Source organism: Streptomyces longwoodensis (assembly GCF_001514125.1).
GTDB classification, from domain to species: domain Bacteria; phylum Actinomycetota; class Actinomycetes; order Streptomycetales; family Streptomycetaceae; genus Streptomyces; species Streptomyces longwoodensis.
On the sequence record NZ_KQ948556.1, the window covers coordinates 171,893 to 228,352 of the forward strand.

Consider the following 56,460-nt stretch of genomic DNA (forward strand, 5'->3'; position numbering starts at 1 on the left):
AGCTGACCCGGGCGATCCCGGAGCCGGAGACGGCGGGCGGCCTGCTGGCCCTCGCGGAGTTCGTGACCCGGCGCAGCGTATGACGCCGGGCACCCGACCCCGGGAAGCCCATCCCCACGGTGCGCGGGGCCCGCCCTCGCCCTGCCGCGTCCGCGCGCGGCGAACAGGCATGCAGTGGGCCTCAGCCCTCCGGCACCACCGTCGCCACGATCCGTTCCACCAGCCCCTCCGGCACGTTCACCCCGGGCAGCACCCCGTCGAGCACCCCCGGCAGGGTCAGGTGCTCCAGGATCAGCCCCAGCATGGCGAGGTAGAGGACGACGACCGTGCCGTCGCCGCCGGGCAGCCCCGCGTCCCGGTGGAAGGCGATGCCGAAGTCCACCTCCCCGCGCACCGACTCGGTGAACGAGGTCCGCAGTTCGGGGCGCCGGGTGGCCTCCAGGCGCATCTCCAGCAGGGCGAGGTAGCCGGTGCGGTCCCGCACCACCCGGGACATCAGGTCCCGCATGAGCGCGGTGACCAGGGAGCGGTCCCGCGGCCTGGTCATCAGCTCCCCGATCACGTCGGGGTCCGGCGCGAGCCGTGCGTGCAGGCGGGTGTCGATCTGGCGCAGCAGGTCGTCGCGCGAGGCGAAGTAGTTGGAGGCCGTGCCGACCGGCACTCCGCCCGCCGTGTCCACCGCGCGGAACGTCAGCCCGCGCGCCCCTTCCTGCGCGAGCACCGTGATCCCGGCGTCCACCAGGGCCGCCCTGCGCTCCGGATTGCCCGCCATGCGGCACCCCTCCTCTCGTTCGCGCGGGAAACATCGTCCCAGCCCCTTGTAACCACTACATCCGAAGTACTATAACTGAAGCACTACGACCGCAGTGGTTGTGGGCCGCCTACGAAACGAGATCCGCTTGCGAAAGCTCACCTACTTCGTCGCCTGCTCGCTCGACGGGTTCATCGGGGACCCGGACGGTGACGCCACGGCGATGATGTCCTTCCTCGACGAGGAGTTCCTGGACTACCTGCGCACGGAGGTGCCGGACACCCTCCCCACCGCCGCCCGGCGGGCCTTCGGCATCGACGACCGGCCGAACGAGCGGTTCGACACGGTCGTCCAGGGCCGCGGCAGCTACGAGGTCGGGCTGGAGGAGGGCATCACCAGCCCCTACGCCCACCTCCGCCAGTACGTCGCCTCCCGCACGCTGGGCGTCTCGCCCGACCCGGACGTGGAGATCGTCGCGGACGACGTGGTCGGCAGGGTCCGCGCGCTGAAGGCGGAGGAGGGGGCCCTGGGCATCTACCTCTGCGGCGGCTCCCGGCTCGCCGGGGAACTGCTCGGCGAGGTCGATGAGTTGGTCATCAAGACGTACCCCCTGGTCTACGGCCGCGGGATGCCGATGTTCGGCACGTCCGGTGTCGACGCCACGGCGTTCGCGCTGGACGGGGTGCGCGCGTTCGGCAACGGCGTGCTGGTGCGGACGTACCGCAGGAAGCGCTGAGCCGCGGGCCGTCCTACGCTGGGGCCATGGACAGGGAAGAGCGCGTCTGTCCGGCCTGCGGACAGTCCGTCGAGACGGTCGTGCGGCGGTACAAGACCCTGGGCGCCTGGGTGCCGCGCTGGGGCCCGGGCCCCTGCCGCAACCCCGGGTGCGAGGCGTACCGGGCGGAGGACGGCGCCCCGCGCGCCCCGCACGCCGAGCCGGAGCGCGGTCCCGTGGGTGCCGAGGAGTCCGACCCGCCCCCGGAGCCCGAGGCGTACGGGGAGGCGGCGGGGCGGTCCTGACCGGCCGCAATGCGCTTGGCCCCGGCCGACCGGCACGCGTCCGGGGCGGTAGCGTGCGCCCATGACCAGCGACGAGCAGCCCTCCGTCCTCCACATCACCGAGCGCCGGCTCTGGGAGGCGGCCCGTGACCGGGGCGCCTACACGTGGTCCACCCGGGGCCGCACCCTGGCGGAGGAGGGCTTCGTCCACTGCTCCACCCGCGCCCAGCTCCCGCGCGTCGCGGCCTTCCTGTACGGCGCCCCGGACGCGCCCGACGACCTGGTGGTGCTGGTCGTCGACCCGGCCCGGCTGGACGCTCCGCTGGTGTACGAAGCCGTGGAGCCGGGTGGCGAGGAGTTCCCGCACGTGTACGGGCCGATCCCGGTCGGCGCCGTGGTCGGGGTCGAGGACTGGCGCTGACGACGGGCGGGAGCGCGTCGGGCCCGGTCTAAGAGGGGCCGGGCAGGCCGCCGGTCTGCGGGTCGCGGCCGGTGAGGCAGTACGTGCCGCCCGTCGGGTCCCGCATCACGGTCCAGTGCGGCTGCTCGGCGACGAGGACCGCGCCGAGCCGCTCGTGCCGGGCCCGTACGCCCGCGACGTCCGTGCCGCAGGCCAGGTCCAGGTGGGCGGAGGCCGGGCGCTCGGCGTCCAGCCGCTGGAGCAGCAGCCGCACCGGCAGTCCGGTGGGCGGCGCGACCACGTGGAACTCGGGCCGGGACCCCGCCCGAGCGTCCAGCGGGGCAACAGGCCGCTCCAGAAGGCGACTTCGGCGTCGTAGGCGGACGGCGGGACGTCCAGGCAGACCTGGTCCAGACGGCTGCCGGACACCACCGGCGGCCGTACCGCTTCCCCGAGCCACGGCACCGCGCAGAACAACTGCCCGCCGGGTGAGGCGAGGACGGCCCAGTCGCCGTGCGGGGCGACCAGCCGCGCTCCGAGCGCCCGGGCCCGCTCGACGAGCCCCGGCACGTCCTCGACGCAGAGGTCCAGGTGGGCGCCCCCGGCACCGCCGTCGACGCCCTGCAGCTTCACGCAGGGGTCGGTGCCGTCGGCGAGGAGGGTGGCGAACTCGCCGTGGTCACCGCGGGATTCGGACAACCGGGTGCCGGTCACGGCCGTCCAGAAGGCACCGGCGGACGCGAGCCGCGCGCGAGGCCGGTCGACGAATGCGTACACCCAGCGCACGTCCGCGCTCTCAGCCGAGGTCACGCCCCCAGGATGACACGCCGCGATCACCCGCAGGGGTGCCGTCCGGGAACGGTGCCCGGGGGTTGGACACGCCGGGCCCGGGTGGCGCAGGATCGGGGGCATGATCAGGCCCGCCGAGGTGCACGACGTCCCCGAGATCCGCGCGATGGTCCGCGAGCTCGCCGCGTACGAGCGGGCCGAGGAGCAGGCCCGCGCCACCGACGAGCAGCTGCGCCGGGCACTGTTCGGCGACCCCCCGGCCGCGCACGCGCTGATCGCCGAGGACGACGCCACGGGGGAGACCGTGGGCTTCGCGCTGTGGTTCCCCCGGTTCTCGACCTGGACCGGCACCCGGGGCATGCACCTGGAGGACCTGTACGTACGGCCGCACGCCCGCGCCGCGGGCCACGGCAGGGCGCTGCTCGCCTCGCTGGCCGCCCGGTGCCTGCGCGACGGCTACGAGCGGTTCGAGTGGTGGGTGCTGGACTGGAACGAGCCGGCGATCGGCTTCTACAAGTCCCTCGGCGCCGAACTCCTCGACGAGTGGACGGTCTGCCGCCTCTCGGGCGGCCCGCTGGCGGAGCTGGCCGCCCGGGCCCCCGCCGACGCCCGCTGAGGACCCCCGCGCACGGCGAAGGGGCCCGGCCGACTGTGACCGGGCCCCTGCGGAGCCGCGTGAACCGCGGTGGTGCACCGACCGCGGTCGGGCGGAAGACCCGGAGGCCGGGCCGGGTCAGGCCTTCTTGGTCTCCCAGAAGATCTTGTCGATCTCGGCGATGAGCTCCAGCGCCTTCTCACCGGTCTTCGGGTCCGTCGAGGCCTTGGCGGCCGACAGGGCCTTCAGGGTGTCGTTGACCAGCTGGTGCAGCTGCGGGTACTTCTCGAAGTGCGGGGGCTTGAAGTAGTCGCTCCACAGGACCGACACGTGGTGCTTGGCGAGCTCGGCGCGCTGCTCCTTGATGAACGTGGCGCGAGCCTGGAAGTGCGGGTCGTCGTTGGCGGCCATCTTCTCCTGCACGGCCTTCACGGACTCCGCCTCGATGCGGGCCTGGGCCGGGTCGTAGACACCGCAGGGCAGGTCGCAGTGCGCGCTGACCGTGACCTTGGGGGCAAACAGGCGGGAAAGCATGGAGCATTCCTTCCTCGTGATCGTCTTCTCAGGTGGGACATTACTCCCTGAGGGACCGGTTTTCGCGAGTGCCCCCTTGGGATTAGGACAAAAGTCCGGGGTCAGACTGGGACTGGTGGAGGAACGGACAGGGGAGGTGCCGGCGATGCCGGAGCCGTCGCAGGAGACCGGGCGCGGACGGGCGGCCGCCCCGTTCGGGCTGGCCGAGGTGTCCGGCCCGTCCATGGTGCCCACGCTGTACCACGGCGACCAGCTGCTGGTGCAGTACGGCGCCCGGGTGCGGCCCGGTGACGTCGTGGTGCTGCGCCACCCCTTCCAGCAGGACCTGCTCGTGGTGAAGCGGGCCGTGGAGCGCCGCGACGGCGGCTGGTGGGTCCTCGGCGACAACGCGTTCGCCGGCGGCGACAGCACGGACTACGGCGCCGTCCCCGACGACCTGGTCCTCGGCCGGGTCCGCTTCCGCTACCGCCCGCCGAGGGACGGCCGGCGCTCCCCGTTCGCGGTGCTGCGCTGGGCGCTGTCGGCGGCCAGGCCGGTGCTGTCGGACCGGTCGGCCTCCAGGCGCTTGCGGGCCCGGTAGGCGGCCACGTTCGCCCGGGTGGCGCAGCGGTCGGAGCAGTAGCGCCGGGAACGGTTGGTCGAGGTGTCCAGGTACGCGTTGCGGCAGGGGGCCGCCTCGCACAGGCCGAGCCGGTCGACGCCGTACTCGGTCAGGTGGAAGGCCAGGCCCATCGCGGCGATGGCGGCGTAGCCGGCGGTCGCGTTCGACGGGTGGTCCGCCAGGTGCATGTGCCACAGCGGGCGGTCGTCCTCGTCGCGGTGGTCGTGCCCGGAGATCTGCGGGCTCACCGGGAACTCCAGCAGCAGCGAGTTCAGCAGGTCCACGGCCAGCGTCTCGTCGCCGCCGTCCGCCGCCTCGAAGACCGCGCGCAGCCGGGCCCGGACCGAGCGGAAGCGGGTGACGTCGGCCTCGGTGGCGCGCCGGGCCGCCGACTGGTTGACCCCGAAGAGCTCACGGACGGCCTCGACCGTGGTGAGCGCGTCCTTGCCCCGGGCCGGCTCCTCGGTGTTGACGAGTCGGACGGCGTAGTCCGAGTAAAAGGCCAGTTCCACTTGTGGTCCTTACGGAGGGGCCCCGTGGCCGAGGTACGGGCGGGTAACGGCTGGTGGTCCCTCCAGGGTATTACGGGTTGCCGGGGTCCTCGCCGTGGCCGCGGCGGCACGCCGAAGGGGCGGTACGGGACCCTTCCCGTACCGCCCCTTCGGGCATTCCGCCGAGCCGCGCCTACAGCACCTTGGACAGGAACGCCTGGGTGCGCTCGTGCTGCGGGTTCGTCAGGACCTCGCGCGGGTTGCCCGACTCGACCACCACGCCGCCGTCCATGAAGACCAGGCTGTCGCCGACCTCGCGGGCGAAGCCCATCTCGTGGGTGACGACGACCATCGTCATGCCCGACTCGGCGAGGTCGCGCATGACGTCCAGGACGTCACCGACCAGCTCCGGGTCGAGGGCCGAGGTCGGCTCGTCGAAGAGCATCAGCTTGGGGTCCATGGCCAGCGCCCGGGCGATCGCCACCCGCTGCTGCTGGCCGCCCGACAGCTGCGAGGGGTAGTTGCCGGCCTTGTCGGCCAGGCCGACCCGGTCCAGCAGCTCCCGGGCGCGCTCCCGGGCCTGGGACCGGCTCGCGCCCTTGACCTGGACGGGGGCCTCCATGACGTTGTCGAGGGCCGTCATGTGCGGGAACAGGTTGAACCGCTGGAACACCATGCCGATGTCCCGGCGCTGCAGCGCGACCTCGCTGTCCTTCAGCTCGTACAGCTTGTCGCCCTTCTGGCGGTAGCCGACCAGCTGGCCGTCGACGTAGAGCCGCCCGGCGTTGATCTTCTCCAGGTGGTTGATGCACCGCAGGAACGTCGACTTGCCGGAGCCGGACGGGCCGATGAGGCAGAACACCTCGCCGGAGCGGACCTCCAGGTCGATGCCCTTGAGCACCTCCACCGCGCCGAAGGACTTGTGGACGCCCTCGGCCTTCACCATGGCGTTCATGCGACGCTCCTCTTGCCGCTCACGCTGAGCAGGTTGGCCTTGACCTTCTGCCACGGGGTGGGCGGCAGGCTGCGGGTCGAGCCGCGGGCGTAACGGCGCTCCAGGTAGTACTGGAAGACGCTGAAGATGCTGGTCATGACCAGGTACCAGATGGAGGCGACGAACAGCATCTCCATCACGGCGTACGACGTGGAGCCGATCGTGGAGGTGGCGCGCAGCAGCTCGTTGTACGTCACCGCGTAGACCAGCGACGAGGTCTTCAGCATGTTGATGAACTCGTTGCCGGTCGGCGGCACGATCACCCGCATGGCCTGCGGGATGACGATGCGGCGCAGCGTCCGGCCGTGGCTCATGCCGAGCGCGTGCGCGGCCTCCGTCTGGCCCTCGTCCACGGCCAGCAGGCCGGCCCGGCAGATCTCGGCCATGTACGCGGCCTCGTTCAGGCCCAGACCCAGCAGGGCGCACATGAACGGCGTCATGACGTCCGTCATCTCGTCCTTGTAGATCGGACCGAGGTTCAGCATCGGGAAGATCAGCGCCAGGTTGAACCACAGCAGCAGCTGGACGTAGACCGGCGTGCCGCGGAAGAACCAGATGTAGACCCAGGCCACCCAGCTCGTCACCGGGTTCTTCGACAGCCGCATCACGGCCAGCACGATGCCCAGGAGCACGCCCATGACCATCGCGAGGACGCTGATCAGCAGCGTGCGGCCGGCGCCCGCGAGGACGGTGGAGTCGAACAGCTTGTCGCCGACCGCGTTCCACTGGATCTTCTCGGCCGTGGCGAAGGCGTTGACCAGCAGGGCCACCAGGGCCAGCACCACGACGGCGCTGACGTAGCGGCCCCAGTGGCGCACCGGGATGGCCTTGATGGCCTCCGGGGGGACCCGGTCCGTGCCGGGGTCCTTGGCGACGGTGGCCGACGGCGTCGCGTCGGCCGGCGTCTTGTCGAACTTGTCAGTCACCGTGACTGCCCTTCAGTGCTTACGGGGACGGTCACTTGCCGCCGTTGACGGCGGCCTTGTCGATGGAGCCGCTCTGGGCGCCCCACTTCTCGAGGATCTTCTTGTACGTGCCGTCCTCGATGATGGCGTTCACCGCGGCTTCGAGGGCGCTGGTGAGCTCCTTGTTGTCCTTGTTGACGGCGATGCCGAACGGACCGGCGTCGACCTGCTCGCCGACCACCTGGAAGGCGTTGCCGCCGTCGGCCTTGCGGGCCAGGTCGACCGCGACCGGGTAGTCGTTGACGCCGGCGACCGCGCCGCCCGACTTCACGCGGGTCTGGGCCTCGGTGTCGTTGTCGAAGGACTCGATCGTGATCTTCTTCTTGCCGCCGTCCGTACAGGACTTCGACTGCTTCTGCAGCGCCTGCTCGTAGGTGGTGCCCCGCTGGACCGCCGCGGTCTGGCCGCACAGGTCCTCGATCGAGTTGATCTTCTTCGGGTTGCCCTTCTGGACGTACACGGCGGTGCCGGCCTTGAAGTAGTCGACGAAGTCGACGCCCGGGCCGAGCTTCTTGCCGTTCTCGTCCAGGCCGTTCTGGCGCGCCGGGGTGTCGGTGATCGAGGAGATCGCCACGTCGTAGCGGCCGGAGTTGAGCGACGTGATCAGGCCGTCGAAGGAGCCGGAGGTGAACTGGAAGGTCACGCCCAGCTTCTCGCCCAGGGCGGCGGCGATGTCCGGGTCGACACCGACGATCTTGCCGCCCTCCTGGTACTCCATGGGGGCGTACTCGGCGTTGGTGCCGACCTTGACGACGCCCGCGTCCTGGATCTTCTTGGGCAGCTTGGAGAACAGGGGCGCGGCGTTGGCCTTGCCCGACTCGGAGGAGCTCCCGTCGCCGCCGCTGTCGGTCTGGTCACCGCACGCGGTGAGCAGCAGGGCGCCCGCCACCGCGAGGGAGCCGACCGCTGCCAGGCGGGTACGCGTGGCGGTCTTGGAGCGGGTGGAGCGTGCGGTCATGGTGGGTTCCTCCGGCGGATGGATGAGGTGCCGATGGTCACGGCGATTGCCGATGGGTCGACGAGAACACACACCTTCGGGTGTCGCGACCTCGTGTGATTACGGCATCTTGCCATTCGGACTACGCCATTCAGGGGGCCAGCCATGTCAAAATCGGATAACGGGCGACACCCGAACTGCACCAGTCCGCTCCATCATGACCGGATCTTCTTCGGGAATCCCTCCTTCCGGCCGGAAGATCTCCGGCGCGACGCCCGATCCAGCCACCCCTGCCGCTTCCCGCCCGGTGCCCCGAGCGCAGGTCAAGGATTTGTCCAGTTCGTGGCCGTATTTTTCCCATGAGTCATGTCACTGGAAGAGGACGGTCCTGTCTCCTCCGGATGGGCCTGGGGGCGCGCCGGGCGGATCCCCCGAAGGGGCTCTGTCGGACGTCCACAGTTCGTGGGATGTGACCTTGCACCGAATGGACTCGTCCTCGGCGCCGTCCGTCCGGTAAGAAGGTGATTCACACCCCTCATCCGGGGCTCAGGGCGCGTGTGCGGCGCGCCGTCGTGCACCCGCCCGTATGCATCGACAGGGCGGTGCGCGGTCCCGCCCGCTCCTCAACCAGGAGCGGCCACCCTCAACCATGCAGAGCTAAGGGGTACAACACAGTGGCAGCGGAGATCGTCAATCCTCGCAGCGAGAGCACGTCGGACACGGGACCGGAGGGCGGTGCGGAGCCCCTCGACCCCTTCGATCCGGCGTTCGCGCTGCACCGCGGCGGCAAGATGGCCGTGCAGGCCACCGTCCCGGTCCGTGACAAGGACGACCTGTCCCTGGCGTACACGCCCGGCGTCGCGCGGGTGTGCACCGCGATCGCGGAGCAGCCGGAACTGGTCCACGACTACACCTGGAAGTCCTCCGTCGTCGCGGTCGTCACGGACGGCACCGCCGTCCTCGGCCTCGGCGACATCGGCCCGGAGGCGTCCCTCCCGGTCATGGAGGGCAAGGCCATCCTCTTCAAGCAGTTCGGCGGCGTGGACGCCGTCCCGATCGCGCTGGACTGCACGGACGTCGACGAGATCGTCGAGACCGTGGTCCGCCTCGCGCCGTCCTTCGGCGGCGTCAACCTCGAGGACATCTCGGCGCCCCGGTGCTTCGAGATCGAGCGCAGGCTCCAGGAGCGGCTCGACATCCCGATCTTCCACGACGACCAGCACGGCACGGCGGTCGTGACGCTCGCCGCGCTGCGCAACGCGGCCCGGCTGAGCGGGCGGACCCTCGCCGACCTGCGGGCCGTCATCTCCGGCGCGGGCGCGGCCGGTGTGGCCATCGCCAAGATGCTGATCGAGGCCGGCATCGGCGACGTCGCGGTGGCGGACCGCAAGGGTGTCGTCTCCGCGGACCGGCAGGACCTCACGCCGGTCAAGCGCGAGGTCGCCGGGTTCACCAACAAGGCCGGGCTGTCCGGGTCGCTGGAGGACGCGCTGGCCGGCGCCGACGTCTTCATCGGCGTCTCCGGCGGTACCGTCGCGGAGGCCGCGGTGGCCTCCATGGCCGAGGGCGCCTTCGTGTTCGCGATGGCCAACCCGAACCCGGAGGTGCACCCCGACGTCGCCCACAAGTACGCGGCGGTCGTCGCCACCGGGCGGTCGGACTTCCCCAACCAGATCAACAACGTGCTGGCCTTCCCGGGCATCTTCGCCGGGGCGCTGCAGGTGCGGGCCTCCCGGATCACCGAGGGGATGAAGATCGCGGCAGCCGAGGCGCTGGCCGGGGTCGTCGGCGACGACCTCGCGGCGGACTACGTGATCCCCTCGCCGTTCGACGAGCGGGTCGCCCCCGCGGTGACGGCGGCGGTGGCCGCGGCCGCGCGGGCCGAGGGCGTCGCGCGCCGCTGACGCCCGCGCATGCCGGCCGGGACGGCCCCGCCCCTGTGGGCGGGGCCGTTTCGTCCCCCGGTACGCCGGCCGGCGGGCTGGCAAGAGGGTGTGTGTCACACCGGGGGCTGGTTCCGGCGGGGCGGGACGGGACCTATCGTCGGCTGCATGTTCGCTGTCTACGCCGCCCGTATCGACCGTGACCAGCCGCTGAGCGGCCTTGAGTCGGGGGAGCGTCCGGCCCCCGAGGCCCGGCCCGGATGGAGCACCGTCCAGGTCAGGGCCGCCTCCCTCAACCACCACGACCTCTGGTCGCTCCGGGGCGTCGGCCTGCCCGAGGGGCGCCTGCCGATGATCCTCGGCTGTGACGCCGCCGGTGTCGACGAGGACGGCAACGAGGTCGTCCTGCACTCCGTCATCGGCCAGACCGGCCACGGAGTCGGCCCGGACGAGCCCCGCTCCATCCTCACCGAGCGCTACCAGGGCACCTTCGCCGAGCGGGTCGCCGTGCCGACCTGGAACGTCCTGCCCAAGCCGAAGGAGCTGACCTTCGCCGAGGCCGCCTGCCTGCCCACCGCCTGGCTCACCGCGTACCGCATGCTCTTCACCAACGCCGGCGTGCGCCCCGGTGACTCCGTGCTGGTGCAGGGCGCCGGCGGGGGCGTCGCCACCGCGGCGATCGTCCTCGGCAAGGCGGCCGGGCTGCGGGTCTTCGCCACCAGCCGCGACGAGGCCAAGCGCAAGCGGGCCCTCGAGCTCGGGGCCGTCGAGGCGGTCGAGCCGGGCGCCCGGCTGCCCCAGCGCGTGGACGCGGTCATCGAGACCGTCGGCGCCGCGACCTGGTCCCACTCGGTGAAGTCGCTGAAGCCCGGCGGCACGCTGGTCATCTCCGGCGCGACCAGCGGCGACCGGCCCTCGCACGCCGAACTGACCCGGATCTTCTTCCTCGAGCTCAAGGTCGTCGGCTCCACGATGGGCACCAAGGACGAGCTGGAGGACCTGCTCGCCTTCTGCGCCGCCACCGGGGTGCGGCCCGTCATCGACGAGGTGCTGCCGCTCGACCGCGCCCGTGAGGGCTTCGAACGGCTGGCGTCCGGCGACCTGTTCGGGAAGATCGTGTTCACCACCCCCTGAGCGGCGGCTCGGGGTTCGGTGCGGGCGGGTCCGGGGTTCCGGGCCCGCCTTTTCCGTGCGTGATGCGTCAACCCTGGTTGACAGGGCCCGAGTGTCAACGTAAGTTGACGTCATGACCGAAGCAACGGATCTCGCCGAGCGCGCCGGTGACCGCGATCCACGGGTCGGACTGCGCGCCGTCGCCGCCCTGCGCAGGGTGCTGGAGCAGCTGGAGGCGGTGCAGGTGCGCAGCGCGCGCAACCAGGGCTGGTCGTGGCAGGAGATCGCCGCGGAGCTCGGAGTCAGCAGGCAGGCCGTGCACAAGAAGTACGGGAGGCAGTGATGTTCGAGCGGTTCACCAAGGACGCCCGGGACGTGGTCCGGGGCGCGGCGGAGCACGCCGAGCGGGCCGGCGCCCCGGCGGTCGACGCCGAGCACCTGCTCCTCGCCCTGCTCGGCCGCGGGCCGAGCCGTGCCTCCTTCGCGCTGGCCGCCCTGGGCGTGGCCGACCGCGGGGACTCCGTACGGGACGCCCTGGACGAGGCCCGGCGGCGTGCCGGGCTGTCCCGGGCCGACGCCGACGCCCTCGCCGGCCTCGGCATCGACGTCTCGGAGATCGTCGCCCGGGTCGAGGAGGTGCACGGCGCCGGCGCGATGTCCGGCGGGCGTACCGGCCGGGGCCGGTCCCCGGGCCGCCGCCCCTTCGGACGGGGCGCCAAGGACGTCATCGAGAAGTCCCTGCGGATGGCCCTGGCCCGCAAGGACCGGCACATCGGCGACGAGCACCTGCTGCTCGCCCTGACCGTCCGCACCGACGTGGTGGCCGAGGTCCTCGCCGACCACGGCGTCACCCACGCGTCCCTGACCCGCGTCCTCGGCGAGGGCGAGGGCGGGGGCCGGGGCGGGCGGGGCGCGGCGAAGGCTGGGTGACGGGGCGGCCCCTCGACGGGGCCGCCGTCCGCCGTCCGCCGTCCCTCAGTGCTTCGGCGACCGCAGCAGCGCTCCGATGTGGGCCGCCGCCGTCGACAGGTGACGGCGGGCCTCCCCGAGCTGGTCGTCCGTGACCCCGTGGTCGCGGGCCGCGTCACGGATGTCGTCGCGGAAGCGGTCCAGCAGGCGGTCCAGGTCGCGGACCGGGTCGCCGCCGGACGGCTCGTGGGCCCAGGAGGGCACGTACGCGGCGGGGAAGTCCTCCGGGGTGGAGGAGTAGTCCACCGGACGGGACGCCGCCGGCCCGGACGCTGCCGTGCCGGAGCCCTCGGCCGTCCGGGACTCCTCCGCCGTGCGGGAGCCCTTCGTCATCCGGGGGCCCTCAGCGGTGCGGGAGCTGCCCGCGGCACCGGAACCCCCAGCCGTACGGGAGTCCTCCGTGGCGCGGGAGCCGTCCGGGCCGGCCGCGTGCTCCGGGCGGGTCCACGGCCGCTCGGTGTCGGGGCGGCCGAAGCCGAAGTCCTTGCCGAAGTCGCCCAGGCCCTTGCCCCAGTCCTTCCCGAACTCGCCGACCTCCTTCACGAGTTCGCTCAGCCCTTCGCGCACCCCGGTCGGCCAGTCTCCGCGCGCGAAGTGGTCCTGCACCTGCTCCTGGACCCGGCGCGCCATGCGCTGGAACTCCTCCTGGGCCTGCTCCCGGGCCCGGTCCTGGGCCTCCTTGGCCTGGCGGCGGGCCCGCTGGGCCTCCTCGCGGGCACGGCGGCTCTCGTCCTTGGCGCGGCGGGCCTGCTCCTTCCACTCCTGCTTGACCCGGCGCATCTCCTCCTTGGCCGCCCGCCAGGCCTCCTTGTCGTCGGCGTCGGAGGAGTCCCCGAAGGGGCCGCTCCCGCCCGTCGACGACCGGCCGCCCTGGCGCGCCTGGGACGCGGCCGCGCGCATCTCGCGGCGCAGGTCACCCGCGGCGCCGCGCACGTCGGCCCGGATCTCGGCGGCCAGCTCCGCGACCGACTCGCGGATCTCCAGCTCCAGGTCGGCCAGCTCGCCGCTGCGGTCGGCCAGTTCGGCCCGGCCGGCGTCGGTGATCGCGTAGACCTTGCGACCGCCCTCGGTGGTGTGGGTGACCAGGCCCTCGGCCTCCAGCTTGGCCAGCCGGGGGTAGACGGTGCCGGCCGACGGGGCGTACAGCCCCTGGAAGCGTTCCTCCAGCAGGCGGATCACCTCGTAGCCGTGGCGGGGCGCCTCGTCCAGCAGCTTCAGCAGGTAGAGGCGCAGGCGGCCGTGGGCGAAGACGGGAGGCATCTCAGAGCACCTTCTTGTCGGTCGTGCCGTCGGCCGGGGCGGGGGAGTCGGGGGCGTCGGGGGCGTGGGGTGCGGCCGGTGCCGTCGGGGGTGTCCGCGGCGTCGGGTCCGCTTCCCGGGCGGCCTCCGCGGCCGGGCGGCGCAGCAGGGCGATCGAGCCCGAGACGGTGGTCGCCTTCAGCCGGCCGTTGCCCGCGCCGAGGCGCCCGGTGATCCGCTTGGCGCCCCACTGGCCGCTGACCCGCAGGTCCTCGAAGGCGTTGGAGACCGTGCCGCTCGCGGTGTTGGCCTCGACCTCCGCGTCGGCGGGGTGGGGCAGCCGGATGGCGATCTCCCCGGAGACGTTGGTCAGCGAGATGTCGGTCGGGCGGCTGGTCGGGTCGATGTCCACGATCATCGAGCCGCTCACCGAGTCGGCCTTCACCGAGGAGCCCGCCTCGACGACGGTCAGGTCGCCGGACACGGAGTTGAACCGCAGGTCACCCGTGAGCGCCTGGGCCTCCAGGTTCCCCGAGACGGTGTCCGCGCGGACCGGGCCCGCGAGGCCCACCAGGGTGGTGTCGCCGGAGACGCCCTTGACCTCGGTGCGCGCGTCGATGCCGGAGACGACGGCCGCGGCGTTGACCACGCCCACCTCCACGCGCGTGGAGGCCGGGACGGCCAGGGAGACGACCGCGCTGCGCCGCCAGCCCTTGCGGTCCAGCCACTTCAGGAAGCCCTTCCAGGGCAGGTCCTCGTAGGCCACGGTGAGGGTGCCGCCCCGGTGGGTCACGACGAGGGGCGGGCCCTCGATGTCCGAGACCTCCAGGCGGGCGGAACCCTCCTCGGTGCCCACGACGTTCACCGTTCCGGCGACGATGCGGACGTGCAGCTCGCTCACGGGCTCGTCGAACGAGAGCTTCGTGGGCTCGGCGACGGACCACTCGGACATGGTGCGACCTCCTCGACGCGACGGACGGCAGGACCGTGACGCAGCGGCAGTCGCCGGCACGGCAGCGGAGTGACGCGCCATATCGCGTCTCCCGCTATTCACGATATATCGCGGGTCCGGGAAGTCAAGCCACTCGTTCCGGTGAGCCAGCCGCTCGTGCCGGCGCGCGCGGACATGCGAAAGGGGCGCTCCAGGCGCCCCCGTCGACCCGTGCGGCGACCCGTGCGGCGGCCCGCTGGGCCGGTCCGCCGGTCCGGCTACTCGTCGTCGTCCTCGTCGTCCAGCCGGGCCAGCCATGTCGCCAGGCGCTCCACCGGGACCTCGAAGTCGGGGTTGAGGTCGACGAACGTGCGCAGCTGCTCGGCGAGCCACTCGAAGGTGACCTCCTCCTGGCCGCGCCGCTTCTCCAGTTCCTCGATGCCGCGGTCGGTGAAGTACATGGATCGTGCTCCGTGGGTCGGTCGCAGGGGTAGGGGCGGTCCCCCCGGGGAAGGACCCTGGTTCCTGCGATGGGTGGGTCACGGAGAGAACAGGGAGAGAAAAGGCCTGCTGCTCCGTTGGAAGGGACAGGAAAAAGCATAGGCGGGACGGGGGAGTCGCCATGAGCCAGGACGTGACGCGGGTAGCACGCATCGCCCTGCCGGACGGGACACCGGTGTGGGCCCGGATCTCCGGCACCGACGAACTGGCCGCGCCGCCGGGGCAGCTGTCGTTCAGCGACACCGGCTTCACCGAGCGGGTGGAGGCCAGCGTGGAGAGCCTGCACGCGCTGGTCACCGGGGTCGCCCACTCGCTGGCCGAGCCGCTGCGCGCCGTGCGCCCCGACGAGGTGAGCGTGGAGTTCGGCATCGAGCTGACCGCGAAGGCCGGGAAGGTCGTCGGCCTCCTCGCCGACGGCGAGGCCAAGGCCGGCATCACGGTCACGCTCACGTGGAACGGCAGCCCGCCCCATCCGGACGGCGCGCCCTCCGGCGCCCCGGACGCCACGCCCGCCGCCGCCCCGGACGCCACGCAAGCCGCCCCGGACGCGACGCGAGCCGCCCCGCCCTCCGCCGCAGGCGTCCCGCACCCCACGCCCCCGGGCGACCCGGGGCGCACGGGCGCGTCCCCCGGCGCCCCGGTGCACGGGGGCGCCGACGGCCCCTCAGGTGGGAGCGGGGCATGACGCACCGGCACGACGGGGGCGCACCGGGCGCCTTCGACGAGGCCCACCGTGCGCTGCGTGACCTCGTCCTGGCGGCGACCGTACGCATCCATCGCTCGGGCGTCGGGTATGCCCCTGACGAACCGGGCACCTTCCTCGGCAGCGGATTCTTCATCGCCCCGAACTGGGTGCTGACCTGCGCACACGTCGTGCACGGCGGGGAGGGGGGCGATGTCGCGGTGATCCACCAGAGCGGAGCCGACCAGGCCGCCTCCGCCGTCGCGGGCGAGGTGGTGGCGACCCTGCCCGACCGGGCCGGCCGGCCCCCCTCGGGCAGCTGGCCCGCCCCCGACCTGGCCCTGGTGCGGCTGCGCGAACCCGTCGGCCACGCGTGCGTGTTCGTGTCCGAGCGGCCGACCGCGTACGTCGGCGAGGGCAAGCTGCTCTACGCGGGCTGGACCGTGGTCGGCGACCAGCTCCAGATCCTGGACGGCCCGATCGAGGTCCAGGGCACCCTCGGCGGCTGGAGCGCGGGCGCGCAGATGCGCCTCGGGCACAACGACCTGCCGTACGGCGTCTCGGGCGGCCCCGTCGTCGACCCGCAGCGCGGCGAGGTCATCGGCGTGCTGAAGTCCCGTGCCGACCACGGTCAGGGCGGCACCTGCACCGGCATCGAGCGGCTGCGCACGCTGCCCGTGCCGCGGGGTGCCGCGACCGCCGAGCACGACGACGTCTACCAGGCCGTCTTCCACGCCCACGACCGCTACCACCGCCACCGCCAGCTGCCCTCCGGCTCCCGCGGCGCCACCTGGGCCGACGCCCAGAAGCGGATCGGCGTCCGGCCCGGCCGCACCCTCAGCCCCGACGAGCGCACCGAACTGCTCGGCCGGCTCGCCGAACTGCCGCCGCCCTCCGGCACCCGCGCCCTGCTGGACATCCTCGAGTCGCTGCCCGACCTGGAGCTCCCGCAGCACCTGCCCGCCCCGCGCGGCTGGCGCGACGGCCTGGGCCTGCTGTACGAGAACGCCCGGGACGACGGCGTCCTGAAGCTGGTCCTCGACTACACGATGCGCGTGATGCACGCCGACCGCCCGCCCACCCCCAGCACGCTGGCCGCCGAACGGGCCCTGTGGGACTGGGTCCGCCAGGTCGCCGCCGGCCTGGACAGCGGCTACCGCGCCGGCCTCGCCCGCCGGCACGAGGAGTGGTCGGGCCTACGCGCCCGCACGCGCGCCCCGGGCCACGGGCCGGACGGGCCGGTCACCGGCCACGACGCGGCCGGCACGCGCCCGCGGCTCGACGCGCCGTCGCCCGCCGTCCCCGCGCCCGTCTCCGTCTCCGTCCCCGTCCCGGCCGAGGCCCACGGCCGCGACCGGCCCGCCACCCCGGAGGGCCGCGACCACGCGCGCGTGACGCCCGGGCTGACCGTCCTGCTGGAGGTGCTGCGGCGCGGCTGGGAACCCGACCGCTGCGACTGGTCCGTGTCCGTGGCCCGCCCCGACGGCGACGTCCTGCGGCTGCACGAGGCCGAGCGCACCCCGTGGGACGGGCTCGCGGCCGAGGCCGCCGAACCGCTCGCCGAGGCGTTCCGCCGCTGCGACGCGCCCGACCGGCCCGCGCCCTTGCAGGCCGCCCTGCCCCACCTGCTGCTCGGCCTGCCCGTGGACACCTGGCAACTGCACCCCGGCGAGCCGCCGTTGGGCGTGCAGCGGCCGGTCGTCGTGCGCTGCTCCGACCGCGACCAGCTGCCCGACGACGGCGAGTACGACCCCGACGGGGCCGACGGCCACCACGAGCGCCACGACCGCTGGCGCCGCCTGCACACGCACGACGCGCGCGCGGAGGTCCTCGACTGCGACGACGGCGTGCGCCAGCCCGTGCCGCCCGTGTCCGACCTGCGTGACCTCGCCCACCGCACCGTCCCGGTGCTGTGCCGCTACGGCGAGCACCGCTACGAGGACGACGCGGCGGCCCTGGCGCGCATCGTGCACGCCGGGTTCGGGGTGGCCCTGTGGCGGCGCCGCTCCGGCCGCTCCGACACCGTGTGCGGGGAGTTCCACCGGGGCGCGCGCCAGGCCGTGGACGACGGCGTGAGTGCGGAGCTGCTCCCCGAGGTCGTGCACCGCATGCGCGTGAAGCTGCGCGCGGGTCGCACCGAGGCGTACTGGGCCGACGGCATCGCGCTCTACTACGACGATCCGCACCGGCCCCTGCCCGGCGCCGGAGACCTGCTGGAGGCGCCGTGAGGCCGCCCCGCGCCCGCTCTCCGGCCCCTTACCAGGCCACCTGATGGTCGATACCGTGATGCACGTTCGACGGCTGCCATGGACGCGTGACGACGAGGACCGGGGACCATGACCGATTCCAATGAGTGGCTCATCTACCGAGGCGCCGGCGAGCCCCACGACGGGATGGACCGGCTGCCCCCGCCCCCGCCCTGGCGCGACTTCTCCGGACGCGACGCGCAGGCACCCGGCGACGGCTCCCAGGACCGCCGGCTCGGCGCCCACCGCCACCTCGCCGAGCTGCACCGGCCGGGCGCCGAGGAGCTGGAGATGATCAACGCGGCGCTGTACCTGCGCCGTCCGCTCCTGGTCACCGGCAGCCCCGGCGCGGGCAAGAGCACCCTGGCCCACTCGGTGGCGTACGAACTCGGGCTGGGCGACGTGCTGCGCTGGTCGATCGTCAGCCGCTCCACCCTCCAGGACGGCCTCTACGAGTACGACGCCATCGCCCGCCTCCAGGAAGTCCAGATCGCCGCCCAGGGCGGCTACGGCGGCGCCGCGGGCAGCCCCGGCGCGGTGGACAGCATCGGGAGCTACATCCGCCTCGGCCCGCTCGGCACCGCCCTGCTGCCCTCCGACACCCCGCGCGTGCTGCTCATCGACGAGCTGGACAAGAGCGACATCGACCTGCCCAACGACCTGCTGAACGTGCTGGAGGAGGGCGAGTTCCAGATCCCCGAGCTCCAGCGGATCGCCGACCGGCTGCCCGACGGCGAGGCCGAGGTGCTCACCGCCGACGGCACCAAGGTGCGGGTGCGCGACGGGCGCGTGCGCTGCCGGGCGTTCCCGTTCGTCGTGCTCACCAGCAACGGCGAGCGCGACTTCCCGGCCCCGCTGATGCGCCGCTGCATCCACCTGGAGCTGGGCCGCCCGGACCACAACCGGCTCGCCACGTTCGTCCGCGCCCACCTCGGCGACGAGGCGGCCCGCGCGGGCGACGACCTGATCACCCGCTTCCTGGAGCGCTCGCGCAGCGAACTCCTCGCCGCCGACCAGCTGCTGAACGCCATCTACCTCACCGACGCGGCCGCCCCGCCCAGCCGCGACCGCCTCGCCGACCTGCTCATCCAGCGGCTCGACCGCCCGAGGTGAGGCACTGATGGCCGACCCGACGGAACGCCACGGCCCCGCGGACCCCGACCCGTCCACCGCTCCCACCCGGTCGCCCGGGGCATCCCCCGCTCCCACCCGGCCGCCCGGCGCGCCCGCCGCACCCGCCCCCGACCCGGCCCCCGACCCCCTCGCCGAGCTCGTCGCACGGCTCCGCCACGTGGGGCTCGACCCCGACGTCGAGGGGCTCAGCGACGCGCTGTGGCTGGCCCGCTGGGCCCGTCCGGCGAATCCCCTGCACGAGCAGGACGCGGTGTGCGGCGGCGGACGCGAACGCCCGGGCCGGCCGTCCGGCGAGCGGTCCGCCGACCGGGCCCCCGGCTCCCCGCCGGACGCGCCCGGCCCGCACCCGCCCGCGCCGACGCCGTCGTACGGGACCGGGCCGGACGGGCGGGTCGCGCTGTACCCGCCGACGCGCGGTGGCGGGGCACGCGCGCGTGCGGGCGGGCACGCCGCGGCACTGCCTGTCGGCGTGCCCGCCGCCCCGGCGCTGCCCGCGCCCCTGGAACTCCAGCGCGCGTTACGCCCGTTGCAGGGCTACCGCAGCCCCGCGCCGCCGCTGCGCAAGGAGCTGGACGAGACCGCGACGGCCGAGCTGAGCGCCCGCGCGGGCGGCCTGGTGATGCCCGTCCACCGGGCCGTGACCCGCGGCGACACCCGGCTCCAGCTCGTCCTGGACGCCTCGCCGTCGATGCGGGTGTGGGACCGGATGTTCGCCGAACTGGAGCAGGTGTTCGCCCAGTTGGGCGCCTTCGGTGACGTCCAGGTCAGCCATCTGCACGAGGGCCCGGAGGGGGACCCGGTGGTCGGCCGCAGCCCCGACCCGCTCGCGGCCCCGCTGCACTCCGCGGACCGGCTCAGCGACCCCACCGGCCGCCGGATCACCCTCCTGGTGAGCGACTGCGCGGGCCCGCTGTGGCGCAGCGGCCGCGCCCACCGGATGCTGCACCAGCTGGCCCGCCAGGCCCCGGCCGCGGTGCTCCAGCCCCTCCCGCAGCGCCTGTGGAGCCGGACCCGGCTGCCGGTGACGTACGGCGAACTCACGCGCGGCGAGACGCTGGGCGGCGCCGCCGTGCTGCGGGTGCGCACCCCGTCCGGGGCGCCCGCGGAGGCCCGCCGCGGCGGACTGCCCGTCCCCGTGCTGCCCCCGGAGCCGGTGGCGCTCGGGGCGTGGGCGCGGCTGCTGTCGAGCGCCGGTCCGGGGACCGTCGCCGGGGCCGTGGGCTGGGTGCGCGCCGACCAGCCGCCCGCGCCCGCCGCGGGCCCCGCCCGGCCGCGCACGTGGGTCGAGCGCGTCGGACGCTTCCGCTCCACCGCCTCCCCGGCCGCCGGCCGGCTCGCCGTCTACCTGGCGGCGGCCCCGCTGTGCCTGCCGGTCATGCAGCTCGTCCAGCGCACCATGCTGCCCGGCTCCGGCCCCTCCGAACTGGCCGAGGTGCTGCTCAGCGGCCTGGTCACCCGCGCCGGCGAGCCGTACGCAGACGACGGCACGCCCTGGTACGAGATGCAGCCCGACGTCCAGGACGCCCTGCTGTCCACGCTGGGCCGCGACGAGGCCGTCCTCGTCCTCAAGCACTGCTCGGAGTACATCGAGCAGCGCTACGGCAAGGGCGGCCCCAACTTCCCGGCGCTCGCCCTCGCCCAGCTCGGCAACGGCGGCTCGGGACGCCCGTACGCGCCCGGCGACGCCCTGGCCGGCGACGGCACCGACCCCGGCGACACGACGCTCGTGCCGCAGCCCTTCGCGGAGGTCGCCGCGCGCGTGCTGGGGCGGTTCATGCCGCTGCCCGAGCAGTTCGCGGCCGTCGGGGGCCGCACCGGCGACCGGCCGGCCGGCGACCGGCCGCCGCACCAGGCGGTCGTGCGGGCCCGCGCGCTGGTCGAGCGGTTCGACGACGAGGGCATGGTGCAGGACCTGATCGACGCCGTGCAGCTGCTGCGCGGCGCCACCGAGCACGAGCGGCCGCCGGGCCGCGACCCCGTGCTGTGGGCCCAGTACGCGCACAGCACGCTGCGGCTGTGGGAGGTGCAGGGCGGCGCCGACCTGCTGCGCGAGGCCGAGCAGGCCGCCGAGCGCGCCGTCGCGCACCCGCACGCGCTGCGCGAACGGGCCGTCCTCGCGCGCGTGCTGCACGCGGCCGCGGTGGACCGCAGACGGCGCGGCGACCGCGCCGGAGCGCTGGACCTGCTGCGCCGCGCCGACCGCGAGTACGCCGTGGCGTGCGCCGCGCCCGGCCTGGCCGACGGCGAGGCGCTTCAGCTGACCCTGGAACGCGTCGAGGCCCTGGAGACCCAGTCGCGCCTCAGTGACGACAGCGCGCTGCTCCAGGGCGCGGTCGGGATGCTGGAGGCCTTCGCCGACGCCTGGCCGGACCGCCGACGCCGCCCGCCCGACCTCCCGCTCGCCCACGGCCGCGTCCTGCTGCGCCTGGCGCAGACCACCGCCGACCAGGAACAGGCGCGCGGCCACGCCGAGCTGGCGGCCCGTTCCCTGCGGGACGCGCTGGAGGCGGCCGGCCCCGAGGAGCCGCTGCGCGACGGGGTGCGCGTCCGCCTGGACCTGGTCGACGCGCTGCTGACGTCCGGCGGCCCGCTGGACGAGGCCCAGGACCGCGTGGACGAGGCCTTGCCCCTGACCCGCGACCGCGGCCTGCGCGCGGCCCTGCTGGTGCGCTCCGGACGCATCGGCGTCGCCCGCCACGCCGAGACCGGCGACCCGCGCGACCTCCACACCGCCGCCGACCGCTTCGAACAGGCCGCCCACGGCATGTCCCGCGACGCCCCTTCCCACGCCGACGTCCTCGCCGAGTGGGGCGAGACCCTGCTCCGCCTGGCGTCCCTGGAGAGCGGCGGCCGCGCCCTGGGGGCGCTGTCGCGGGCGATCCGGGTCCTGCGGGAGTGCCGGACGGAGACGCCGTCGGGGGACCGGCGGCTGGCGCACCGGTTGCTGTTGCTGGGCCAGGCGCTGATGGCCCGTTACGACGGCCGGGGTGATCCGGTCGACCTCCGGGAGGCCGAGCACCTGTTCGGACTGGCGGCGGCCGAGGCGACCGCCCCCCTGCTGGCCGCCCGCTCCCTCCTCGCGCTCGGGCACGCGCAGTTCGAGGCGTATCGAGGCCTTGGCCGGCCGACCCGGCTGGACGCGGCCGTGGATGCCTTCCGGGACGCCGCCGAGGCCGCCCGGGATGCGGAGCAGGAGGCCGAGACCGAGCGGCACCGCCTCCACGCCGTGGAGTTGTGCGCGCAGGCGCACCACTGGCGGGGTAGGACTTACGAGGCGGCCGCCCGTCCGCGCGCGGCCCGCGAGGCCTACCGCGCGGCGCGCGCGGAGTGGCAGCGCCTGCCGGAGGGCAGCGTGGGCACGGGGCAGCCGGACGCCGAGGAGACGGCGCGCAGGCTCGCCCAGCTGGAGTGACCTGGGGAGAGGATGAGGGTGGAGTCAGCCGAGTCGATGCCGGACGAGCCGTTCGCGGACGTCCTGGCCCTGAGCCTCACCGAGTTGCGGACCATCCGCCACCCGGTGCTGCGCGAGGTCCTGGACGATCTCCGCGAGCGGGCCGCACAGCCCGGCGAGATGCTCTGGGGATACGGCAGCGCGTTCTGACGACGCGCCGCCGAGCGCCCGGCGGACGGCGAGATCCGGTCAAGTTCCGCGCTGGGAGGACCGGTTCAGGTCGGTCGGGCTGCCGGGACCGGCTCGGCGTTTGCCGGTTCCCCGGTCGGGAACGGGGCCAGGGACGACCGAGCCATGGGGGGTGACGGAGTGTCGCACGGTGTCGCCGTACCCGTCGGTCCCCCCGCCCCCGCCGTTCCCTTCCCGTTCCGTCAGTTCATCGTGAAGGTGCACGGCCGCTGCAACCTCGCGTGCCGCTACTGCTACCTCTACGCGGGCCCCGACCACACCTGGCGCGACCGTCCCACGGCGGCGTCCGCGGCCGTACTGGAACGCACCGCGACCCGGATCGCCGAGCACGCGCGCGCCCACGGGCCCACCGACCTCTCCCTGGTGCTGCACGGCGGCGAACCCCTGCTGGCCGGGGCGGACACGCTCGCCCGCTTCACCTCCCTGGTCCGGGCCCGCGTCCCCGGCGGCACGAAGGTGCACGCGACGGTCCAGACGAACGCCACCCTGCTCACCGCGTCCCGCCTCGCCACCCTGGCCGACACCGGCATCCGCGTCGGCATCAGCCTCGACGGCGGCCTGCCCGGCCACAACGCACGGCGCGTCGACCACGCCGGGCGCCCGTCCTGGCCCGCCGCCTCCCGGGGCGCCCGGCTGGTGGCCGACCGCTTCCCGGCCTCCTACGCCGGCATCCTCACGGTCGTCGACCCGACGCTGGACCCGGTGGAGACGTACGACTCGCTCCTCGCCCTGCGCCCGCCGGCCCTGGACCTGCTCCTGCCGCACGGCAACTGGTCGGTGCCGCCGCCGCACCATGACGGGCAGCGCTACGGCGACTGGCTCTGCGCGGTGTTCGACCGCTGGTGGCGGGCCGGGCGACGCGAGGCACGGGTCCGCCTGTTCGAGGCGTGCATCGCCCTGCTGCTCGGCCGGCCGGCCGCGACCGAGCAACTCGGACTCGCGCCGTTCGAGACGGTGGTCGTGGAGACGGACGGGTCGATCGAGCAGGTGGACTCCCTGAAGTCGGCCTACCACGGCGCGGCCGAGACCGGCCTCGACGTCTTCCGCCACCCCTTCGACGAGGCGCTGCGCCACCCCGCGGTGGCGGCCCGGCAGGCGGGAGCGGACGCGCTGGCAACGACCTGCCGGGCCTGCCCCGTCCTGCACGTCTGCGGCGGCGGCCAGTACGCGCACCGGTACCGGGCCGGACACGGCTTCGTCCACCCCTCGGTGTACTGCACCGATCTCCAGCGCTTCATCCGGCACGTGGCGCGACGGCTCACCGAGGAGGTCCCCCCACCGGCCGCCTCCTCGGCCGAAGGAGGCCCCCCGTGATATTCCCGCCGCTCCCCGACCACGCCCTCGCCGAACTCGGCGCCACCGGAGGCGGCCCCGCCACCCTGGACCTGCTCGTCCGCGACCAGGACAGCCGACGGCTGCTGCTCCTGCGGGCCGTACTCGAGGCAGCCGACGCGTCCACGGAGTGCCCGCCCGCCGCACGGCAGCGGCTCCACGAGGACTGGGCCCTGCTGGAGGAGGCCGAGGCCCTCGGCGCGCCCGGCGTGGCACTGCACCGCTCACCCGTACGGGCCGCCCTGTGCCGGCCGCTCCTCGGTCCCTGGGCCCGGCGCTGCCTGCAGGGCCTCGCCCCCGCGCACTCCGCGGCCGACCACGAGCGACGGCAAGGGGAACTCGCGGAGGACCTGGCCCACTTCAGCGCCCTCGTCGCAGCGGCTGCCGTCCGGGCCGGCGTCCCCTTCGCCGTACGGCTCACCGCGCACGGCGGCACGCTCGTGCTGCCCTCCCTGGGAGCGCTGCGCACCGGCCATCGGGGGCACCTGCGGGTCGATGCCGTCCACCGGAACGGGCGGCTCACCCTGCGCCGGCCGGGCGAGCCGGACGTCCGCGTCGTCCCGGAGGAGGGTTTCGGCGCCTGGTCGGACTCGCGCGCCTGGACCCCGGCGTACGCACTGCCCGGTCTGCGGCCGGACGACCCGCCACTGCCGCTGGAGGACCTGGACCCGTACCGTGCCGCGCACGGCGACCCGCAGTGCTACGGCCTGACCGGGCCCGCCACCCTCGACGACGGCCAACGCAAGCACTGGCTCCAGGCCTGGTCGGGCACGGCCGCGGCGCTGCGGCTCGGCGGGGAGCGGCGGCTCACGGAGGCAGCGACCCTGCTGCGCTGCCTGGTGCCGCTCGCCATGCCCGACCGTGCCTCGGACGACGACCGCGCCCGCGGCTCCTGCAGCGCCACCCGGCGGGAGGCCTTCGGCGCCGTGCTCAGCAGTACACCCCCCGACGCCACGCGTCTCGCCGCGACGCTCGTGCACGAACTGCACCACGCCAAACTCGCCGTGGTCAGCGAGATGCTTCCGCTGCACCACGCAGACGGACGGGCACGGTACTTCGCTCCCTGGCGACCCGACCCCCGCCCGTACGACGGGCTCCTGCAAGGGGCGTACGCCCACCTCGCCCTCGCCGACTTCCACCAGCACCGCGCGCTCGACGGCACGGACCGCGCCCATCTCGACTCGGACTGGTCCCAGTTCGCGCGCTACCACGCCCAAGTGGGCGCGGCACTTCCCGCCCTCGTCGGGTCGGCCGAACTCACCCCGCCGGGACGAAAGTTCGTCGAATGCCTGGTCGAAGCGCACGCCCGTATGGCCGAGCACCCCGCCCCCAGGGCCCACGCCGTGCGGGCACGGGAGTACGTGAGCGCTGCGCGGCGCCTGTGGGCTCAGCGGCTCCCCGGCGACCCGCGTGCGCCACTTGCGTGACCGCCCCGCCGATTCCGGCGCAGAACGTTGCGTCGGGAGGTGGAGATCGTTGCGCTTGCGGGAAGGGATGCGAATCACGAGCGTCGGCGGCGGTGCGTTCCCGTGCCTTCCCGGAGCCGTGCCCAGCTTCTAACATTTCGGGCGGGAGGCCGCTGCATGTCTGGAACTCGTAGGCCGGTCGGGTCAGCCGAGAGGGGGGCCGTGCGGCAGACCGTCACGATCAGCTTCGCCGGGTTCAACCGCGCCTGGGCTGCCTGGATCGGCGACCGTCTGGAGCGGCGCGGCCTGCGTGTGGTGTACCTGCGGTGGGACGCACCCCCGGAGGTGCCCCTGACCGACCTGCTGCGCGACCTGAGCCTCGCCGAGGGCCGCGTTCTCATCCTCGTCAGCGACTGGTACTTCCTCCTGGGCCCGCGCACCCACGAGGAGTGGAACACCGCGCTGCGCGAGGTCGTGGCCCCGGACCCGTCCCGGTTCGCCGCTGTCTCCCTGACGACCGCGCCGGTCCCCGCCGCCACTGCCGTCCTCGCGCCCGCCGACCTCGTCAACATCGGCCCGGAGGAGGCCGAACGACGTCTCCTCGAGCGACTGGACCTGGGACACGAGCCGCTGCCGCAGTCCACCGGAAGCCGACGCGCACCGCGCTTCCCGTCGGCCATGCCCGAGGTCTGGGGCAACGTACCCCGCCGCAACACCCGCTTCACCGGCCGCGAGCCGCTGCTGAACGACGCCTACCACCTGCTGCACGGCAGCGAGCCCGGCGCCGGCGTCCTGACGATGTACGGCATGTCCGGGGTCGGGAAGACCCAGCTCGCCGCCGAGTACGTGTACCGGTTCAGCTCCGAGTACGACGTGGTGTGGTGGATCAACGCCGAGAAACGGGTGTCCTACCGCCGCGTGCTCGCCGAGCTCGCCCCGAAACTGGGCCTGTCGACGGGCGCCGAGTACGGTGAGCGGCTGCGCGCGGTGCGCGACGCGCTGCGCCGCGGTGAGCCGTTCTCCCGCTGGCTGCTCATCCTCGACGGGGCCGACGACCCCGACCAGATCTGGGATCTGGTGCCGACCGGTCCCGGCCACGTGCTGATCACCTCGCGCAACCCGCAGTGGGGCGAGCACAACAGCCAGCTGATGCAGGTCCCGGTGTACGGCCGGGACGAGTCCGTGGCGTTCATCCGACGGCGCGCGCCCCGGCTCACGGAGTCGGACGCCGACAAGCTCGCCGCCGCGCTGGAGGACCTGCCGCTGTTGCTGGACCAGACGGCCGGCTGGCTCAACGACTCCGACATGTCGGTCGAGGCATACATCGAACTGCTCGAGGGCGGCATCGACCAGGACGTGGTCAAGGTCTCCGCCGACTTCCCGCTCGCCTTCCAGACCGCCTGGTCGATACTGCTGAACAAGCTCCGTGAGACCGTTCCCGAGTCGGTCGACCTGCTGCGGCTGTGCACCTTCTTCGCGCCCGGCTTCGTTCCCGTGCGGCTGCTGAAGGAGATGCCGCACGACGACCTCCCCGAGCAGCTCACCGGGCTGCTCGAGGACCCGCTGCTGTGGAACAGGGCCATCAACCAGTTGCGCCAGTACTCGGTGGTGCGCCTGGAGTCCCACGAGACGTCGGGCGAGCCGGGCGCGTCCTCCGGCGAGTCGCTCTACCTGCACCGCATGGTCCACCAGATCGTCCGCAAGGACATGCCCGAGGCGGACCGGCGGGAGTTCATCGACGTGGTCCGGCGCGCACTCGCGGCCGCCGACCCCGGCCGCGCCACGGACACCCGCCTGTGGGACACCTACGCCGAGATCGTGCCGCACCTCAAGCACGCGGACGTCCTCAACAGCCAGGACACCAAGGTCCAGCGCCTGGTGCTCAACTGCCTGCGCTACATGTACTTCGTCGGCGAGTACACCTCGGGAGTGAAACTCGGCGAACGTGCCCTGCACGCCTGGCGCTCGTCCCTCGGCGAGCACCACCCGAGGATCTTCGAACTCATCTACCACTACGCCAACTTGCTGCGCTCCTCCGGCGACTACGTCCGCACCGAGGCCCTGGAGCGCGAGGCAGCCGACCACCTGCGCCGGGAACGCGGCGAACGCGACCTGGACTACCTGCGGGCGGTCAACGGACTGGGCGCCGACCTGTGGGGGCTCGCCCGCTACGACGAGGCCCTGGAGCTCTACCGCTGGCTCTACCCGACCTACCGCGACCTCCTCGGCGAGGAGGACTCCCGCACCCTCAACGCCCTGAACAACCTCGGGTTCGCCCACCGGCTGCTCGGGCACTACCAGGAGGCCTTGGACGTCGACAAGACGACGCTGGAGCTGCGCCGCCGCCTGCTGAAGGCACGGCACCCCTGGGCACTGTTCTCCGAGGTGTCCTACGCCATCGGCCTGCGGCTGCTGGGCCGCTACACCGAGGCGGAGTCCATCCAGGCGAAGAACGTGCGCGAGTGCCGGCTCGTACTGGGCGCCGACAACCCCCAGACCCTCCGCGCCGAGCACAACCTCGCCCTGTGCCGCCTGCGCGGCGGTGACCGCACCGCCGCCGGGTCCCTGCTGACGAGGGTCCTGGAGCGCTACGAGCGCAAGCTCGGCGAGAACCACACGGAGACCCTGGCCGCCGCCGTGAGCCAGAGCTGCTTCGCCCGGGAGCACGGTGACATCGACCAGGCCCGCGAGGCCAGCGAGTCGATCATCGCGCGTTACGGGCAACTCCTCACCGACAACCACCCCTTCATCGCCGGCGCGCAGGCCAACCACGCCCTCGTGCTGCGCAGCGTCGGTGAGCGCGACCACGCGCACGTGCTGATCGAGCAGGCGCTGGCCGACATGACCACGGCGGTCGGCGAGAACCACCCCTACACGCTGGGCTGCGCCCTGAACGCCTCCGCGCTGCGCGATCTCATCGGTGACACCGAGGGCGCCGCCCGGCTCAGCCGGGACACCGTGACCCGGGCGATCGAGACGCTCGGCCGGACCCATCCGCTCACCCTGTCCGCGCGGGTGGCGCACGCCGCCGACCTGTACCGCCTGCGCGACACCCAGCAGGCCGAGAAGGTCGAGCAGGAGGCCCTGTCCGACCTCGAGGCCACCCTCGGCAAGCAGCACGTCCACACCATCTCGGCCCGCGCCCGCAACCGCCCGTACTGGGACTTCGAGCCCCAGGCGACCTGAGCGGCTGGGATCACGGCGACGGCCCGCCCCGGGAACCGGGGCGGGCCGTCGCCGTCGTGCGGGTGCCGGGAGGCCTACGCCTCGAACACCTCGCGCACCAGCTGCTCCTGCTCCGCCTGGTGCCGCTTCGCCGAGCCCACCGCCGGGGACGACCCGTGGGGGCGGGAGATGCGGCGCAGGCGCTCGCCGGCCGGGATGTCCGCGCCGACCGCCAGGTCCAGGTGGTCGATCAGGTTCAGGGCGATGAACGGCCAGGCGCCCTGGTTGGCCGGCTCCTCCTGGGCCCACAGGTACTTCTCGGCGTTCGGGTACTTGGCGATCTCCGCCTGGAGCTCGGCACCCGGCAGCGGGTACAGGCGCTCGATGCGGATGATCGCGGTGTCCGTGACGCCGCGCTTCTGGCGCTCGGCCTCGAGGTCGTAGTAGACCTTGCCGGCGCAGAAGACGACCTTGCGGACCGCGGCCGGGTCGACGGAGGCGTCGCCGATGACCGGGCGGAAGCCGCCCGTGGTGAACTCCTCCGCCTTCGACGCGGCGGCCTTCAGGCGCAGCATCGACTTCGGGGTGAAGACGACCAGCGGCTTGTGGTGCGGGTTGTGCACCTGCCACCGCAGGAGGTGGAAGTAGTTCGACGGGAGCGTCGGCATGGCGACCGTCATGTTGTTCTGCGCGCACAGCTGCAGGAACCGCTCGGGGCGGGCGGACGAGTGGTCCGGGCCCTGGCCCTCGTAGCCGTGCGGCAGGAGCAGGACGACGCCGGACGTCTGGCTCCACTTCTGCTCCGCGGAGGAGATGAACTCGTCCACGACCGTCTGGGCGCCGTTGACGAAGTCGCCGAACTGCGCCTCCCACATCACCAGCGCGTCGGGGCGGGCCAGCGAGTAGCCGTACTCGAAGCCCATCGCCGCGTACTCGGAGAGCAGGGAGTTGTAGACGTTCAGCCGGGCCTGGTCCTCGGAGAGGTACAGCAGCGGCGTGAAGTCCTGGCCGGTCTCGCGGTCGATGATGACCGCGTGGCGCTGGCCGAACGTGCCGCGCTGGGAGTCCTGGCCCGCCAGGCGGACCGGGACGCCCTCCAGCAGGAGGGAGCCGATGGCCAGCGTCTCGCCCATGCCCCAGTCGATCGTGCCGTCCTCGACCATGGCCGCCCGGCGCTGCAGCTGCGGCAGCAGACGCGGGTGGACGGTGACGTGGTCGGGGACGTTGACCTGGGACTCGGCGATCCGCTTGACGACCTCGGTGGAGACCGCGGTCTGCACCGCGACCGGGAAGCCGTCCTGCGGGTCGTGCGACGGCGCGGCGGCCGGCTGGGCCGTGGCCTCGCGGACCTCGGTGAAGACCTTCTCCAGCTGGCCCTGGTAGTCCTGCAGCGCCTGCTCGGCCTCTTCCAGGGTGATGTCGCCGCGACCGATGAGGGACTCGGTGTAGAGCTTGCGCACCGAGCGCTTCTTGTCGATGAGGTCGTACATCAGCGGCTGGGTGAAGGCCGGGTTGTCCGACTCGTTGTGACCGCGGCGGCGGTAGCAGATGAGGTCGATCACCACGTCCTTGTTGAACGCCTGGCGGAACTCGAACGCCAGCCGCGCGACGCGCACGACGGCCTCGGGGTCGTCGCCGTTCACGTGGAAGATCGGGGCCTCGATCATGCGGGCCACGTCCGTCGCGTACATGGAGGAGCGCGAGGACTCGGGGGCCGCGGTGAAGCCGACCTGGTTGTTGATGACGATGTGGACCGTGCCGCCGGTGCGGTAGCCGCGCAGCTGCGACATGTTCAGGGTCTCGGCCACCACGCCCTGGCCCGCGAAGGCCGCGTCGCCGTGGATGGCCACCGGCAGGACCGTGAAGTCCGTGCCGCCCTTGTTGATGATGTCCTGCTTGGCGCGCGCGACGCCCTCCAGGACCGGGTCCACCGCCTCCAAGTGCGAGGGGTTCGCGACCAGGGAGACCTTGATCTGCTCGCCGTCCAGGCCGGTGAAGGTGCCCTCGGCGCCCAGGTGGTACTTCACGTCGCCGGAGCCGTGCATCGACTTCGGGTCGAGGTTGCCCTCGAACTCGCGGAAGATCTGCGCGTACGACTTGCCGACGATGTTGGCGAGGACGTTCAGCCGGCCGCGGTGGGCCATGCCGATGACGACCTCGTCCAGGCGGGACTCGGCGGCCGAGTCCAGCACCGCGTCGAGCAGCGGGATGACGGACTCGCCGCCCTCCAGCGAGAAGCGCTTCTGGCCGACGTACTTGGTCTGCAGGAACGTCTCGAACGCCTCGGCGGCGTTCAGGCGGCGCAGGATGCGCAGCTGCTCCTCGCGCTCCGGCTTGGAGTGCGGGCGCTCCACGCGGTCCTGGATCCACTTGCGCTGCTTGGGGTCCTGGATGTGCATGAACTCGATGCCGGTGGTGCGGCAGTACGAGTCGCGCAGCACGCCGAGGATGTCGCGCAGCTTCATCATCGACTTGCCGGCGAAGCCGCCGACGGCGAACTCGCGCTCCAGGTCCCACAGCGTCAGCCCGTGCTCGACGATGTCGAGGTCGGGGTGCTTGCGCTGGCGGTACTCCAGCGGGTCGGTGTCGGCCATGACGTGGCCGCGGACCCGGTAGGAGTGGATCAGCTCGAAGACGCGGGCGGCCTTGGTGACGTCGTCGTCGTGGCTGGCGTCGATGTCCTTGAGCCAGCGGACCGGCTCGTAGGGGATGCGCAGGGCCTCGAAGATGTCGTCGTAGAAGCCGTTCTCGCCCAGCAGCAGGTTGGCGACCGCGCGCAGGAACTCGCCGGAGGCGGCGCCCTGGATCACCCGGTGGTCGTAGGTCGACGTGAGCGTCATGACCTTGGAGATGCCGAGCTTGTTCAGCGTGTCCTGGGAGGTGCCCTGGAACTCGGCCGGGTAGTCCATGGAGCCGACGCCCATGATCACCGACTGGCCGGGCATCAGGCGCGGCACCGAGTGGACGGTGCCGAGGCCACCGGGGTTGGTCAGGGAGACCGTGACGCCGGTGAAGTCGTCCATCGTCAGCTTGTTGTCGCGGGCGCGACGGACGATGTCCTCGTAGGCCTGCCAGAACTCGAAGAAGTTCAGCGTCTCGGCCTTCTTGATGGCGGCCACGACGAGCTGGCGGTCGCCGTTGGGCTTCACCAGGTCGATGGCCAGGCCGAGGTTCACGTGCGGCGGCTTGACCAGGACCGGCTTGCCGTCCTTCTCGCCGAACGAGTGGTTCATGGACGGCATCTGCTTGATGGCCTGGACCATCGCGAAGCCGATCAGGTGCGTGAAGGAGATCTTCCCGCCGCGCGCCCGCTTGAGGTGGTTGTTGATGACGATGCGGTTGTCGAACAGCAGCTTCACCGGGACCGCGCGGACCGAGGTGGCGGTCGGCAGCTCCAGTGAGGCGTTCATGTTCTTCGCTACCGCGGCGGACGGGCCGCGCAGCGGCACGTACTCCGGGCCCGCGGGCGCCTCGGCGGCCGGGGCGGCCTTCGCGGCGGCCGGCTTGGCGGCGGGGGCCGCGGCGGCGGGCTTGGCGGGCGCAGGAGCGGCGGGGGCCTTCGCGGCCGGAGCCGCGGGCGCGGCCTGCGCCGGGGCGGCGGGGGCCGGGCCGGCCGGTGCCGGGACGGGGGCCTGGGCGGCGGGAGCCGGGGTGGGGGTGGTCCCTGCGGCCCCCGTGGCCGCAGTACCCGCCGCAGCCGGGCCGCTCGGGGCTCCCGGCTTGTAGTCGGCGAAGAAGTCCCACCAGGCTCGGTCCACCGAATTCGGGTCCTGGAGGTACTGCTGATAGATCTCGTCGACGAGCCACTCGTTGGGACCGAACGCGGCAGCGGGGTTCTTGCCCGCTTGGTCCGCGTCGGTCGTCGGAGCGCTCGATGCGTTACTGGGGGACTGTGGCGACACGGCGGCAACCGCCCTCTTCCGCTTCACAAGGTGATGGACAGCGGGAATAAAGGCTACGCCTCCCGCGGGGTGAAGGTCAGGCCGGGCCCGTCCATCGTCGCGTAAGTCACATGAAAGAGCGTGTTTCGGGGCTTGAAATGGCGGGAAACAAGCGCGGTTGACCTGCTCACCGCGGAGCCCGCACAGGTGAGAGGGTACGCCGACGCGGACCGCGCGCGCCGAGCGTGCGGACCCGCCCCTGATCACACGTGTCCGACTGCGGGAACGCCGCGCGGACCGTCGTGGATCTTGAGGTTCCGGTTCGCACTGTACGTCAACCCGACGCCGAGGACTCTCCCGGAAGGGTGATGAGGATCCGGCAACCCCGCTCGGATTCGGCCACGCCGATCCGGCCACCGTGCAGATCGACCGCCCAGCGGGCGATCGCCAGCCCCAGCCCCGTGCCGCCGTCGCTGCCCGGACCGTGCGGCCGGCGCACCGCGCCCCGGTTGAACCGCTCGAAGACCCGGTGCCACTCCGAGCGCGGGATGCCCGGCCCCTCGTCCATGACCTCGAGCTCCAGCGACTCCGGCTGCGGCCCGCGCCGCGCCCTGACCGTCACCCGCCCGTGCGGCGGGCTGTGCTTGACCGCGTTGTCGATGAGGTTCGCCACGACCTGGTGGATGCGCTCGGGGTCCGCGAGCGCGGTCAGCTCCGGCGGCGAGACGTCCAGGTGCAGGTGCACGTCGGTGCGCGTGTGACTGCCCGAGCCCGACGCCATCCCCGCGCGCGCCGAGGCCACCATGTTGGCCTCCTTCAGCACGCCCGACAGGTACGGCCACACCTCGAAGCGCCGCTTGCGCAGCGGGACGACGCCGTTGTCCAGGCGGGACAGGTCCAGCAGGGTCTCCACCAGCCGCCCGAGCCGCTCGGTCTGCTTCAGCGCCGTGCGCATCGTCTCCGGGTCGGCCTCCGCGATGCCGTCGACCACGTTCTCCAGCACCGCGCGCAGGCCCGCGATGGGGGTGCGCAGCTCGTGCGAGACGTTCGCCACCAGCTCCTTGCGCTGGCGGTCCTGGGCCTCCAGCTCGTCGGCCATGACGTTGATCGTCTGCGCCAGGTCGCCCAGTTCGTCGCGGCGCCGCTCGTTCACCCGGCGCGTGTAGTCGCCGTCGGAGATGGACCGGGCGACGGTGTTCATCTCCCCGAGCGGGGCGGTCAGCGAGTGCGCCACGAACTGCGTGATCAGCAGCGTGGCGATCATCGAGAAGACCGTGATGAACCGCAGCTCCGTCTTGGTGTGCACGGCGATCACCGACAGGCCCGTGGTGATCAGGACCGACGTGACGACCAGCGCGCCCAGCTTGGTCTTGATCGAGAACGGGCGAACGCCCCCGAAGGACTCCGCGGGGCTCCTGGGTCCGTCCGGCCCGCCGGTCATGGCGTCGGGGTCTCCAGGGCGTAGCCCACGCCGTGCACCGTGCGGATCCGCTCGGCGCCGATCTTCCGCCGCAGCGCCTTGATGTGGCTGTCGACGGTCCGGGTGCCCGAGGCGTCGGCCCAGTCCCACACCTCGGCGAGCAGCTGCTCACGGGAGAGCACCGCGCGCGGGGTGTTGGCCAGGCACACCAGCAGGTCGAACTCGGTCGGCGTCAGGTGCACGTCCTCGGAGCGCACCCGCACCCGCCGCTGCGCGTGGTCGATCTCCAGCTCGCCGAGCCGCAGGATGCCGCTGCGCGGCGTCGAGGCGGCCAGCGCGGCCCGCTCCACCCGGCGCAGCAGCACGTGCACGCGCGCGGCGAGCTCCCGCATCGAGAAGGGCTTGGTCATGTAGTCGTCGGCGCCCACGCCGAGCCCGACCAGCATGTCGGTCTCGTCGTCGCGCGCGGTCAGCATCAGCACCGGCACCGGCCGCTGGGCCTGCACGCGCCGGCAGACCTCCAGGCCGTCGAAGCCCGGCAGCATGATGTCGAGGATCAGCAGGTCCGGCTGCCAGGCCTCGGCCGTGTCGACCGCCGCGGGGCCGTCGCCCGCCGTTTGCACGAGGAATCCCTCGGCGCGCAGGCGGGCCGCGATCGCGTCGACGATGGTCGGGTCGTCCTCCACGACCAGCACGCGCCGCTGCGCGCCCTGGGTGGCCGTCGTCGTTCCGCTGTGCGAGGTGTGTGTCTGCTCCATCGCCCGCCCCTGAGATTGCTTTCCGGGATCCGTGGGGTGATCCCATGTCTGCGCATGACTGCGATTGACGCTTGAATGATCGGCGCCAAGGCAGCAGCGTACGGGGAGTCGCCGCGCCTTTGCTATCCAGGTCGGACGCCGAGGTGCACCACGTCCGGCACGCCTCGGGCAACCGGGATCTCTTCGGTACGCACCTGCTGGAACCCGGCATTCCCCATGGTTCCCTCGAATTCCGGAGACGGCTGCGCGGACCACACCGCGAGCACCCCGCCGGGTCTCAACACCCGCGCGCAGGAGGCCAGTCCGGCCGGTGCGTACAGACCGTCGTTGTCCTCGGTGACCGTCCAGCCGGGCCCGTTGTCGATGTCGAGGCACAGCGCGTCGAACGTGTCCGATGTCTCATGGAGATAAGTGACCAGGTCCGCCTCGGCGACCGTCACGCGCGGGTCGGCGAGCGCGTCCCGGGAGACCGCGCCCAGCGGGCCCGCGCGGTGCCATTCGACGACCGCGCGCTCGCGCTCCACCACGGTGATCCGCCCCCAGCGGGATTCGGCGGCGGCGTGTGCGAGCGAGAATCCGACGCCGAGCCCGCCGAGTAGGACGTGCGGCGCGGGCCGGTCGTCCAGCGCCGCCAGCGCCGCGTCGACGAGCAGCCGCTCCGAGCGGCCGTCGGAGGTGTCCATGAGGAAACAGCCGTTGGCGATGATCTGGAGGACCTCCCCGTGCCGGCGCAGCACCACCTCGCCGTGCGGGCCCATACGACGGTCCAGGACTCGGGGGGTCTCTAAGCCGAGGGAAAGTTCGTCGGAGAGGGGCATCGGCCCATCCTGGCACTTCCGTGACCGATTGTTGACGGAGTTTGTGCACGTCATCCGAGTGGGGGAGGGAAGCCGTACGCGGAGCACCTTGAGAGGTTGCTGAGAATCGCCGGTGACGTGGCCGCGGTCACAGACAGCGGGCCCCCGCGCGGCGAAGGCTGGCGGGCAACGGAAGGAGCGCCTCAGGTGGAACGCACCGCACCGCCGGACCCGTCGCCCCGCGCGACCCCGCGGGTCCCCGCGCCCCCGCAGGCCCACGGACGCCCCCGCGCGCAGCTGGACGGGATGCCCCGCCAGTGGACCCCCGAGCGGGAACCCGGGCCGGGATCCGGCCCGGACCGGCCGACCGCGCCCGGCACCGGCCCCGCCCCGCGCGGCCCGAGCCCCTGGTACCTCCTGCCGACCCCCACCGCCACCCCCTTCACCTTCTGGTACGCCGTCGTCCTCGCCGTCACCTCCTGCGTCGCCACGTACGCCGACCCGGCCCTCGTGCACGCCCTGCACCAGGGCTCCAGCACGGACGTGGCCCACCTGCTGCGGGCCCCGGTGCCCGTGCTGGCGGCCAGCGCGCTGTGGGTGGCGGGCGGGTTCGTCTCACCGTTCGCCGTGGGGTTCGTGGTCGTGCTCACCGCACTGGAGCGACGCCTCGGCGCGCTGCGCACGGCCGCCGTGTTCGTCGCCGGGCACGCCCTGGCCACGCTGGCCACCGAGGGGCCGGTCGGCCTCGCGGTCCTCGCCGGCCACCTGCCCGGCACCTCGCTGCACCGCCTCGACTACGGCATCAGCTTCGGCGTCGCCGCGAGCGTGGGCGCCCTGTCCGGCCTGCTCGCGCCCTGGCTGCGCTGGCCGCTGCTGATCGCCTTCGGGGGCCTGCTGCTGCAGGACCTGGTCGCCTTCACCGACCCGCTGACCAACTGGGGCCACCTGATCGCCCTCGCGGTGGGCGTGGCCCTGTGGCCGACGGTGCGCGGGTGGCGGAGGGACCAGGAGGCGGCCACGGAACGGCGGGCGGGGCCGGGGCCCGGGCGGGCGGACCGGCCGACGGTGCGCGCCACGGCGGTGTAGGGGGCGACGGCCGCCCCGCCAAGCTCTGCCAGCTGCCGGGAAAGCGGTCCATCCGTCGTCCCCACCCGCGTGCTGGGGCCCCTAATCGCTCCCTTCCGCCCCGGTGAACTTGGCACTGGTCAAGACCGCCTCCACCCGCCAGCCCAGCGCCTCGTACAGCGCGCGCCCGTCCGGGGTGGCCGCCAGGACGCCGCGGTGCGCTCCCGTCGCGGCCGCCGTGGCCTGGAGACGCCGGACCACCAGGCCGCCCAGGCCCCGGCGCCGGTGGGCCGGGGCCGTCTCGATGCGGTCGACGACCGCCTGCGCGCCGGTCGGCACGATCTGGCCGCGGGCCGCGAGGGAGCCGTCCGGCGCGGTGACCAGGACCTTGGTCACGCCGCCCCGGGTCCAGTCGCGCACCGCGTAGCCGTCGGGCGGCGCGCCCCCGTCGTCGGGCACGGCGGCGGAGGGCGGTGCCAGCGGGACCGTCATCAGGTAGCCCGGCTCGGGGTCGACCCACCAGCCCGGGCCGAGCCACGCCGAGACGTCGGCGGGGTCCCGGAACGCCTTCAGCCAGATGCCCGGCCCGGTCACCTCGCCCGCGACCTTGCGCACGACGCTCTCCTCCACGCCCTCGCCGATCGCGCCGAGGACGTGCCGCGACACGTGCTGGACGTCCCCGACGTCGATGGTCACGCCCCACGGCCGCGGCTGCGGCGGTGCGGCCCCGCGCGAGACGACCCACCCGTCGACCCATGCCCGTACGATCTCGTGCACGCCCGCCTCCGTAACAACCCCAGAGCCTGTTCACCTCTTACAGGGCTGACGATATGCGCCCGCTCGCCCCCTTCCCCACCCTTGATCGCTCAGAGCGAACACGCCCCTGGGAACATTCGGAGGCTCATGTGCATTGAGTCGGCATAACTCAACTTGACTGCCGAAGGGGAGATCATGGCTGCTGAGTCCGCAGCGTTCACACCGCTCACCCTGCCTGTGCTGCCGCTCGACGACGAGGTGGTGCTGCCCGGGATGGTGGTTCCGCTGGACCTCAACGACGCCGACGTGCGCGCCGCGGTGGAGGCCGCCCAGGCCGCCGCCCGCTCCGAGCCCGGGAAGCCGAAGGTCCTCCTCGTCCCGCGCGTCGACGGCACCTACGCCGGCACCGGCGTGCTGGGCACGGTCGAGCAGGTGGGCCGGCTGGCCGACGGCGACCCCGGCGCCCTGATCCGCGGCCGCGGCCGCGTGAAGATCGGCGCGGGCACCACCGGCCCCGGCGCGGCGCTGTGGGTCGAGGGCACCCGGATCGACGAGTCCACCCCCGATCCGCTGCCCGGCCACGTCACCGACCTGGTCAAGGAGTACAAGGCCCTGGCCACCGCCTGGCTCCGCAAGCGCGGCGCCTGGCAGGTCGTCGACCGCGTGCAGGCCATCGACGACGTCTCCGCCCTCGCCGACAACTCCGGCTACTCGCCCTTCCTCACCACCGAGCAGAAGGTCGAGCTGCTGGAGACCGCCGACCCGGTGGCCCGTCTGAAGCTCGCCACCCAGCAGCTGCGCGACCACCTCGCCGAGCAGGACGTGGCCGAGACCATCGCCAAGGACGTCCAGGAGGGCGTCGACAAGCAGCAGCGCGAGTTCCTGCTGCGCCGCCAGCTGGAGGCCGTGCGCAAGGAGCTGCGCGAGCTCAACGGGGAGAAGGAGGGTGAGGAGTCCGACGACTACCGCGCCCGGGTGGAGGCCGCCGACCTGCCCGAGAAGGTCCGCGAGGCGGCCCTGAAGGAGGTCGACAAGCTGGAGCGGTCCAGCGACCAGTCCCCGGAGGGCTCCTGGATCCGCACCTGGCTGGACACCGTCCTCGAACTCCCGTGGAACGAACGGACCGAGGACGCCTACGACATCCAGGGCGCCAAGGCGGTCCTGGACGCCGAGCACTCCGGTCTCGAGGACGTCAAGGAGCGCATCACCGAGTACCTGGCCGTGCGCAAGCGGCGCGCGGACCGCGGCCTCGGCGTCGTCGGCGGCCGGCGCGGCGGTGCCGTGCTGGCGCTCGTCGGCCCGCCCGGCGTCGGCAAGACCTCGCTCGGCGAGTCGGTCGCCCACGCCATGGGCCGCAAGTTCGTCCGCGTCGCCCTCGGCGGCGTGCGCGACGAGGCCGAGATCCGCGGCCACCGCCGTACGTACGTCGGCGCGCTGCCCGGCCGGATCGTGCGGGCCGTCAAGGAGGCCGGGTCCATGAACCCGGTGGTCCTCCTCGACGAGATCGACAAGGTGGGCTCGGACTTCCGCGGCGACCCCGCGGCCGCGCTCCTGGAGGTGCTGGACCCCGCGCAGAACCACACGTTCCGCGACCACTACCTGGAGGTCGAGCTCGACCTCAGCGACGTGGTGTTCCTGGCCACGGCGAACGTCCTGGAGGCCATCCCGGAGGCCTTGCTCGACCGCATGGAGCTGGTCCGCCTGGACGGCTACACCGAGGACGAGAAGGTCGTCATCGCCCGCGACCACCTGCTCCCGCGCCAGCTGGAGCGGGCGGGCCTGGGCGAGGACGAGGTGACCCTGGACGAGAGCGCGCTGCGCAAGCTGGCCGGCGAGTACACCCGCGAGGCGGGCGTGCGCACCCTGGAGCGCTCCATCGCCCGGCTGCTGCGCAAGGTGGCCGCCCAGCACGAACTGGGGCAGCGGGAACTGCCGTTCACCCTCACGGACGCGGACCTGCGGCCCCTGATCGGCCGGCCGCACCACGTGCCGGAGTCGGCCCAGGACCCGGCCGAGCGCCGTACGGCGGTGCCGGGCGTGGCCACCGGCCTGGCAGTGACCGGGGCGGGCGGCGACGTGCTGTTCGTCGAGGCGTCGCTGGCCGACCCGGAGACGGGCGGTGCGGGGCTGACCCTGACCGGTCAGCTCGGTGACGTGATGAAGGAGTCGGCGCAGATCGCGCTGAGCTTCCTGCGCAGCCACGGCGCCGAACTGGAGCTGCCGGTCGCCGACCTGAAGGACCGGGGCGTGCACATCCACTTCCCGGCGGGCGCGGTCCCCAAGGACGGCCCGAGTGCCGGCATCACCATGACCACGGCGCTCGCGTCGCTGCTGTCGGGCCGTCTGGTCCGCACGGACGTGGCGATGACCGGCGAGGTCTCGCTGACCGGGCGGGTGCTGCCGATCGGCGGGGTGAAGCAGAAGCTGCTCGCCGCGCACCGGGCGGGGGTCACCACGGTGATCATCCCCAAGCGCAACGAGCCCGACCTGGACGACGTCCCGGCGGAGGTGCTGGACACGCTGGACGTCCACACCGTCACCGACGTGCGCCAGGTCCTGGAACTGGCGCTGGCCCCCGCCACCAGCGGGGCGGCGCCGGAGGTGCCGGCCGCCGCGTGACGGTGCCGGCCGGCCGGCGGAGGGCCCGGGTCCCCGTGCGGGGGTCCGGGCCTTCCCGGTGCCGGCCGGCCACCCCCGGCCGGCCCCGTCAGCCGCCGGCCGGCCGGTGGCGGTCAGCCGTTCGCCAGTGCCTGGACGCGGTCCAGGGCCCCGTTGAACTTGTCGTGGTCGCCGACCGTCGGGCCGGTGGAGGTGTACTGCCACATCGTGTAGTAGCCCCAGCCGGCCGGCAGGGTCCCCGGGTCGGCGGCGTAGCGGGCGATCCACAGCGGGTTGGTGGCGGCGAAGCCCGCGTAGTTGCCCGTGCACTGGGTCCACCAGCTGGTGGCGGTGTAGAGGACGGCGTCGCGGCCGGTGCGGGCCCGGTACTGGCTGAGGAAGTCGCGGATCCAGGTCACCATCGCGCTCTGGGTCTTGCCGTAGCAGGCGGCGCCGTACGGGTTCCACTCGATGTCGAGGACGCCGGGCAGGGTCCGGCCGTCGCGGGACCAGCCACCGCCGTGGTCCACGAAGTAGTTGGCCTGGGTCGCCCCGCCGGTGGTGTCCGGGGTGGCGAAGTGGTACGAGCCGCGGATCATGCCGACGTCGTAGGCGCCGTTGTACTGCTGGGCGAAGGACGTGTTCTGGTAGTACGTGCCTTCGGTCGCCTTGGTGTACGCCCAGCGCACCCCGCTGCCCCACAGGGTGGACCAGGCGACGTTGCCCTGGTGGCCGGAGACGTCGACGCCCTCCGTCTGGGTGGCGTCACCGGGGACCGGGGTGCCGCTGCTGCCGTCGTGGGCGAGGACGCCCATGCCCATCTCGGCGGAGCCGCGGGCGGGGACGGCCGCCGTGGCGGCGGAGGCGGGGGAGGCGGGCAGGAGCAGGGCGGTGAGGGCGGCGAGGGTGGTCAGGGTGGCCGCCAGGACGGCGGGGGCCGGTCTCGTGGGGGTGGCGCCGGATCGGTGCACGGGCATGACGTACCTCCGGGGAGTGGTGGGGGGAACGCGGATCTCGTGCGGGCGGTGCGCGGTCACCCGTCCGGCATGTATGGCGTGGTCATGCCAGGATGGGCCCGCGTCGACGACGCTACGCACGTAGAACGGCCCCTGAGAAGGGGGTCCGGGAGCTGCCGTTGGTCTACGCCTGCGAAATACTGGCGGAGCTGGGGCGATGGCCGGCAGTGGCGGAAACTTTCAGGTACGGGAAACCGGGCAGGGGTGCTGACGTGCACGACGACGCGAACGGCGACGCGAAGGACGCGGCGGACAGCGCCGTACGACGGGGCGGCCCGGCCGGCGGCGCGGACCCCGAGTTCCTCTCGCTGGAGCGGGAGTTGACGGTGCTGCTGCGCCGCGCCCGCGCCAGCCAGGGCGAGATGGCCCGCGAGGTCCACCCCGACCTGGAGCCCGCCGCGTACGGACTGCTCATCCGGCTGGACGAGCTGGGCCGCCAGCGCGCCACCGAACTGGCCGCCTACATCGGCGTCGGCAAGGCCACCATGTCCCGCCAGCTGCGCGCCCTGGAGGAGCTGGGCCTCCTCGCCCGCGAACCCGACCCCGCCGACGGCCGCGCCTGGCTGGTCGACCTCACCGAGGAGGGGCGCTCCCGGGTCGGCCGCGTGCGCGAGGCCCGCCGCGCCCGCTACGTCAGCCAGCTCGCCCACTGGGACCGCCGCGAGGTCGCCGAACTGGCCCGCCTGCTGCACCAGCTGAACCGGGTCATGGAGAAGTAGCGCCCCGGACGCGGCCCTTGCCGGCCGGCTCGACGGGGAGCCCGCCTCACAGCCGGGCGAACACCACCGTCGCGTCGTCGTGCGTCTTGCCGCGCCCCAGGAAGGTGCGGCTGTCCCGGTCGGCCCGCTCCCGTTCCCGCACCCGCCGCACCAGCGCGCGGGCACCCTCGTCGCGGACCAGGGCGAACAGGTCCGCCCAGTCGCCCTCGTGGAACATCTCCGCCCAGCGCGCCGCGCCGTCCGACAGCCCGGCCAGCGCGCGGACCCGGTCCCGGGGCAGGCTCCCGGTCACCGCCCGCTCCGCCACAGCCGGGTCCGCGGCCGCGGTGAAGAAGCCGCCCTCCTTGTTGCGCAGCCGGCCGTCCACGAACGCGGCGCTCACCAGCAGCGCGCGGGGCAGCCGGGCGAGCCGGTCGTCGAGCACCGGGGTGACCGCGCCGTCGGGGGCCTGGAGGAGCAGGGTGCAGTCGGAGAGCACCAGGTACTCGACCGCCTCCCCGGACCAGCGCGCGACCGCCACGGTTGCCTGCGGCGTGCGCGGGTGAGAAAGGTCACAGGTGGCCGCGTGGGCCGAGGCGGTACGGGAGATGGCGCGGGACAGGGCCTCGGCCAGGGGAACATCCGGGAGTGAAACGGTCAGTTCGGTCAGGGCCCCGCCCAGCCGCGCCGTGAACCAGGGGACCGAATGCAGACAGCCTGTCGCGTCCCTCGGCGGCGTCACGCCGTCGAGGACGACGAGCGAACCGCCCTGCCCGGAGGCGGGAAGCCCGACGCTCGCGAAGTCCTCGTTGGGGCAGGAGGCGTCCCCGGGCTCCGACACGAGTTCCGTATGCATCCGGCCAGTCTGCACGACCTCTTCACAGCCCCCGCGAAAGGCTTGCATCGGTCGCCCGTCGGGCGCACCGACGCAGGTCAGACGCCGGTTTTGGGCGGGAATGCAGGGCTCCGGGAAGGCGTGGCGGCGAATATTGCCAAAGCCCGCCGCCGACGTCCAACCGGCCCGCGGGGCAAGGCCGTCGCACACGCCAGAGGAACTTGCCCGCCAACTCCCCTCCGATGTTCACTCCTTCGGGTGGCGGCGCAGGCGATGAGCGATGACCGCCCACCGGCACTGGGAGGGTCGGGAACCGGAACCGTACCGGGGCGCGGGCGTCGTGTGACGGAGCGTCACCCGGACCCGATGGGTACACGAGTCAGGAATGCGAGCACCGGTGCAGAAAACGCGGCCTCGGCGCACAGGCAGGCAGCCGGCCCCCGAGGGGCAGGCGCAGACCCCCGTCGGCAAGGGCCGTCCGACCCACGTGCGCAACCGCCTGATCGTCGCGGTGGCCGTGGTGGCCGCCGCCGTCGTCGGCGCGGGCGCCCCCTCGGTCCTCGCCGCCTCCGGGCAGCTGAAGGACTCCCAGGACCTGGTGACCCTGGCCGAGCAGACCGAGGACGCCCTCGCGCTCGCCCAGTCGCTCGCCGACGAACGCGACGAGGTGACCTCCTACCTCGCGGCCGGACGCCCCAAGTCCGCGGCGCCGTCGGAGCAGAGCAGCGCCCGCGTGGACCGCCAGGTCGACGACCTGCGCGCCGACAGCGACACCCCGGCGGACCTGCGCGAGGACCTCGACGGCATCGCCGCCGTGCGCCGCGCGGCCCTCACCGGCCAGAGCACCGCCCTCCAGGCGCACCAGGCGTACTCGGCCGCCATCAGCGAACTGCACCGGCTCGCCCAGGACCTGGCCGAGCAGACGCCCTCCCGGGCGGGCTCCGGCGCGTACGCGCTCGCCGAGCTGGACACCGCCGTGCAGCAGGCGTCCGCCGCCCGCGGGCTGCTGCTCGCCGCCCTGAACGTGCCCTCGTCCACGGAGAGGGTGTACGACCCCGCCACCGGCGGCACCAGCACCTCCCGGACGTCCTCCAAGGCCGACGGCAAGCAGCGCGACGCGCTCACCGCCGCCGCCCAGCAGGCCCGGCTGCGCTCCGACGCGGCCCTCGCCGACTTCCACGCCATCGCGCCCAGGGCGGCGGTCGACACCTTCGACACCACCGTCACCGGCGGCGAGGTGGAGTCCGCCGAGAAGTACCTCGCCACCCTCACCGACCAGCCCGAGCTGAGCGACGACGACCTCGGCACCGGCACCGAGAAGCTGGACGCGGCGCTGTCCGCCCGCATCGACCTGATGCGCGGGGTGGAGTCCTCCCTCTACGACCGCCGCACCAAGGACCTCGCGGCGCTGCGGGACGACGACGTCACCGCGCTGGAGATCCGCGTCGCCGTCCTCGGCGTGCTGATGCTGGTCGCGGTCGGCGTCGCCACCGCCATGGCCCGCAGCCTGACCCGCCCGCTCTCGGCCGTCCGGCGCGGCGCGGCACGGCTGGCCGAGGCGGAGGACCCGACGGCGCAGGAGCCGGTGAAGTTCACCGGCCGCAACGACGAGTTCGCCCAGGTCGTCCGCTCCGTCAACGCCCTGCACGCGCACGCCGTCACCCTGCACGAGCGCATCGCCACCCTGGAGGCCGACCGCAAGCACCTGGTCGGGCAGCGGCAGAAGATGGCCGACGCCCGCGAGGACCTGCGCGCCGAACTCGCCGACTCCGCCGCCCAGCTGGAGCGGCTGCGCACCAGCATCGGCGGCACCTTCGTCAACCTCGCGCTGCGCACCCTCGGCCTGGTGGAGCGCCAGCTGTCGGTCATCGAGGGCCTGGAGGAGCGCGAGCAGGACCCCGAGCGACTGGCCACGCTGTTCAAGCTCGACCACTTCGCCACGGTCATGCGCCGGCACAGCGAGAACCTCCTGGTGCTGGCCGGCACCGAGCACGTCCAGCAGCACCCGGGTCCGGTGCCGCTGGTGGACGTGGTCCGCGCCGCGGTCAGCGAGATCGAGCGCTACGAACGCGTCCGCATCGCCGCCCTGCCCCCGCACGCCCACCTGGTCGGCTTCGCCGCGGACGACCTGAGCCACCTGCTCGCCGAACTCCTGGAGAACGCCAGCTCGTTCTCGCCGCCGGACCTGCCCGTCGAGGTCTCCGGCTGGCTCCTGGAGAACGGCGAGGTGATGCTCTCCGTCCAGGACGAGGGCATCGGCATGACCGAGGAGCGCCTGACCCGCCTCAACGCCCGCCTGTCCGCCTTCGACCCGGAGTCGCCGTACGACCAGGAGGGCGAGGAGGGCCTCGGCCTCGGGCTGTACGTCGTGGCCCGCCTCGCGCACCGGCACGGGGTGCGGGTGCAGCTGCGCGACCAGAAACAGGGCGGCATCGCGGCGGTCGTCGTCCTGCCCACCGGACTGCTCGCCACCGCCCCGGCGGCCGCGGTGCCGCCGGCCGCGCACAGTGCGTCCGGCACCCAGACGTTCTCCCTGCCCGGCGCCGACGCGGAGGCCAACTCCAACGTCCTGCACGGCCGGACCCACACCGACCCCCTGGTGGCCCTGGCCGAGAAGGCGACCCGCGACGCCCCCGTGAAGCCGAAGGAGGCCCCGGCCGAGACCACGATGGAACTCCTGCTCCCGGGCGCGCCCGAGGACGCCGAGGCCGGGCACGAGACCGAGCAGGAGAGCCGGACGGGCACCGGGCAGGAGACCCAGTCGGGCACCGGGCAGGAGACCGAGCGGGGGGCCGGGCCGGACACCGACGCGGCGCCCGACCGGGAGCCCGACGCGGGCCACCGCACCGCGCGGGCCCCGGAGTCCGGGGCGGCGGAGCACCCGCACGCGGATTCCTCGCATGCCACGGACCCCGCACCCGCCGGCGCCGCGGGCGACACCGAGGGCGACACCGGGGCGGAGACCACGGCCGGGGACGAGCACGGCCGCACCGCCGACGGAGCGCCCGAGGAGGACGACCCCGTCACCGCCAAGGGACTGCCCAAGCGCACCCCCCGGATCACCGCCCCGGCCCAGGCCCCGCGCCAGCGCACCGCGTCCGTCGACGCCGACGCCCTGCGCCGCAGACTCGGCGGCTTCCGCACGGGCGCGCAGGCCGGTTACCGGGACGCCGAGGCCGAACTCACGGAACGCACCGACCGCGCCGGTGCGGCCGACGGGGCCGGCCGGGCCGTACACGCCGAGGACACCACGGGGGGAACAGTCGAGGAGGCAAGCAGTTGACCGCGCCCAGTACCTTCGGACTGAGCAGTGAAGCACGCAATCTGCACTGGCTGTTGACCAATCTCGTCGAGGAGGTGCCGGGCATCCAGTCGGTCGCGGTGGTCTCCTCCGACGGCCTGCTCCTGCTCTCCTCGGACCCGGGTCGCAACGAGGAGGCCCGCGAGGCCCGCACGGCGAAACCCGCCGGCCCGCGCGGCTCCGCCGCCGACCTGGCCACGATCGTCTCGGGCATCGGCAGCCTGACCGTCGGCGCCGCCAAGCTCATGGAGTTCGGCGGGGTCAAGCACACGATGGTCGCGATGGACGAGGGCAGCCTGTTCGTCATGTCGATCAGCGACGGGTCCCTGCTCGGCGTCCACGGCTCCGCGGACTGCGACATGAGCGTGGTGGCGTACCACATGGCGCTGTTCGTGGGCCGCGCCGGCCACGTGCTGACGCCCGAACTGCGCAGCGAGCTGCGCCAGTCCCTGCAGTCCGAGTCGGCGGGGAGCACCCGATGACCGCGCAGCCCACCCCGCCGCAGGGCGGCAGGAACCAGCTCCCGGTCCGCGGCGGCGACCGCAAGCCCGCCCGGGTGCGCCCCTACTCGCTCACCGGCGGCCGCACCCGCTTCGGCCACGTCCTGCTGGTGGAGACGTTCGTGGCGGCCCTGGAGGCCCCCGAGGAGCGCAAGGAACTGACGAACGGCTCGCTGCGCACGACGGTCATGCCGGAGATGCGGGCCATCGTCGAACTGTGCCGCCGCATGCGGACGGTGGCCGAGATCGCCGCGCTGCTGAAGATGCCGCTCGGCGTGGTCCGGGTGCTGCTCAGCGACCTCGCGGACCAGGGAAAGATCAGGGTGTACGGCACGGGAACCGGTCACGGCACGGGCCGGCCGGACCGGGCCCTGCTGGAAAGGGTGCTGAGTGGACTCCGTCGTCTCTGACGCCGCTCGCGGCGTCTCCCCGCGCGTCGAGGTCGTGGAGCCCGACGAGAACCTGATGGCCTGGGAGACGGACCGGACCCGCGCCCCCATCGCCACCAAGATCGTCGTGGCCGGTGGCTTCGGCGTCGGCAAGACCACGCTGGTCACCGCCGTCTCGGAGATCACGCCCCTCCAGACGGAGGCGCTGATGACCGAGGCGAGCGAGGACCACGACGACCTCACCGCCACGCCGCAGAAGCTGACCACCACGGTGGCCATGGACTTCGGCCGCATCACCCTCGACGACGACCTGGTGCTCTACCTGTTCGGCACGCCGGGCCAGCAGCGGTTCTGGTTCATGTGGGACGACCTGGTGCGCGGCGCGATCGGCGCGGTCGTGATGGCCGACACCCGGCGGCTGAAGGACTGCTTCCCGGCGCTCGACTACTTCGAGAGCTGCGGCCTGCCCTACGTCGTCGCGGTCAACCACTTCGACGGCAGTGAGCTCTTCGAGCCGGAGGACGTGCGCGAGGCCCTGACGATCCCCGCGCACATACCTGTCATGATCATGGATGCGCGGCGCCGGATCTCGGTGATCGAGACCCTCCTGGCCCTCGTCGGCCACGCGCTCGACGAAACCCCCGAGTAGGAGACAACACCCCGCATGCGGAAGATACTCGTCGTCGGAGCCGGCCAGTCCGGACTCCAGATAGCCCTCGGCCTCCAGTCGCACGGGTACGAGGTCACCCTGATGTCCAACCGGACCGCGGACGAGATCCGCTCCGGCCGGGTGATGTCGACGCAGTGCATGTTCGACACCGCGCTCCAGCACGAGCGCGACCTCCAGCTGAACTTCTGGGAGTCCCAGGCCCCGAAGATCGAGGGCCTCGGCGTGTCCGTGGCCGCCCCCGGCTCGCACGACCCCGGCCCCACCCAGCGCGCGATCGACTGGGTCGGCGAACTGGACGGCTACGCGCAGTCCGTCGACCAGCGGGTGAAGATGGCGGGCTGGATGGACACCTTCGCCCAGCGCGGCGGCCAGCTGGTGATCCACGGCGCGGCCGTCTCCGACCTCGACTACTTCTCCCGCACCTACGACCTCGTGCTGGTCTCGGCCGGCAAGGGCGAGCTGGTGTCGATGTTCGCCCGCGACCCCGAGCGCTCCCCGTACAGCGAGCCGCAGCGGGCCCTCGCGGTGGCCTACGTGCACGGCCTGGGCCCGCGCCCGGAGCACCCGGACATGGACGCCGTGCGCTGCAACCTGGTGCCGGGCGTCGGCGAGCTGTTCGTGATGCCGACCCTCACGCTCTCCGGCCGGGCGGACATCCTGTTCTGGGAGGGCATCCCGGGCGGCCCGCTGGACGTGTTCAAGGGCGTCAAGGACCCCGGGGAGCACCTCGCCCTCACGCTGGAGCTGATGGAGAAGTTCACGCCCTGGGAGTACGCGCGGGCCACCAAGGTCGAACTGACCGACGCGGGCGGCACGCTGTCCGGCCGCTACGCCCCGACCGTGCGCAACCCGATCGGCCGGCTGCCCGGCGGCGGCCTGGTCCTCGGCGTCGCGGACGTGGTCGTCGCCAACGACCCGATCACCGGCCAGGGCTCCAACTCGGCGTCCAAGTGCGCCGCCACCTACCTCGCCTCGATCCTCGAGCACGGCGAGAAGGAGTTCGACGAGACCTGGATGCGGGCCACCTTCGACCGCTACTGGGACACCGCCCAGCACGTCACCAAGTGGACCAACGCGATGCTCGCCCCGCCGCCGGAGCACATCGTGAACCTCCTCGGCGCCGCCGGCCAGCTCCCCCCGGTCGCCCACCGCATCGCCAACGCCTTCAACGACCCGGCCGACTTCGAGAACTTCTTCTACGAGCCGGAGAAGACCTCGGCCTACCTGGCGTCGGTGTCCGGGGCCGCCTGACGGGACGGGGACCCGGCCGGCAGCGCCGGGTAGTCCGTGTAGCCCTCCTCGCCGCCCGTGTACATCAGGTACGCCTCCCTGACCGCGTTCAGGGGGGCGCCGGTGCGGAGCCGGGTCACCAGGTCCGGGTTGGCGAGGAAGGAGCGGCCCAGGGCGACCAGGTCGGCGCCCGCCGCGAGGAGCCGTTCGCTCGCGGGCAGGGGCGGCTCGTCCAGGGCCAGCCGCGGGTTGGCGACCAGGGCGCCCGGCCACAGGCGGCGCAGCTCGGCGAACAGCGGCACGTCGGGGTCGGCGTACCCGAGGTGCAGGTAGGCCAGTCCGCTGTCCGCCAGGGCCTCCACGAGCGTCGGGTAGAGGAGCGCCGTGTCGCCCTCCGCGATGCCGTTGACGGTGTTGCCGGGGGAGACGCGCAGGCCCACCCGCTCGGGCCCGATCGCGTCGGCGACGGCCTCCACCACCTCCACCACGAACCGGATGCGCGCGGTGACCGGCCCGCCGTAGGCGTCGGTGCGGCGGTTGGTGTTCTCCGCCAGGAACTGGTGCAGCAGGTGCCCGTTGGCCGAGTGGACCTCCACGCCCTCGAAGCCCGCGTCCAGCGCGTTGCGGGCGGCGCGAGCGAAGTCGGCGGCGGTCGCGCGGATGTCGGCGGCGCTCATCTCGCGCGGCACGACGGAGGCCTGCCGCCCGCTCGGGGTGTGCAGCGTCTCGGGCAGCGGCACCGGTGACGGGGCGACGGGCGTCAGTCCGCTGGTCTCGGGGTGCCCGACCCGCCCGCCGTGCTGGAGCTGCAGCACCATCCGCCCGCCGGCCGCGCGCACCGCGTCGGTGACGCGCCGCCATCCGGCCACCTGCGCGGCGGTGTGGATGCCGGGGATGTGCGGGTACGTCTGCCCGACCGCGTTGGGCGTCGCGGCCTCGGCGATGATCAGTCCGGCGGAGGCGCGCTGCGCGTAGTAGGTGCTCATGACGGCCGAGGGCACGCCGTCCGCCTCCGCGCGGTTGCGGGTCAGCGGGGCCATCACCAGCCGGTTGGGCAGCTCCAGCGGGCCGAGCCGGGCCGGCCGGAAGAGGGCGGATTCCGTGGTCGTGTGCGTCATGGCCGTACCGTAGAAGCTGACACCGGTGTGAGGATCAAGCCCGGACCGGCGGTACGGCAGCGGACGGGGTGGGGGCCATGCGGATCGGTGAACTCGCGCGGCGCAGCGGCGTGTCCGAGCGTTCCCTGCGCTACTACGAGCAGCAGGGCCTGCTCTCCGCCGAGCGCACGCCCGGCGGGCACCGCGCGTACGGCGAGTGGGCGGTGGACCGCGTGGTGCGGATCCAGACCCTGTACGCGGCCGGCCTGAACAGCCGGACCATCGCCCGGCTGCTGCCGTGCATGCGGGACGCCGACGGCGGCCCCAACGAGCGCGCCGACGGCAAGCTGGTCGAGGAACTCCTCGCGGAACGCGCCCGCATCGACCGCGTCATGGCCGACCTGGCCCGCTCCCGCGAGGTCCTCGACGAGGCGATCGACACGGCGGCGACGGGACTGCGCTCCCACCCGGGCCCGACGACGGGGCGCCCCCCGCACCCGGCCTCGGCCACGGACTGAACCCCTGCCGAAGCTCGGCTCGCACCGGACGCGGCTGCCAGGGCGTAGGGGACTCCCCGCGGGCCACGGCGGGCTCCACGGCGGCTCCCGATCCGGCCGCCGCCGCGGACGCCCGTCTCCTCCTACTCCGGCACCGCGGCCGACGCGTAGCCCTCGTCACCGCCGGTCGGCGTGGCCGCGGGGAGCTTCGGCGGGGTGTAGTGGGGGAGGGGCCTGGCGTGCGGGTCGGGGCGTACGGCGCCGAGGACCGGGTTGGCCGCGAGCGGGGAGACCTTCACCCGGGCGCCGGGGCGGGGCGCCTGCACCACCAGGCCGTCGCCGAGGTACAGCGCCACGTGCGTGGCCTCGGGGAAGTACACCACCAGGTCGCCGGGCCGCAGCGCGTCCAGCGGGACGCGGGGCAGCTTCGCCCACTGCTCCTGGCTGGTGCGCGGGATCGGCGTCCCGGCCCGGTCCCAGGCCCACGAGGTCAGCCCCGAGCAGTCGTACGAGCGCGGCCCCTCGGCACCCCACTGGTACGGCTTGCCGAGCTGGCGGACCGCGTTGCGCACCGCGCGTTCGCCCTCGGCGGTCGGCTTGCCGTCGTCCTCGCCGAGCGCACCGGAGTCCTCCAGCTCGCGCTGCCGCTCGTCGGTCCCGGTGCGCTCCAGCTCCGCCACCGCGTGCAGCTGCTCCGCGCTGAGCGAGGCGACCATCTCCTCGACGTCGGCGAGCCGCCGGCGCACGTCGTCGCGCTCCTTCTTCCGCCGTTCGGTGAGGGTGATCCGCGCGTCGAGGGCGGCGCGGGCCTTGCGGGTCAGCTCGTCGCGGCGGCGCTCGTCACCGGCCAGCCGGGCCGTCGTACCGGCCCGTTCGCGGGCGACCTGGTCGATCACGTGGCCCTGGTCGACGGCGTGCTGCGGGTCGCGCGCGAGCAGCAGCCGCAGGTAGGGCGAGAGGTCGCTGCTGGACTGGTACTGGCGGCGGGCGAGCCGGCCGGCCGCGCTGCGGCTGTCGTCCAACGCGAGCCGCGCCCTCGTCAGTTGATCGTCCAGCCGGGCCACCTCGGCGCGCTTGCGCCGCAGTTGCTCCTCGGTGGCGTTGTAGGCCTCGGTGGCCCGTTCGGCGTCCCGGTACAGCTTCTGAAGGTCCGTCAGCAGCTCGGCCACGGACGGCTCCGCGGACCCGTCCGGCTCCGGTACGGCGACGGCGGCCCCGGGGAGCAGGGCGACCTGCGTGGCGAGCGCCGCCGTACAGACCAGGCGCAGCAGCCTTCCTGACACGTCATCACCTCCGCGCCGGGGTGGCCCCTCCACCCCGCACGGCGAGCATCACCACGCTCCGGCCCGTCCCGCGCGCCGAGTGTGCGCGGTTCGGCGCAACCGGGTCACCCGTGCGGGTCGTCCGGCTTGCCGTCCGGCGTGGCAGCGGGCTTCGACCAGGGCCAGCGCACCCGGTGGCCGCGGGTGTCGCCGGAGGGGTCGAAGGCGTACTTCCAGCCGCGCGGCAGGCCGAGCCGCTTGCTGTGCCCGCGCGGCTCGCGCCGGTAGACCAGCACGGTCGGCGGCCCGCCCGCCGCGTCGGGCACGGGGATGCGGTAGGTCTTCGGCGGCTGGCCGGTGGGGCCGACCAGCACGGGCAGGACGCGCCCGTCCATGGGGCCGCCCTCGAAGGGGGTGTCTTCGCTCTTCACGCCACCAGTGTCGATCAGGTCCCGGCGGTGAGCGCACCCCGCACCAGCTCGGCGGTCTGCGCGTCGCGGGCGGCGGTCACCGTCAGGCCCGCCACGAACTGGTCCACCAGCCAGTCCCGCAGCTCACCGGCGGGCGGCTGCTTGTCCTCGTCGAGCCAGATCAGCGAGGCCGCCTCCACGGACGTGATCCACATGCGGACGGTCATCCGCAGCCGCGGCCCGGGGTCGGTGACGCCGAGGTGGCTGTGGATGTGGTCGGCGGCGGCCCGCCGTACGCCGTCCACGAGGGCGGTCGTCCGGGACGTCTCGACCACGCTGCCGCCCTGGAGCAGGGCGCTGAAGCCCGCGTCGTGCTCGTCGACGAAGGCGAGGTAGCGGTCCAGGGCCCGGCCGAGGCGGGGGAGCAGGGGCCCCTGGCGGGGCTCGTCGAAGCACAGCCGCAGCTGGTCGGCGGCCGACCGCAGCGCGGCCTCGTACAGCTGCTGCTTGCCGCCGGGGAAGTACCGGTAGACGAGCGGCCGCGACACGCCCGCCGCCTCCGCCACGTCGTCCAGCGAGACGTCCTCGGGGGCGCGGTGCGCGAAGAGGGTCAGCGCGGCTTCCAGGAGCTGACTGCGTCGCTCCTCGACGCTGAGCCTGCGGTACGCGGGGGCGGCGGGGGTCATGCGTGCAGCGTAATCGGAGCGTGGAGATCGTGCGGGGGTCCGGCGGCGGGAGCCGGACACCCCCGCCGCCGCGGGCACCGGCCGGCGGGGGCCCGGCGCGCGTCCCGGGCCGCCGTCCGCCGGCGGCGTGACCCGTGTCAGGCCAGCAGTCCCGACGACTTCCACAGCCGGCGGCCGACGCCCCGCAGGACGCCGATGTCGTCCAGGAAGTCGGTCAGCCGCTTCGACCCGTTCTGCATGACCTCGCGCCGGTGGCCGCTGGCCTTCACCTGGGCGAGGGCCTCGCGCTTGTCCAGGCCGACGTTCGTGTAGACCTCGGGGTTCACGAAGGCCACCGAGAACACCCGGGCGAACTCGCCGGAGGTGACCCGCGTGAACTCCTGCGACCACTTCGGCGCGGTCAGCATCTGCCGGCGCAGCTCCTCACGGGCGTAGCGCACGTGCCGCGCCTCCTCCACCACGTGGATCCGCGTGACGCCCCGGACCAGCGGCTGCACCCGCTCGTCGGGGAAGGTCAGGCGCTGCATCCAGTCCAGCACCTCCTCGCCGAGCAGCGTCGCCGTGAAGGACCCGGGCGTGGTGGAGATCGTCTTGAACAGGCGGCCCAGGTGCTGGTGCGCCCGGCTCACCGGGTACCAGGGGGTGCCGCCGTGCGAGATGAGCCGCGCGAACATCTTGGAGTGGCGGCACTCGTCCTCGATCTCGGTGAGCGCGTACCGCACGTGCGCGCTCGTCGCCGCCTTGTCGTAGATGTGCCGGACCAGCAGCTGCATCAGGATGATCTCGAACCAGATGCCCAGCGAGGCGAGCGCCGCCGCCTCGTGCCGGGAGAGCAGGATCCGCTGTTCCTCGCTCATCCGCTTCCACAGCGGCGTGTCGTAGAGCGACACCAGCTCCGGCGGCCAGAACCACTTGCCGTCCTCGAAGGGGGCGTCCCAGTCCAGCTCCTCGTCCGGGTCGAAGGAGTGCTTGGCGGAAGAGGCGAGCAGTCGCTCCGCCACCTGTTCCCGGTCCTTGAGCAGACCGAGCGCGTCGCGCAGTACCTCGGCCTCGGTCACAGTCGTCATGGCAGTTATGAGACTACCTGTCAGCAAGCCCGTCAATCCCCCGTGCGCGACTTGTTGACCCGATGTCTACGGGGGCCGGGCTCACACCGAGCAGCCCAGCCCCTCCGGCACCTCGCCCAGCAGCGGCCGCGCGCCCCGCGGCGGGAAGAGCGTGCGGAAGGTGAAGGCGTACGGCGAGGGCCCGTGGGTGCGCAGGTGCAGCAGCCGCGCCTCGGCCTCCGCGACCGTGGGCCGGTGACCGGCCGGGACCCACCACAGGGCCACCATGGCCTCCGCCACCCGCTCGAACCACTCCCGCCGCCGGGCCAGCACCTCCCGGTGCCGGCCCGTGTACATGAACTCCTTCAGGCTCTCCAGGTCCCGCCACACGGACATGTTGACGATCAGCCACTCGTCCCCGAAGACGGCGATGTCGGTGGCGTCGCCGCCCTCCGACTGCAGGCGCCAGACGAAGCCGTCGGCCGCGTCGGCGTCGGCGTTCACCGGGTCGAGCTGCTCGACGAAGCCCTTCAACTCGGGCGAGTCTAGGGGGAACTTGAGACGGGCGAGGTTGACCTGGGCGAGTTCGAACCGGGCGGCGGGAGCGGTGGTGTCGGTCATGACCGAACGTTAGGTCGGCACCCCGCGCCCCTGCACCCCCCGTCTCACGGGTCGAGCACCGCCTGCATCACCGCCCGCGCGATCGGCGCCGCCATCCCGCCGCCGGTGATGTCGCCCCGGTCCGCGGAGGCGTCCTCCACCACCACCGCGACCGCCACCTTCGGCTGCAGGTCCCCGTCCGCCTGCGCCCACGACACGAACCAGGCGTACGGCACACCGGAGTTGCCCAGCCCGTGCTGGGCCGTGCCGGTCTTGCCGCCCACGGTCGCCCCCGGGACGGCCGCCTTGCGCCCCGTCCCCTCCCGCACCACGTCCTCCATCAACTGCCGCAGCTTGCGCGCCGTCGAGGGCCGCACCACCTGCCGCGCCGGCCGCGGACCGGCCGCCGCCACCGTCGAGCCGCTGCGCCGCGTCGTCCGCTCCACCAGGTACGGCGTGCGCAGCTGCCCGCCGTTGGCCACCGCCGCCGCGACCATCGCCATCTGCAGCGGCGTCGCCCGGGTGTTGTACTGGCCGATCGACGACAGCGCCAGCTGGGCCCGGTCCACGGTGGTGTCGAACGTGCTCGGCGCCACCGCGAACGGGATCCGCAGCCCGGCGTCGTTGAACCCGAACGCCTCCGCCGTCGCCCCCATCCGCGCCACGCCGACGTCCACGCCGAGCTTGGCGAACACCGTGTTGCACGACCACTGGAACGCCTCCCGCAGCGGGGCGTCCCGGCAGCCGTCGCCCTCGTTGTCCAGCCGGGTCGTCGTCCCCGGCAGCCGGTAGGGCGCCGGCGACCGGGTGCGCGCGTCCAGGTTCCTGACCACCCCCGCGTCCAGCGCCGCCGCGGCCGTCACCACCTTGAACGTCGACCCCGGCGGGTACGTCTGCCGCACCGCCCGGTTCAGCATCGGCTTGTCCGGGTCCGCGTTCAGCCGCGCCCACGCCCGGGCGGCCGCGGCACCGTTCCCCGACAGCTCGCCCGGGTCGTACGACGGGCTCGACACCAGCGCCAGCACCCGGCCCGTGCCCGGGTCCACCGCCGCCACCGCGCCCTTGCGTCCCGCCAGCCCCTCGAACGCCGCCCGCTGCGCCCCACGGTCCAGCGTGGTCTCGACGTCGCCGCCCGCCGCACGCGCCCGGGTGAGGTCGCTCAGCAGCGGCAGCGGCGCCAGCAGCGGGTCGCTGCCCGACAGCACGCCGTCCTCGGTGGCCTCCAGCAGGGTACGGCCGTACTCCTGCGAGGCGAAACCGGTGACCGGCGCGTACAACGGGCCGTCCACGTAGGTGCGTTCGTAGCGCAGCTGCTCGCCGCTGTCCCGGGAGCCGGTGACCGGACGGCCCCCGACCAGGATGTCCCCGCGCGGCTGGCCGTAACGGGCGATCGTCGCACGGCGGTTGGCCGGGTTGCCGTCGTAGGCGGGGGACTGCACCACCTGGACCCGCGCGGCGTTCACCAGCAGGGCCGCGAGCAACAGCACGCAGAAGAAGGCCGCGTACCGGATGTGCCGGGTCACCGGGCCTCCTCGGGGCGCACCGCGCCGTACGTCTGCCGTGCGGTCGTCATGGGGCCGGCTTCCCGTCGTACTGGCGGCGCGCCGAGTGGCTGACCCGGATCAGCAGCGCCACGATCGTCCAGTTGGTGACCACCGACGAGCCCCCCTGCGCCAGGAACGGCATCGCCATGCCGGTCAGCGGGATCAGCCCCGTCACCCCGCCCGCGATCACGAACACCTGGAGCGCCACGAGCGAGGCCAGTCCGATCGCGAGCAGCCGGCCGAAGGGCTCGCGCAGCGACAGCCCCGCCCGGTAGCCGCGCTCCACGAGCAGGGCGTACAGCAGGAAGATCGCCGACAGCCCGGCCAGGCCCAGCTCCTCGCCGGCCGTCGCCAGGATGAAGTCCGACTTCACGGCGAACCCGATGAGCACCGAGTGGCCGTTGCCGAGCCCGGTGCCGAGCACCCCGCCCGCCGCGAACGCGAACAGCGACTGGGCGAGCTGGCCCGGGCCCTGTCCCGCGTCGATGGACGCGAACGGGTGCAGCCAGTCCTCCACGCGCCCGTGCACGTGCGGCTCGAAGCGCCCCACGGCCACCGCGCCGAGCCCCGCGAGGAGCAGTCCGACCGCGATCCAGCCCGTGCGGCCGGTGGCCACGTACAGCAGGACGACGAACAGGCCGAAGAACAGCAGCGACGTGCCGAGGTCCCGCTCCAGCACCAGCACGCCCACACTGACCAGCCACACCGCGACGATCGGCCCCAGCACGCGCCCGGTGGGCAGCTGCACGCACCACACCCGGCGGCCCGCGTACGCCAGCGCGTTGCGGTTGGCGGCCAGGTACGCGGCGAAGAACACCGCGAGCAGCACCTTCGCGAACTCTCCCGGCTGCAGGGAGAACCCGGCGATCCGCACCCAGATGCGGGCGCCGTTGACCGCCGGGAACAGGATCGGCAGGCACAGCAGCACCAGCGCGGCGACCACGGACACGTACGCGTAGCGCTGGAGCAGCCGGTGGTCGCGCAGCGCGGCCACGACCACGATGAACAGCCCGATGCCGAGCGTCGACCACACCAGCTGCGTGGGCGCCGCCCGGTCACCCGGCGTCTCCAGGTCCAGCCGGTAGATGAGCACCAGCCCGAGCCCGT

Annotated in this window: 51 protein-coding genes and 1 pseudogene (2 of these 52 only partly in view); 27 read left to right on the forward strand and 25 right to left on the reverse strand. The window is 73.6% G+C overall.

From position 1 onward, the window contains the following. A protein-coding gene (locus AQJ30_RS22325; protein WP_067236925.1) for a family 2 encapsulin nanocompartment cargo protein polyprenyl transferase crosses the window boundary here: on the forward strand, nt 1-83 show its end. 982 nt of this gene lie to the left of the window's left edge; 83 of the gene's 1,065 nt are visible here — the last part of the coding sequence; its start codon lies beyond the left edge, outside the window; its stop codon occupies nt 81-83. 98 nt (nt 84-181) lie between these two features. On the opposite strand, the gene AQJ30_RS22330 is transcribed toward AQJ30_RS22325, so the two are convergent. Next, entirely contained in the window at nt 182-772 is a 591-nt protein-coding gene (locus AQJ30_RS22330) for a TetR/AcrR family transcriptional regulator (RefSeq protein ID WP_067236927.1), read from the reverse strand. Nucleotides 773-899: 127 nt separating this feature from the next. Here AQJ30_RS22330 and AQJ30_RS22335 point away from each other — a divergent pair, with 127 nt between their 5' ends. The 3 genes from AQJ30_RS22335 to AQJ30_RS22345 all read left to right on the forward strand — a co-directional run bounded on the left by AQJ30_RS22335 (nt 900) and on the right by AQJ30_RS22345 (nt 2,171). Beyond that, a complete protein-coding gene (locus tag AQJ30_RS22335; protein ID WP_067236929.1) occupies nt 900-1,487 on the forward strand; it encodes a dihydrofolate reductase family protein in 588 nt (195 codons plus the stop codon). Nucleotides 1,488-1,513: 26 nt separating this feature from the next. After that, nucleotides 1,514-1,771, forward strand: coding sequence for a hypothetical protein (locus AQJ30_RS22340; RefSeq protein ID WP_067236931.1), 258 nt, complete (start codon nt 1,514-1,516; stop codon nt 1,769-1,771). Nucleotides 1,772-1,832: 61 nt separating this feature from the next. Continuing rightward, the gene (locus AQJ30_RS22345) at nt 1,833-2,171 is read left to right on the forward strand and encodes a DUF952 domain-containing protein (RefSeq protein ID WP_067236934.1); all 339 of its coding nucleotides are present in this window, start codon (nt 1,833-1,835) and stop codon (nt 2,169-2,171) included. A gap of 28 nt (nt 2,172-2,199) precedes the next feature. On the opposite strand, the pseudogene AQJ30_RS22350 reads toward AQJ30_RS22345, so the two are convergent. Beyond that, nucleotides 2,200-2,960, reverse strand: a pseudogene (locus tag AQJ30_RS22350) (VOC family protein). A gap of 100 nt (nt 2,961-3,060) precedes the next feature. Between AQJ30_RS22350 and AQJ30_RS22355 the strand changes: the two are divergent. Continuing rightward, on the forward strand, nt 3,061-3,555 hold the full coding sequence (locus AQJ30_RS22355; RefSeq protein ID WP_067236937.1) for a GNAT family N-acetyltransferase: 495 nt from the start codon (nt 3,061-3,063) through the stop codon (nt 3,553-3,555). A gap of 117 nt (nt 3,556-3,672) precedes the next feature. Here the strand turns inward: AQJ30_RS22355 and sodN are convergent, their stop codons facing one another. Continuing rightward, nucleotides 3,673-4,068 (reverse strand): superoxide dismutase, Ni, encoded by a 396-nt coding sequence (gene sodN / locus AQJ30_RS22360; RefSeq protein WP_067236940.1) that lies wholly within the window; start codon nt 4,066-4,068, stop codon nt 3,673-3,675. Nucleotides 4,069-4,213: 145 nt separating this feature from the next. Between sodN and sodX the strand changes: the two genes are divergently transcribed. Next, nucleotides 4,214-4,648, forward strand: a complete 435-nt coding sequence (gene sodX / locus AQJ30_RS37095) for a nickel-type superoxide dismutase maturation protease (protein ID WP_079084215.1) — start codon at nt 4,214-4,216, stop codon at nt 4,646-4,648. On the opposite strand, the gene AQJ30_RS22365 is transcribed toward sodX, so the two are convergent. From AQJ30_RS22365 to AQJ30_RS22380, 4 genes are all read right to left on the reverse strand, one after another. Beyond that, entirely contained in the window at nt 4,531-5,181 is a 651-nt protein-coding gene (locus tag AQJ30_RS22365) for a CGNR zinc finger domain-containing protein (protein WP_067236943.1), read from the reverse strand. The two genes, sodX and AQJ30_RS22365, sit on opposite strands and share 118 nt — an antisense overlap. A 172-nt stretch (nt 5,182-5,353) precedes the next feature. Further along, complete coding sequence (locus tag AQJ30_RS22370) at nt 5,354-6,115, reverse strand: amino acid ABC transporter ATP-binding protein (protein WP_067236945.1); 762 nt, start codon at nt 6,113-6,115, stop codon at nt 5,354-5,356. Further along, nucleotides 6,112-7,080: an amino acid ABC transporter permease gene (locus tag AQJ30_RS22375; protein WP_067236948.1), complete on the reverse strand. Its 969-nt coding sequence runs from the start codon at nt 7,078-7,080 to the stop codon at nt 6,112-6,114. Before AQJ30_RS22375 ends, AQJ30_RS22370 begins: the two co-directional genes overlap by 4 nt. Before the next feature lie 31 nt (nt 7,081-7,111). Beyond that, nucleotides 7,112-8,077: an ABC transporter substrate-binding protein gene (locus AQJ30_RS22380; protein WP_067236950.1), complete on the reverse strand. Its 966-nt coding sequence runs from the start codon at nt 8,075-8,077 to the stop codon at nt 7,112-7,114. 653 nt (nt 8,078-8,730) lie between these two features. Between AQJ30_RS22380 and AQJ30_RS22385 the strand changes: the two genes are divergently transcribed. From AQJ30_RS22385 to AQJ30_RS22400, 4 genes are all read left to right on the forward strand, one after another. Beyond that, on the forward strand, nt 8,731-9,960 hold the full coding sequence (locus AQJ30_RS22385) for an NAD(P)-dependent malic enzyme (RefSeq protein WP_067236953.1): 1,230 nt from the start codon (nt 8,731-8,733) through the stop codon (nt 9,958-9,960). Nucleotides 9,961-10,107: 147 nt separating this feature from the next. Next, nucleotides 10,108-11,073 (forward strand): zinc-binding dehydrogenase, encoded by a 966-nt coding sequence (locus AQJ30_RS22390; protein WP_067236956.1) that lies wholly within the window; start codon nt 10,108-10,110, stop codon nt 11,071-11,073. A gap of 112 nt (nt 11,074-11,185) precedes the next feature. Further along, a complete protein-coding gene (locus tag AQJ30_RS22395; protein ID WP_067236959.1) occupies nt 11,186-11,395 on the forward strand; it encodes a helix-turn-helix domain-containing protein in 210 nt (69 codons plus the stop codon). After that, entirely contained in the window at nt 11,395-11,982 is a 588-nt protein-coding gene (locus AQJ30_RS22400) for a Clp protease N-terminal domain-containing protein (protein ID WP_067236961.1), read from the forward strand. Before AQJ30_RS22395 ends, AQJ30_RS22400 begins: the two co-directional genes overlap by 1 nt. A 45-nt stretch (nt 11,983-12,027) precedes the next feature. Here the strand turns inward: AQJ30_RS22400 and AQJ30_RS22405 are convergent, their stop codons facing one another. The 3 genes from AQJ30_RS22405 to AQJ30_RS22415 all read right to left on the reverse strand — a co-directional run bounded on the left by AQJ30_RS22405 (nt 12,028) and on the right by AQJ30_RS22415 (nt 14,652). Then, nucleotides 12,028-13,281, reverse strand: coding sequence for a PadR family transcriptional regulator (locus tag AQJ30_RS22405; RefSeq protein ID WP_067236963.1), 1,254 nt, complete (start codon nt 13,279-13,281; stop codon nt 12,028-12,030). 1 nt (nt 13,282) lies between these two features. Next, on the reverse strand, nt 13,283-14,212 hold the full coding sequence (locus AQJ30_RS22410) for a DUF4097 family beta strand repeat-containing protein (protein WP_067236966.1): 930 nt from the start codon (nt 14,210-14,212) through the stop codon (nt 13,283-13,285). 257 nt (nt 14,213-14,469) lie between these two features. Further along, the gene (locus tag AQJ30_RS22415; protein WP_067236968.1) at nt 14,470-14,652 is read right to left on the reverse strand and encodes a DUF6104 family protein; all 183 of its coding nucleotides are present in this window, start codon (nt 14,650-14,652) and stop codon (nt 14,470-14,472) included. A 161-nt stretch (nt 14,653-14,813) separates the two neighbouring features. Here AQJ30_RS22415 and AQJ30_RS22420 point away from each other — a divergent pair, with 161 nt between their 5' ends. From AQJ30_RS22420 to fxsT, 8 genes are all read left to right on the forward strand, one after another. Next, nucleotides 14,814-15,377 (forward strand): CU044_2847 family protein, encoded by a 564-nt coding sequence (locus tag AQJ30_RS22420; protein WP_067236971.1) that lies wholly within the window; start codon nt 14,814-14,816, stop codon nt 15,375-15,377. Beyond that, entirely contained in the window at nt 15,374-17,602 is a 2,229-nt protein-coding gene (locus AQJ30_RS22425) for a VMAP-C domain-containing protein (RefSeq protein ID WP_079084199.1), read from the forward strand. Before AQJ30_RS22420 ends, AQJ30_RS22425 begins: the two co-directional genes overlap by 4 nt. Nucleotides 17,603-17,710: 108 nt before the next feature. Continuing rightward, entirely contained in the window at nt 17,711-18,733 is a 1,023-nt protein-coding gene (locus tag AQJ30_RS22430; RefSeq protein WP_067236974.1) for an AAA family ATPase, read from the forward strand. 7 nt (nt 18,734-18,740) lie between these two features. Continuing rightward, on the forward strand, nt 18,741-22,166 hold the full coding sequence (locus AQJ30_RS22435; RefSeq protein WP_107119661.1) for an SAV_2336 N-terminal domain-related protein: 3,426 nt from the start codon (nt 18,741-18,743) through the stop codon (nt 22,164-22,166). A 12-nt stretch (nt 22,167-22,178) separates the two neighbouring features. After that, a complete protein-coding gene (gene fxsA, locus AQJ30_RS22440; protein WP_067236976.1) occupies nt 22,179-22,355 on the forward strand; it encodes an FxSxx-COOH cyclophane-containing RiPP peptide in 177 nt (58 codons plus the stop codon). A 144-nt stretch (nt 22,356-22,499) separates the two neighbouring features. Then, entirely contained in the window at nt 22,500-23,708 is a 1,209-nt protein-coding gene (locus AQJ30_RS22445) for an FxsB family cyclophane-forming radical SAM/SPASM peptide maturase (protein ID WP_079084200.1), read from the forward strand. After that, on the forward strand, nt 23,708-25,153 hold the full coding sequence (locus AQJ30_RS22450) for an aKG-HExxH-type peptide beta-hydroxylase (RefSeq protein ID WP_067237324.1): 1,446 nt from the start codon (nt 23,708-23,710) through the stop codon (nt 25,151-25,153). The genes AQJ30_RS22445 and AQJ30_RS22450 overlap by 1 nt, the downstream gene beginning before the upstream one ends. A gap of 156 nt (nt 25,154-25,309) precedes the next feature. Next, nucleotides 25,310-28,318 (forward strand): FxSxx-COOH system tetratricopeptide repeat protein, encoded by a 3,009-nt coding sequence (fxsT, locus tag AQJ30_RS22455; protein ID WP_067236979.1) that lies wholly within the window; start codon nt 25,310-25,312, stop codon nt 28,316-28,318. A gap of 74 nt (nt 28,319-28,392) precedes the next feature. Here fxsT and AQJ30_RS22460 read toward each other — a convergent pair whose 3' ends face one another. The 4 genes from AQJ30_RS22460 to AQJ30_RS22475 all read right to left on the reverse strand — a co-directional run bounded on the left by AQJ30_RS22460 (nt 28,393) and on the right by AQJ30_RS22475 (nt 35,174). Beyond that, entirely contained in the window at nt 28,393-32,199 is a 3,807-nt protein-coding gene (locus tag AQJ30_RS22460) for a multifunctional oxoglutarate decarboxylase/oxoglutarate dehydrogenase thiamine pyrophosphate-binding subunit/dihydrolipoyllysine-residue succinyltransferase subunit (RefSeq protein ID WP_067236982.1), read from the reverse strand. Nucleotides 32,200-32,512: 313 nt separating this feature from the next. Continuing rightward, on the reverse strand, nt 32,513-33,619 hold the full coding sequence (locus tag AQJ30_RS22465) for a sensor histidine kinase (RefSeq protein WP_067236984.1): 1,107 nt from the start codon (nt 33,617-33,619) through the stop codon (nt 32,513-32,515). Further along, on the reverse strand, nt 33,616-34,356 hold the full coding sequence (locus AQJ30_RS22470) for a response regulator transcription factor (RefSeq protein ID WP_067236986.1): 741 nt from the start codon (nt 34,354-34,356) through the stop codon (nt 33,616-33,618). Before AQJ30_RS22470 ends, AQJ30_RS22465 begins: the two co-directional genes overlap by 4 nt. 122 nt (nt 34,357-34,478) lie before the next feature. Further along, on the reverse strand, nt 34,479-35,174 hold the full coding sequence (locus AQJ30_RS22475; protein WP_067236989.1) for a spermidine synthase family protein: 696 nt from the start codon (nt 35,172-35,174) through the stop codon (nt 34,479-34,481). A 186-nt stretch (nt 35,175-35,360) separates the two neighbouring features. On the opposite strand from AQJ30_RS22475, the gene AQJ30_RS22480 reads away from it, so the two are divergent. After that, on the forward strand, nt 35,361-36,239 hold the full coding sequence (locus tag AQJ30_RS22480; protein ID WP_079084201.1) for a rhomboid-like protein: 879 nt from the start codon (nt 35,361-35,363) through the stop codon (nt 36,237-36,239). An 81-nt stretch (nt 36,240-36,320) separates the two neighbouring features. Here the strand turns inward: AQJ30_RS22480 and AQJ30_RS22485 are convergent, their stop codons facing one another. Continuing rightward, nucleotides 36,321-36,995 (reverse strand): GNAT family N-acetyltransferase, encoded by a 675-nt coding sequence (locus AQJ30_RS22485; RefSeq protein WP_067236992.1) that lies wholly within the window; start codon nt 36,993-36,995, stop codon nt 36,321-36,323. 174 nt (nt 36,996-37,169) lie between these two features. On the opposite strand from AQJ30_RS22485, the gene lon reads away from it, so the two are divergent. Next, complete coding sequence (gene lon / locus AQJ30_RS22490) at nt 37,170-39,593, forward strand: endopeptidase La (protein ID WP_067236994.1); 2,424 nt, start codon at nt 37,170-37,172, stop codon at nt 39,591-39,593. A 113-nt stretch (nt 39,594-39,706) separates the two neighbouring features. On the opposite strand, the gene AQJ30_RS22495 is transcribed toward lon, so the two are convergent. Beyond that, a complete protein-coding gene (locus tag AQJ30_RS22495) occupies nt 39,707-40,549 on the reverse strand; it encodes a lysozyme (protein ID WP_067236997.1) in 843 nt (280 codons plus the stop codon). Nucleotides 40,550-40,800: 251 nt separating this feature from the next. Between AQJ30_RS22495 and AQJ30_RS22500 the strand changes: the two genes are divergently transcribed. Continuing rightward, a complete protein-coding gene (locus AQJ30_RS22500; RefSeq protein WP_067236998.1) occupies nt 40,801-41,307 on the forward strand; it encodes a MarR family winged helix-turn-helix transcriptional regulator in 507 nt (168 codons plus the stop codon). Between the two features lie 46 nt (nt 41,308-41,353). Here AQJ30_RS22500 and AQJ30_RS22505 read toward each other — a convergent pair whose 3' ends face one another. Beyond that, nucleotides 41,354-42,142 (reverse strand): protein phosphatase 2C domain-containing protein, encoded by a 789-nt coding sequence (locus AQJ30_RS22505; RefSeq protein ID WP_067237001.1) that lies wholly within the window; start codon nt 42,140-42,142, stop codon nt 41,354-41,356. A gap of 376 nt (nt 42,143-42,518) precedes the next feature. Between AQJ30_RS22505 and AQJ30_RS22510 the strand changes: the two genes are divergently transcribed. From AQJ30_RS22510 to AQJ30_RS22530, 5 genes are read left to right on the forward strand one after another with little or no spacing between them, the layout of a single operon-like run. Next, entirely contained in the window at nt 42,519-45,404 is a 2,886-nt protein-coding gene (locus tag AQJ30_RS22510) for a sensor histidine kinase (protein WP_245727016.1), read from the forward strand. After that, nucleotides 45,401-45,904 (forward strand): roadblock/LC7 domain-containing protein, encoded by a 504-nt coding sequence (locus AQJ30_RS22515; protein WP_067237003.1) that lies wholly within the window; start codon nt 45,401-45,403, stop codon nt 45,902-45,904. The genes AQJ30_RS22510 and AQJ30_RS22515 overlap by 4 nt, the downstream gene beginning before the upstream one ends. Further along, nucleotides 45,901-46,332 (forward strand): DUF742 domain-containing protein, encoded by a 432-nt coding sequence (locus AQJ30_RS22520; protein ID WP_067237006.1) that lies wholly within the window; start codon nt 45,901-45,903, stop codon nt 46,330-46,332. The genes AQJ30_RS22515 and AQJ30_RS22520 overlap by 4 nt, the downstream gene beginning before the upstream one ends. Then, complete coding sequence (locus tag AQJ30_RS22525; RefSeq protein ID WP_067237007.1) at nt 46,313-46,960, forward strand: GTP-binding protein; 648 nt, start codon at nt 46,313-46,315, stop codon at nt 46,958-46,960. Before AQJ30_RS22520 ends, AQJ30_RS22525 begins: the two co-directional genes overlap by 20 nt. 15 nt (nt 46,961-46,975) lie before the next feature. Continuing rightward, on the forward strand, nt 46,976-48,232 hold the full coding sequence (locus AQJ30_RS22530) for a styrene monooxygenase/indole monooxygenase family protein (RefSeq protein ID WP_067237009.1): 1,257 nt from the start codon (nt 46,976-46,978) through the stop codon (nt 48,230-48,232). On the opposite strand, the gene AQJ30_RS22535 is transcribed toward AQJ30_RS22530, so the two are convergent. Beyond that, nucleotides 48,202-49,329, reverse strand: coding sequence for an alkene reductase (locus tag AQJ30_RS22535; RefSeq protein WP_067237011.1), 1,128 nt, complete (start codon nt 49,327-49,329; stop codon nt 48,202-48,204). The two genes, AQJ30_RS22530 and AQJ30_RS22535, sit on opposite strands and share 31 nt — an antisense overlap. Before the next feature lie 77 nt (nt 49,330-49,406). On the opposite strand from AQJ30_RS22535, the gene AQJ30_RS22540 reads away from it, so the two are divergent. Then, entirely contained in the window at nt 49,407-49,826 is a 420-nt protein-coding gene (locus tag AQJ30_RS22540) for a MerR family transcriptional regulator (protein ID WP_067237014.1), read from the forward strand. A 122-nt stretch (nt 49,827-49,948) separates the two neighbouring features. On the opposite strand, the gene AQJ30_RS22545 is transcribed toward AQJ30_RS22540, so the two are convergent. The 7 genes from AQJ30_RS22545 to AQJ30_RS22575 all read right to left on the reverse strand — a co-directional run. Next, nucleotides 49,949-51,088 (reverse strand): C40 family peptidase, encoded by a 1,140-nt coding sequence (locus AQJ30_RS22545; RefSeq protein WP_067237017.1) that lies wholly within the window; start codon nt 51,086-51,088, stop codon nt 49,949-49,951. Between the two features lie 104 nt (nt 51,089-51,192). Beyond that, nucleotides 51,193-51,498 carry a hypothetical protein gene (locus tag AQJ30_RS22550; RefSeq protein ID WP_067237019.1) on the reverse strand — a complete coding sequence of 102 codons (306 nt, stop codon included), beginning with the start codon at nt 51,496-51,498 and terminating at the stop codon, nt 51,193-51,195. A 14-nt stretch (nt 51,499-51,512) separates the two neighbouring features. Beyond that, a complete protein-coding gene (locus AQJ30_RS22555; protein ID WP_067237021.1) occupies nt 51,513-52,163 on the reverse strand; it encodes a TetR/AcrR family transcriptional regulator in 651 nt (216 codons plus the stop codon). A 137-nt stretch (nt 52,164-52,300) separates the two neighbouring features. Beyond that, nucleotides 52,301-53,230: an AurF N-oxygenase family protein gene (locus tag AQJ30_RS22560; protein WP_107119662.1), complete on the reverse strand. Its 930-nt coding sequence runs from the start codon at nt 53,228-53,230 to the stop codon at nt 52,301-52,303. A gap of 81 nt (nt 53,231-53,311) precedes the next feature. Continuing rightward, nucleotides 53,312-53,830 (reverse strand): DUF3291 domain-containing protein, encoded by a 519-nt coding sequence (locus tag AQJ30_RS22565; RefSeq protein WP_067237025.1) that lies wholly within the window; start codon nt 53,828-53,830, stop codon nt 53,312-53,314. 44 nt (nt 53,831-53,874) lie between these two features. Next, complete coding sequence (locus AQJ30_RS22570) at nt 53,875-55,332, reverse strand: penicillin-binding transpeptidase domain-containing protein (RefSeq protein ID WP_067237028.1); 1,458 nt, start codon at nt 55,330-55,332, stop codon at nt 53,875-53,877. A gap of 46 nt (nt 55,333-55,378) precedes the next feature. After that, nucleotides 55,379-56,460, reverse strand: the 3' portion of a protein-coding gene (locus AQJ30_RS22575; RefSeq protein WP_067237030.1) for an FtsW/RodA/SpoVE family cell cycle protein. It continues 283 nt past the right edge of the window; 1,082 of the gene's 1,365 nt are visible here — the last part of the coding sequence; the start codon falls outside the window, past its right edge; its stop codon occupies nt 55,379-55,381.

Bases quoted from the DNA above. Each gene is read 5' to 3' on its own strand.
- AQJ30_RS22330 (WP_067236927.1), bottom strand. From the start codon at position 772: ATGGCGGGCAATCCGGAGCGCAGGGCGGCCCTGGTGGACGCCGGGATC.
- AQJ30_RS22340 (WP_067236931.1), top strand. From the start codon at position 1,514: ATGGACAGGGAAGAGCGCGTCTGTCCGGCCTGCGGACAGTCCGTCGAG.
- AQJ30_RS22345 (WP_067236934.1), top strand. From the start codon at position 1,833: ATGACCAGCGACGAGCAGCCCTCCGTCCTCCACATCACCGAGCGCCGG.
- AQJ30_RS22355 (WP_067236937.1), top strand. From the start codon at position 3,061: ATGATCAGGCCCGCCGAGGTGCACGACGTCCCCGAGATCCGCGCGATG.
- sodN (WP_067236940.1), bottom strand. From the start codon at position 4,068: ATGCTTTCCCGCCTGTTTGCCCCCAAGGTCACGGTCAGCGCGCACTGC.
- sodX (WP_079084215.1), top strand. From the start codon at position 4,214: ATGCCGGAGCCGTCGCAGGAGACCGGGCGCGGACGGGCGGCCGCCCCG.
- AQJ30_RS22370 (WP_067236945.1), bottom strand. From the start codon at position 6,115: ATGAACGCCATGGTGAAGGCCGAGGGCGTCCACAAGTCCTTCGGCGCG.
- AQJ30_RS22380 (WP_067236950.1), bottom strand. From the start codon at position 8,077: ATGACCGCACGCTCCACCCGCTCCAAGACCGCCACGCGTACCCGCCTG.
- AQJ30_RS22390 (WP_067236956.1), top strand. From the start codon at position 10,108: ATGTTCGCTGTCTACGCCGCCCGTATCGACCGTGACCAGCCGCTGAGC.
- AQJ30_RS22395 (WP_067236959.1), top strand. From the start codon at position 11,186: ATGACCGAAGCAACGGATCTCGCCGAGCGCGCCGGTGACCGCGATCCA.
- AQJ30_RS22400 (WP_067236961.1), top strand. From the start codon at position 11,395: ATGTTCGAGCGGTTCACCAAGGACGCCCGGGACGTGGTCCGGGGCGCG.
- AQJ30_RS22405 (WP_067236963.1), bottom strand. From the start codon at position 13,281: ATGCCTCCCGTCTTCGCCCACGGCCGCCTGCGCCTCTACCTGCTGAAG.
- AQJ30_RS22410 (WP_067236966.1), bottom strand. From the start codon at position 14,212: ATGTCCGAGTGGTCCGTCGCCGAGCCCACGAAGCTCTCGTTCGACGAG.
- AQJ30_RS22415 (WP_067236968.1), bottom strand. From the start codon at position 14,652: ATGTACTTCACCGACCGCGGCATCGAGGAACTGGAGAAGCGGCGCGGC.
- AQJ30_RS22420 (WP_067236971.1), top strand. From the start codon at position 14,814: ATGAGCCAGGACGTGACGCGGGTAGCACGCATCGCCCTGCCGGACGGG.
- AQJ30_RS22425 (WP_079084199.1), top strand. From the start codon at position 15,374: ATGACGCACCGGCACGACGGGGGCGCACCGGGCGCCTTCGACGAGGCC.
- AQJ30_RS22430 (WP_067236974.1), top strand. From the start codon at position 17,711: ATGACCGATTCCAATGAGTGGCTCATCTACCGAGGCGCCGGCGAGCCC.
- AQJ30_RS22435 (WP_107119661.1), top strand. From the start codon at position 18,741: ATGGCCGACCCGACGGAACGCCACGGCCCCGCGGACCCCGACCCGTCC.
- fxsA (WP_067236976.1), top strand. From the start codon at position 22,179: ATGAGGGTGGAGTCAGCCGAGTCGATGCCGGACGAGCCGTTCGCGGAC.
- AQJ30_RS22445 (WP_079084200.1), top strand. From the start codon at position 22,500: ATGGGGGGTGACGGAGTGTCGCACGGTGTCGCCGTACCCGTCGGTCCC.
- fxsT (WP_067236979.1), top strand. From the start codon at position 25,310: ATGTCTGGAACTCGTAGGCCGGTCGGGTCAGCCGAGAGGGGGGCCGTG.
- AQJ30_RS22465 (WP_067236984.1), bottom strand. From the start codon at position 33,619: ATGACCGGCGGGCCGGACGGACCCAGGAGCCCCGCGGAGTCCTTCGGG.
- AQJ30_RS22470 (WP_067236986.1), bottom strand. From the start codon at position 34,356: ATGGAGCAGACACACACCTCGCACAGCGGAACGACGACGGCCACCCAG.
- AQJ30_RS22475 (WP_067236989.1), bottom strand. From the start codon at position 35,174: ATGCCCCTCTCCGACGAACTTTCCCTCGGCTTAGAGACCCCCCGAGTC.
- lon (WP_067236994.1), top strand. From the start codon at position 37,170: ATGGCTGCTGAGTCCGCAGCGTTCACACCGCTCACCCTGCCTGTGCTG.
- AQJ30_RS22495 (WP_067236997.1), bottom strand. From the start codon at position 40,549: ATGCCCGTGCACCGATCCGGCGCCACCCCCACGAGACCGGCCCCCGCC.
- AQJ30_RS22505 (WP_067237001.1), bottom strand. From the start codon at position 42,142: ATGCATACGGAACTCGTGTCGGAGCCCGGGGACGCCTCCTGCCCCAAC.
- AQJ30_RS22520 (WP_067237006.1), top strand. From the start codon at position 45,901: ATGACCGCGCAGCCCACCCCGCCGCAGGGCGGCAGGAACCAGCTCCCG.
- AQJ30_RS22530 (WP_067237009.1), top strand. From the start codon at position 46,976: ATGCGGAAGATACTCGTCGTCGGAGCCGGCCAGTCCGGACTCCAGATA.
- AQJ30_RS22535 (WP_067237011.1), bottom strand. From the start codon at position 49,329: ATGACGCACACGACCACGGAATCCGCCCTCTTCCGGCCGGCCCGGCTC.
- AQJ30_RS22540 (WP_067237014.1), top strand. From the start codon at position 49,407: ATGCGGATCGGTGAACTCGCGCGGCGCAGCGGCGTGTCCGAGCGTTCC.
- AQJ30_RS22555 (WP_067237021.1), bottom strand. From the start codon at position 52,163: ATGACCCCCGCCGCCCCCGCGTACCGCAGGCTCAGCGTCGAGGAGCGA.
- AQJ30_RS22560 (WP_107119662.1), bottom strand. From the start codon at position 53,230: ATGACGACTGTGACCGAGGCCGAGGTACTGCGCGACGCGCTCGGTCTG.
- AQJ30_RS22565 (WP_067237025.1), bottom strand. From the start codon at position 53,830: ATGACCGACACCACCGCTCCCGCCGCCCGGTTCGAACTCGCCCAGGTC.